The sequence below is a fragment of the Bacillus sp. MT94 genome (assembly GCF_058792475.1).
In genome coordinates this window covers 956462-1014132 of record NZ_JBXAEZ010000002.1, presented here as the reverse complement: position 1 = coordinate 1014132, position 57671 = coordinate 956462, and the positions used below count along the sequence as shown (strand labels likewise).

Genomic DNA, 57671 nt, shown 5'->3' with positions numbered 1-57671 from the left:
CCGAGATTGTTGAGTTCGGTTTTGTGACGATATGTTTGTCTCCGCCAGGAAGGTAACCTAAGTTGAAAATTGCACCTGTTATTTTTCCTTGTGCGTCTTCCGGTAATACGGATAGAAGTGTATCGTGACTATCGTGAACTAAAACAGTACGTTCGAAAAGTTTTTTTTCTTTTAGACGAGTTGTTGAGCTTTCAATCGCCTCTTTTTGAATATCAAATCCAAATACTTTTCCGTTATCTCCAACGATTTCAGCTAGGAAGCAAGTGTCATGGCCGTTTCCTAAAGTTGCATCTACAGCGTAATCGCCTTCTTTTACTGCCGTTTGCAGAAGCGAGCGAGCAAACGGTAATACACGTTCTAATTTCATTTTTGTTTCTCCTCATTTGCATATTTTCCTTGCCAGCTTCCGCGGCGTACAAATTCTGCATCGATGGAATTTAATACTTCCCATTTATTTAAGCTCCACATTGGACCGATCATTAAATCAGGCGGACCGTCACCTGTGATGCGGTGCACAATTACGTCTTCTGGAATAATTTCAAGTTGGTCAACAACGAGGCTTACGTAATCCTCAAGAGAAAGGAACTCGAGTTGTCCTTTTTCATATTGCTTCACCATTGGCGTTCCTTTTAATAAGTGAAGTAAGTGGATTTTAATTCCTTGTACGTCAAGCTTCGCTACTTCACGAGCTGTTTCCATCATCATGTCGTAATCTTCAAGTGGAAGGCCGTTAATAATATGAGAACAAACTCGAATGCCGTGCTTACGTAATTTATTTACACCTTCCACATAAGACGGATAATCGTGAGCGCGATTAATAAGATTTGCAGTACGTTCATGAACAGTCTGTAGTCCGAGTTCAACCCAAAGGTAAGTGCGTTTATTTAAGTCCGCTAAATATTCAACAACATCGTCCGGTAAACAATCTGGACGAGTCGCAATAGAAAGACCGACAACGTCTTTTTCTGCTAGAAGCGGTTCGAATTTTTCTTTTAACACTTCAAGTGGTGCATGTGTATTTGTGTACGCCTGGAAATAAGCGATACATTTTCCGTCTTTCCACTTTGAGCGCATTTTTTCTTTCATTTCATGATATTGCGTTATAACATCGTCGCGGCGATCGCCAGCGAAGTCACCAGATCCAGCAGCACTGCAAAATGTACAACCGCCATAAGCAACTGTACCGTCACGGTTCGGGCAATCAAAGCCAGCATCTAATGAAACTTTAAAGATTTTTTCACCAAATTCATTTCGTAAATGATAATTCCATGTATGATAACGTTTATTGTCGTTTGTATATGGAAAAGGGTTTTGAACCTTCATTACTTTCCCTCCTAAGCCGAGTCAAAATAACACAAAATCCATTATAACATACTCATAAGGTTCATAAGGAAGGGACACACTAAAGGGGAATTGAAGCAAGGAGGGACAATTATGGCAGAGCGTCAATCACTTGAATCGTATATTACACAAGCGGAACAAGCGGTGGAATATGCGAAAGAACAATTAGATCAAGGTATGAGACAAGAGCATTATAATACGATGGAGTATTCGGATGCGCAGTTGCAATTAGAACAAGCATATAACGATTTACAAACGATGCAACAACATGCGAATGATGAGCAACGTGAGCAATTAAATAGAGCACGTATGGCAATTCGCCAATTGCAACATCAAATGATTATTACACCGCACTAATAAGGAGTGAATGTAATGGCGAAACGTTCAGATCAAAATAACCCAGAGCAAAAAACACAAAATGGACATAACGCTGAGTTTTCGAATGAACTTGATCCGATTGTTCAAGTAAAACAGCGTAATAGTAAAAAAGGACAACCTCAAAAATCAAAACAATCAGAGTAAACCAGGTCGAAATATGACCTGGTTTTATTTTGCTATATGACAATAATGTAAGATTTATGTAAGGTTTGTCGATAGTTGTGAGCAGCTTTCTCCAGTAGAGTAAGGAAGGATTAAATTTTATACAAGGAGTTGCTTTATGGGGAACAATATTACAAACAAGCGAATTGATGAGTTAGATTACATTCGTGGCTTTGCACTACTGGGAATTATTTTAGTAAATATTCTCGCATTACTGAACATTAAAATTCCAGATCCTAATACAGTGGATGCTAGCTATCAAAGATTTTTATACTTATTTGTAGAAGGTCGTTTCTTCTCAATCTTCTCATTCTTATTTGGAGTGGGATTCTATATCTTTATTTCAAGAGCGATTGCGAAAGGGAAAAATGGCTATGTTTTATTTTTACGTCGCTTAGTAGCATTATTTATTTTTGGTTTAATTCATCAAATGTTTCAGCCTGGAGAAGCACTAGCGTTATACGCAATTTGTGGGTTAATCGTTTTACCGTTTTATAAAGCGAAAAAAGAAGTGAATGTAGTAATTGGTCTTATTCTTACGATAGCTTTTAGTATTATGGCAGCTAAGGAATTATTACCATTAGGGTTAATTTTATTAGGTCTTGCTGCGGGGCAGTATAAAGTATTTGAAAATCTTTCAGCAAAAATTAAACAAGTCGCTATTTTTACAGGAATTATGTTTGTTTTAAGTGTTGTCGCGTTATGGTATCAATATGGACACGTTCCTGCCGAACCATTTGTAAATATGATGCTCATGAATGAGGATGGAACAGTGGACGCTGCAGGTCAATTCTTAAAAATTGGCATTACAGTTGGACCAATTATTTCAGCTTTCTATGTAGGAGCATTAATTTTATTACTTCAGTTAAAACCAGTTCAAACATTATTAGCACCATTGAAATACTACGGTCGTATGGCTTTAACAAATTATATCGGACAAACTGCAATGATTTTAATCGCAGGAAGTGTATTTAACTTTGCAGGAAATTTAACTTATATGCAGACGTTATATGTATGTATTGCAATTTACGCAATTCAAATTGTATGTAGCGTAATTTGGATGAAAATCTTTAAAATGGGTCCATTAGAATGGATTTGGCGTGTTATTACGTACTGGACGGTAACACCTTTAAAGAAATAAAGAGAGAAGTGGGCTGTTCCTTTTGTGGAGCAGCCCATTTTTTATTTTCAGCTTTTGTAGTTGCGCCGATATATTTGAAAAATCGCCGATATAATTTCATTTACCGATTCAATATGTCACTAATATTTAAAGTAGTAAAAGCCAAACTTACAAGCACACCTTTTTTATATTACAAAAGTGTAAGGTAAATGTAATGTTAACAAATAGCAGTTCGCCTCTAAAAAGCGCAAAATAGGTAATGGAAAAACAAGCGTAGGAGGATATATATGACGAAACCAGTTGTAGACGTGAAAAACGTCCAAAAAGTGTACGGTAAAAAAGGTGAGAACCAATCACATGCGTTAAAAGGTGTTTCATTCTCAATTCAAGAGGGTGAGTTTGTTGGGATTATGGGACCATCTGGTTCTGGTAAAACGACATTATTAAACGTAATTTCAACACTTGATAAAGCAACGGGCGGCGTTGTTGAAATTGCGGGTACGGATATTACGAAAATGAAGCAAGGTGAACTTTCTGATTTCCGTTCACAAAAATTAGGATTCATTTTCCAAGACTTTAACTTATTAGAGAACTTATCTATTTATGAAAACATCGCACTTCCATTATCTCTTCAAGGTGTCGCGTCACGTAATATTGGACCGAAAGTAGAAAAAGTAGCGGATATGTTAGGGATTACAGAAATACTTCAAAAGTATCCATCTGAAGTATCTGGTGGACAGAAACAACGTTCAGCAGCAGCGCGTGCACTTGTGCATGAGCCGGCAATTATTTTAGGGGACGAGCCAACAGGAGCGCTTGATTCTAAAAATGCAACGAGTTTACTTGATGCGATGACAAACTTAAATAAAGATCAAGGCGTATCGATTATGATGGTTACGCATGATCCATATAGTGCAAGTTACTGTCAGCGTATTTTATTCATTCAAGATGGTGAGCTATATAAAGAAATTCATCGCGGTGGTATGCGTGAAGAGTTCTACAAAGAAATTTTAGATGTACTTGCAGATTTAGGTACACAAAAGGCGTAAGAAAGGAGGTTCCAGTATGTTATTTAAACTTTCCATGTCGGGGCTGAAAAGTAAGCTGAAAGATTATATCGTCTTACTTGTTGGTCTTGTCATGTCGATTTCAATTTTTTACATGTTCCAAACGTTAGCACTGAATAAAGCATTTTTAGAATCTAATTCAGTGATTAAATCTATTGGATTCGTATTCCAAGCAGGATCATTTTTATTAGCAATTATAACGTTCTTCTACATTTTATATGCAAACTCTTTCTTATTATCTCTTCGTCAAAAAGAGTTCGGTATGTATATGATGTTAGGTGCGAAAAAACATAAAGTTACATTACTTATGTTTATTGAAACAATCGTATTAGGTGCTGCGTCTCTTGCAATCGGGATTGCAGTTGGAGTAGGACTTGCAGAAGGTATTGGACAGTTATTAATGAAACAGCTTGAATTTGCTGGTGAAGGGTATAAAGCATTTTATCTACCATCTATGACTGTTACTTGCATCTTCTTCTTTGCACTATTTGTATTATCAGCAATTATGAACAGTATTAAATTGTCACGTATTTCTGTATTGCAACTAGTACATGCAGATGCACAAACAGAGCGTGTTGCAGTAAAAGGTAAAAAGACAGTTGTAGTGGCATTCCTTGCTGTTATTTTATTAGGTATAGGTTATGCATCTATGATCTATATGGAAAAACTAAAAGAGATGGGAATCCTTATTGCATTAATTACAACGACAGCTGGTACTTACATGCTATTTGGCTCACTTCTTCCAGTCATTATTAAAAAGTTAAAAAGTAATAAAAAGCGTAGTGAAAAAGGACTTAATGCTTTTACATTTGCACAATTAAACTTCCGAATTAATAGTTTAACGAAAGTACTTGCAACAGTGGCAATGTTAGTTGCACTTGGAGCTGGTGCAATTTCAGGTGGCATGGCATTTAAAAATAACGTTATCAAAATGGTAGATGGTTTAGTAATATATGATTCAGTAGTTCATAATCCAACAGCTGAAGAAAAGAAAATTTTAGATGGTATTACATTTAAAGAGAAAAGCGAATATCGTTATAAAGTTGATGATAAATACGTTTACTATTTAAAAGAAGATTTAGAGAAAAATCGTCCTTTAGTAAAAGATATGGCAAAGATGAAGTCGATGAAGGATTTAGTAAATACTAAGAAGGCTTCACAGGAATTACCAGTAGGCGCAGTTTCTAGAGAAATGAATGAAAAAGATGCGAACGCTAAAGAACTTTCAGTGGAATGGATAGATGCTTTTAGTACAATCCATCCATATTATTTATACAATGATCATGCAATTAAAATTGTAGATCAAAAAATGTATGATGGGATGAATGGTAAAGAAGGTATAGCATTTATCGGAAAAACAGATGATTTTTTAACATATAAAAAAGAATGGAAAAAACTTGACGAGTTGCAGCTAGATAAATATAAAAATGTAAAAGCTGAACAAATGGATAGTAAATATCAAGCTTATAGTGGGTTCTATGGCATTGCGAGTGGAACAGTATTTATGGGATTCTTCCTTGGAATTGCGTTCTTAGCAATGATGGCAAGCTGTCTTATGTTTAAAATTCTTTCTGGTGCATCAAAAGATATTACGCGTTATCAAATGCTTCGTAAAATCGGTGTGCGCCGTGAGTTATTAACGAAATCGATTTATAAAGAGTTATTCTTAGTATTCTTATTCCCAGCAATTGTGGGTATCGCTCACGTATTAGTTGGTATGAATATTTTCGGATTTATTTTAATCGATCCGTACTTCCGTATTTGGGTACCAATCGTAATTTTCGTAGTTATTTATGCGATGTATTACTTCATTACAGTTCAATTGTATAAAGGAATTGTTCTTCCGAAAGAAGATTAATAATAAAAACCGAGCAAAAACGCTCGGTTTTTATTATTTTCAGAAAAACCACTTTAATGTTACTGAAATATATAATATAATGTAAATAAGTAACGTAATATAAAAGTAGGAGCAGCTGGGTAAGGAAAGGAGGAATCCAATCTGTAGAAAAAAGCTGAACTTTTACCCCCATTTCTTTTCTAACCACAACGTATTTGTACAATCGTAAATTTCCAAATTGAAAATTGCTTGGGTCACAAAAGTATATTGTGAAAATAATGGATAACACATGGAAATCTCATAGCATGATAAGGTAAAATGGACAACATAATGAGAAAATTACCGTTCATAAGATGAGGAGAATACATGTATGGAAGTTGTAGAGGCATTAAAAGATATAAGCCAAATTGAGGCTATGAAAAAATATTTAAAAGAGCACTCCCAGCGAGATTATCTTTTATTTGTTATTGGAATTAACACAGGATTAAAAATTACAGAACTACTTAGCATGAAATTTGAAGATGTATTAAATGAAGACGGGACTGTTAAAGAGTTTTATGCTCTTCCTGTGAAAGATGAAAAATTTAAACAAGATATTTATTTAAATACAAAAGTAAAAGAAGCGCTTTTAGATTACGTACAATCTATTGGCGTTAAAAGAGAAAATTACGTATTTCAATCTAATAAAACGCCAAATTCAATTACGCGCCAACAAGCGTATCGTGTAATTCATAATGCTGCAGAAGCAGTTGGAGTTGTTGGTAAAATCGGAACGAATTCAATGCGAAAAACGTTCGGATTTCATGCGTACAAAAGAGGGATAGCGATTGCGCTATTGCAAAAACATTTTCATCACGCGACTCCATCAGAGACACTAAAGTATTTAGGTATCTCAAAGGATGAGACCTTTAAAACGGAGATTGATGTCGATTTATAAAAGCCGTAACTAAAAAATTAGGAGGCGGAAAATATGAATATTAGAGAGAGTGAACTGCCGGGTATTGGATGTAAGTTTGAAGTGATTACAAAAGGTAATGAAAAGATGGTTATCGTTATTCATGATGATGGCCGAAGAGAAATGTACCATTTTGATGCTGATCATGAAGAGAGTATTTCAAGTGTCTCTCTTCGTGATTCTGAAGCGAGACAAATTGCAGCTATATTGGGCGGAATGGTATATAGGCCACAAGCTTTAGATACGATTGAAATGGCTTTTGAGGGATTATCAATTGAGTGGTTTAAGGTGGAAAATAATGCACCAGTTGTACAAAAAACAATTGGTAGTTTACATGTTCGAAACACATATAACGTAACGATTATTGCCATTTTGAAAAAGAATATGAAGAAGTTCTTTAATCCAGGCCCAGATTCTATCATTGAAGCTGGCGATATGCTCGTATTATCAGGCGAAAGACATGAAGTAAAAAGAATTATTAATGAGTTGCTTTCAGTAGGAGGGGATTCATAATCGATGGATACTTTAATCTTTGAAGTTGGAACTGCGTTAGTATTAGTCGCTTTTGCAGCTATTCTCGCTGCAAAGTTAAAGTTCTCGATTATTCCGTTTCTCATTATACTCGGTATGCTAGTGGGACCACATGCCCCAGATTTAGGGCTTATCGATTTAAGATTTATTGAAAGTGGAGAAGTTATTTCCTTCCTCGGCCGTGTTGGCGTTATATTCCTCTTATTCTATTTAGGCTTAGAATTCTCAATTAAAAAATTAATTAAATCAGGAAAATCAATTGCTTTTGGGGGAACTGTTCATATATCGCTTAATTTTATATTAGGTTTACTTTACGGATATATAATGGGTTTCCCCTTATTAGAAACATTAATTATTGCTGGGATCATAACAATTTCATCGAGTGCAATTGTTGCGAAAGTAATTGTTGATTTAAGAAGATCTGGTAATAAAGAGACGGAGCTAATTTTAGGAATCATTATGTTTGATGATATCTTTTTAGCGGTATATTTATCAGTCGTTTCAGGATTAGTACTCGGAGGGGCAACGTCATTTGTAGGTGCTCTTACATCTATTTTAATCGCAGTAGGGTATATGCTACTATTCTTTGTAGTTGCTAGAAAAGCTACACGATTCTTAAATAAAATGTTAGATATTTCGTCCAATGAAATTTTTATTATCGTAATATTCGCTATTTTATTCTTTGTAGCAGGATTTTCAGAAACGATTCATGTTGCAGAGGCAATTGGAGCATTATTACTAGGACTCGTTTTTTCTGAAACAGAGCATAGTGATCGAATTGAACAGCTTGTCGTTCCGTTTCGTGATTTCTTTGGAGCTATATTCTTTTTCAGCTTCGGTTTAAGTATAGACCCATTTTCACTTGGCGGAGCAGTGTGGTTGGCATTAGGAGCAGTTTTCATTACTCTTATCGGTAATTTTACTGCTGGAATGGTTGCGGGGCGTAAAGCTGGGTTATCGCATAAGGCTTCTACGAATATCGGTTTAACACTTGTATCACGCGGAGAATTTTCCATTATCGTCGCGAATATTGGAATTGCGGGCGGCTTAATGGCAACGATTAAACCATTCTCAGCTTTGTATGTTTTAATATTAGCATCGTTAGGACCTTTGTTAACGAAAGAATCTGGGAGAATATATTCCTTACTAGATAAAATATTTAAATGGAGCGCTAAAGAAAGTGCGAAGCGAGAAAAAGAAGTTGGATAGTACAAATAAGGGTAGACTGCATGAAAATTTCATGCAGTCTACCCTTTTATATATTGTTACTGTCGTCGTTTTTTGTCGGTAAGTCGATATAATTGAAAAATCGCTGATATATTTTGAGTTGCGGTCGATATATTTCCAAAATCGCTGATATATTTTCAAGCAGGGATAAATATAATTTCATTTACCGATAAACCATTATCTGAATTTCATCAACTATTAATCAGTTGCCTTCCTATTTAAAAACGACTACAATTTTACTGTTATATATATGAACGAAAAAAATAGAATAGGAGGGGAAACTATGCCAAGGAAAGTATGGCTATTAGTAGCTGGGATGATTATTAATGTCACGGGTGCTTCTTTTTTATGGCCTTTTAATACAATTTATTTGCATGATCACCTAGGCAAATCTTTATCTGTGGCTGGAATGGTATTAATGATCAACTCGCTTACTGGTGTAATCGGAAACTTGCTCGGCGGTGTTTTATTTGATAAATGGGGCGGTTATAAATCAATTTTAGTAGGGATTGTCATTACACTTGTATCGATTTTAGGTCTTGTGTTCTTCCACGGTTGGCCGTTATATGTTGTGTGGCTAGCGTTAATCGGCTTCGGTTCTGGGATGGTCTTCCCATCGATGTACGCGATGGTTGGTACGGTTTGGCCAGAGGGCGGAAGACGAGCGTTTAATGCGATGTACGTTGGACAAAACGTTGGTATTGCGATTGGAACAGCGTGCGGTGGTTTAGTTGCTTCATATCGTTTTGATTATATTTTCTTAGCGAACTTTATTTTATACTTTGTTTTCTTCTTAATTGCTTTTATTGGATTCCGTGGTATGGAAGACAAGAAAGAGCCAGGAGTGCAAAAAGAAGTCGAGACGAAAAAAGGTTGGTCACTTACACCTGGATTCAAAGCACTTCTTATCGTATGTGTAGCATATGCTTTATGCTGGGTTACATACGTACAGTGGCAAGGAGCGATTGCAACACATATGCAAGAATTGAATATTAGCCTTCGCCACTATAGTTTATTATGGACGATAAACGGAGCGATGATCGTTTGTGCGCAGCCGTTAGTTAGTATGTTAATTCGCTGGATGAAGCGTTCTTTAAAGCAACAAATTATGATTGGAATTTTCATTTTTGCGGCGTCATTCATTGTGTTAAGTCAAGCGCAGCAATTTACGATGTTCCTCATTGCGATGGTAACATTAACAATTGGTGAGTTATTTGTATGGCCTGCGGTTCCAACGATTGCAAATATACTTGCACCAAAAGATAAATTAGGGTTTTATCAAGGGGTCGTAAATAGTGCGGCGACTGTAGGGAAAATGTTCGGGCCGGTCGTTGGCGGAGCAATTGTGGATTTATACAATATGGAAGTATTGTTTATAGCAATCATGGTAATGCTTGTAGTAGCGCTTATAGCAACGAGTATTTATGATAAACGAGTAAAAGTAGAAGAAACAGTTGAAGAAAAAATTGCAGTTTAGTTTGACGGAACATGTTCACATGTTTTAGAATATATTTAAATAAAACAACCTTTAGAACAAGGGAGATAGCTCGGCTGTCTTAAGATGAATTCGTTAGTTATTAAGAGTAACGATTAACCGAGAAGTCCTCGCTTTAAGTAAGCTCTTAAGAGATACTAGGTGAAGGATAGTTCACTTAACTTATATGTGTAATAACAGTGAGAAGGAGTAGTAGTAATAGAAGCTGGTTTAGAGAGTTGACGGTCGGTGCAAGTCAATCCACGTTTCGTTATGAACTCGCCTTTGAGTTGCAGTTGTGAAACTAATAGTAGCAATTGCCGTTAATCCACGTTACGGATCTAAGCGAATGTATATTTTTACATTAATTTAGGGTGGTACCGCGGGAATCTATAACCTCTCGTCCCTTTCTAGGGATGAGAGGTTTTTTGTATTTTGGGCGGTGAAAATAAATAGAATTTCAAGGAGGGTATCTCATGAGCTTTAATCATCAAGATATTGAGAAGAAGTGGCAAGGGTACTGGGAAGAGAATAAAACATTCCGTACGCCAGATGAGACAGAAAAACCAAAATTTTATGCACTAGATATGTTCCCATATCCATCAGGTGCAGGCCTACACGTAGGACATCCAGAAGGTTATACAGCGACAGATATTTTATCTCGTATGAAGCGTATGCAAGGGTATAACGTTCTTCATCCAATGGGATGGGATGCATTTGGTCTTCCAGCAGAGCAATATGCACTTGACACTGGAAACAGCCCAGCTGAATTTACAGAGCATAATATTAATACGTTCCGTAACCAAATTAAATCATTAGGTTTCTCTTATGATTGGGACCGTGAAGTAAATACAACAGATCCAAACTACTATAAGTGGACACAATGGATCTTCTTAAAACTATTTGAAAAAGGCTTAGCTTACGTTGATGAAGTACCTGTAAACTGGTGTCCAGCACTTGGTACAGTACTTGCAAACGAAGAAATCATTGACGGTAAGAGTGAGCGTGGTGGACATCCAGTTGAGCGTCGTCCGATGAGACAGTGGATGTTAAAAATTACAGCTTACGGAGATCGTCTATTAGAAGATCTAGATGAGCTTGATTGGCCTGAAAGTTTAAAAGATATGCAACGTAACTGGATCGGTCGTTCTGAAGGTGCAGAAGTACACTTCAACATCGACGGTACAGATGAGAAGTTCACAGTTTTCACAACGCGTCCTGATACACTATTTGGTGCAACATATTGTGTACTTGCTCCGGAACATGCACTTGTTGCAGAAATTACAACAGCAGAACAAAAAGAAGCGGTAGAAGCTTACATTAACGCTGTAAAAATGAAGAGTGACCTAGAGCGTACAGAACTTGCGAAAGAAAAAACTGGTGTATTCACTGGTGCTTACGCAGTTAACCCAGTAAACGGTGAGAAATTACCAATCTGGATTGCTGACTATGTTCTTGCAACTTACGGAACAGGTGCTGTAATGGCAGTTCCAGCTCACGATGAGCGTGATTATGAATTCGCATCAGTATTTAATCTTCCAATGAAGGAAGTTGTAAAAGGCGGAGATATTACGAAAGAAGTGTACACAGGTGATGGTGCACACGTAAACTCAGCATTCCTTGATGGATTAAATAAAGAAGAAGCAATCGCAAAAATGATTGAATGGCTTGAAGTAACGAGCGCAGGAAATCAAAAAGTAACGTACCGTCTACGTGACTGGTTATTCAGCCGTCAACGTTACTGGGGTGAGCCAATTCCAGTAATTCACTGGGAAGATGGTACAATGACAGCTGTGAAAGAAGAGGAATTACCATTAGTTCTTCCGAAAACAGAAAACATCCGTCCTTCAGGTACAGGTGAATCACCACTTGCTAACATTGACGAGTGGGTAAATGTTGTTGATCCTGAGACTGGTAAAAAAGGTCGTCGTGAAACAAATACAATGCCGCAATGGGCTGGTAGCTGTTGGTATTACCTACGTTACATCGATCCAAACAATAGCGAAGCACTTGTAGATTCTGAAAAAGTAAAACAATGGCTTCCAGTTGATATTTATATCGGTGGTGCAGAGCACGCTGTACTTCACTTACTATATGCTCGTTTCTGGCATAAAGTATTATACGATATCGGTGTAGTTCCAACGAAAGAACCGTTCCAACAATTATTCAACCAAGGTATGATTCTAGGTGAAAACAACGAGAAAATGAGTAAATCAAAAGGTAACGTTGTAAACCCTGATGATATCGTAGCAAGCCACGGTGCAGATACACTTCGTCTATACGAAATGTTCATGGGACCATTAGATGCTTCAATTGCTTGGTCTGAAAATGGTCTTGACGGAGCTCGTCGTTTCCTAGACCGCGTATGGCGTCTATTCGTTCAAGATAACGGTGAATTAAGTGAGAAAATTACTGACGCACCAAATAAAGAGCTTGAAAAAGCTTACCATCAAACAGTGAAGAAAGTAACAGAAGACTATGCAGAGCTTCGCTTCAACACAGCGATTTCTCAAATGATGGTATTCATCAACGATGCATACAAAGCTGAAACACTTCCAAGAGAATATGTAGAAGGTTTCGTAAAAATGATTGCACCAGTTGCACCTCATATCGGGGAAGAGCTATGGAGCAAACTTGGATACAATGAAACAATCACATATGCAAGCTGGCCAACATTTGATGAGTCTAAACTTGTAGAAGATGAAGTTGAAATCGTTGTTCAAGTTATGGGTAAAGTTCGCGCAAAACTAACAATGAGTAAAGACGCATCAAAAGAAGAAATGGAACAACTTGCACTTGAAGCAATTCAAGACCAAATTGAAGGGAAAACAGTTCGTAAAGTAATTGTTGTTCCTGGAAAACTTGTTAACGTTGTTGCAAACTAATTTATTCTAAATGAAAGCTCAGAGTATTTATACTCTGAGCTTTTTTGTGTAAAAAATAATCTTTGGATCACTTTTATATAAGTTTTTAATTTATAAAGAAGTTTACTTTAAAGGCGTTTTGCATCTTTTCCTTTAATTTGTTTGTTGAGGAATTCTTATAAAGACAAACACCTATTCTTCACTAGGAAATATGATAAAAAAGGTAGGTAAAATTGAGCAGAAGAGGTGAAAGGAATGAAAGGGATGGACAATAATGCACCACATGGTTTCTTCGGGGGTGGATCGGATAGTTATGAACAAATGATGTTAATGGGAGGAGGACAACAAGGATACGGTGGAATTCCGAGCTGGATGGGTGGAGCAGCAGGAGGATTTCCAACATCGGTAGCTGGCATGCAAACTGGAATGCCTACATTAATGGGAGGATTTTCGACATCAGGGGCTGGAATGCCTACAGTAACAGGAGGATTTCCAACATCAGTAGCTGGCGTACAGACAGGAATTCCAGTAGGGGGACCAACTACATTTCCTTCTTTCGTTGGAGGAGTGCAGACAGGATTCCCTGTACCGGGAGTAGGTGTAGTGGCAGGAGGAGTAGGTGGTTATCCACAGGGTGTTCACGATCATCATGTACATCACCATCACCAAGGCCACCACGGTCATCATGTACATCACCACCACCAAGGCCACCAAGGCCATCATGGTCATCATCACCATCAAGGCCAACAAGGCCACCACGGTCATCATCACCATCAAGGTCACCAAGGCCATCATGGTCATCATCACCATCAAGGTCACCAAGGCCATCATGGTCATCACCAACAACAAGTACATCATCAAGGTCACCACCACATTCATCCGCAAGCTGTTCTTTATCAAACTCACCAAGGCCAACATGGTCACCATGGACATCACCACCAAGGCCAACATCATGGACACCAAGGTCACCACCATCACCAAGGTCATCAAGGTCATCATGGGCACCAAGGCCAACACGGTCATCATGGGCACCAAGGCCAACATCATGGACACCAAGGTCAACAGCACCAACATCATCAACAATATCAGCAATATCAACAACAGCAACAATCTTCTCCTTGGACAGGTGGAATTGGAGCAGGAGGAGCAGGGGCAGCAGCAGGAGCAGCTAGTATTAGTGGAGCAGCAGGACACGCAGGGCACGTGGGTCATTAATGATTGGCAGAAAAAAAGCCATAATAAAAAACTGCTAGGAAATCCTAGCAGTTTTTTTCAGCTTCTTGACGCTGACGTTCAATTTCAGCACGAAGTTGTGGTTCCGGTGCTTGCCAGCCTTCTGGCTTTAGAATCTTACCGTCGCCTTCACGGAATCGAGGCTTCCCATCAGGGAATAGTTTTGCCATGTTGGCGTTGTTTACAATTTCGAATCCTTTATCTGGACGTACGCCCATTTCTGCAAACGTTCCGAATGCAAAGTAAATAAGGTCAATCAGTGCATCGTATTGATCTTCAACAGTCGTTGCCTCTAGAAATTCTTCTAGTTCTTCCTGCATAAAACTTGCACGGATTTTTGCACGCTCTTCTGTTAATTTTGTTGGAGTATTTGTCACAGGATGTCCGAATACTTCATGCATTTTCGCAACAAGTTCGTATCCTTTATCTAAACCTTTTTCGTTTGTCATGTTGTTTCATCCTTTCTTACGTTATGCCGAAGTTTATTGTAACATAAGGTGATTATGAAATGAAAAGAACATCTTATCGAAATAAGATGTTCGCTCGTTATTCTTCTTTTTTTATTAAAAGCGATGAAATAAGATCGATGCCAAAAATACCGACGAGTAACATTGGTATAACGACAAGCAAGTAACGTGTGAAGGAAACATTTTTTAAGTATGTATGAGCAAATAAAAAGACGCCGAGAAATAAAATACCATTTAAAATAGGCTTTACTAATTTTTTAGACATAAGCTCCCCCATAAATATCTTCTCTCTCTATTTGATAATAAAAAACTCCTCTCTCCGTTGTATCATGCTGGAGAGAGGAGTTCAATCATTTCTCATTCAATGACACCAGAATTTGTAATATTTACGGTGTATTTTATATGAACCGGAACATCTTTATACATTTGTCTCCATTCTTCTAATTTGAATGGGCGATAATGTTGTTTATACTTTGCACCTAGTCCGAGAGGATCGACGCCTAAAGATTTAAATTGCTTAATTAACTTAGCAGCTTGTTTATCTAATTGTTTTTGGACATCTTTTTCAATGTTTTTTGTGTTCTTGTTATTTTCTAAGTTAATTTGTTTTGATAGTTCTTGAATACGTGCGTCAAGACGAACGTGAATGAAAAAAGAAGGCTTTCCGTTTTTAATTTTTATATCGTAAGTTGGAACAGAACGAATATTATTAATCATTACGTACGCAGAATCTGTTTTAAATTCATGTGAATCTAATTTATGTTTCTCTAATAGTCCTTTAAATATGAACATATCTTTTTCCGCAATTTTACCGATATATTTATCCTTTTTAAAAAGGCCAATTCCGGTAATTTTTATTTTATCACCATGCTTCTTTAGAATGGGAATATAGTAGTCTTTTCCTTCTTGATAATAGCGAAATGCTCCTATATGTAGATTATCCGCTGGTAAAGGTCCGGTCTCCATGTTATGTTCTAGCAATTTTTTTATATAAATTGCAACGTTGTATGAAGTCGAATATTTGCCTTTTAAAAGTTCAGTACCATTCCCATCTAATAAAGCAGCATATAAAGCGTTCCCTATATTCACATCTCGGAGTAATGTATCGAATGAAGTAGACATTCCTGTTTTGGCAAGTCTTATCGTATATAGAGCGACACGCATTTGTCCACTAGCAAAAGGTTGAGAAGACTCTAAAGATGTGTCTGCTTTTACTTGTTTTACCGCATTTGCACTGCCTTCAAAAACTTGAACTTTATTTCCTTTTTTTTGAATGGGACAAACGAATGTCACTTTTACTTTATTATCTTTTGCGACATCAAAAACGCTTCCTTGAATAAGTTGTACATCATCGATAATATTTTTTTGTAAACATCCAATTAGACTGAAGAATGTTATACAAGAAATAAGTATTAATTTGCTTGTGCTTTTGATTTTTTCCATTTTCTTTTCACCCACACAATAATAAATAGGATTGGGATGTATACATAAATGAGCCAAAAACTAACTTTTGATACATTACTAATAAAGTTATTAATATCGTGTCTGTTTGTTAAAAGTTGCGAAACAATGAGAGTGATAAAGATAAAAGCAATTAAAACACCCCTTTGTTTTACACGGAATATTTCATGAGTTCCTCTCATTGACGCCCATAAAGGGAGGATAAAACTTGAAATAATAACGAGTGCATAGCCTGAAATTGCAATATATTCGAGTCTTTCTATAAATGGTAATTGAATGACTTGGGTCATAGAAAGTTGTGCCCATATTGTTTTTAACAATTGCTTCTCACTAAAAAATGCAAAGGCTAAAAGGGTACTAAATAGATATAGAAGATTTGAAAATAGTGCTCCAAGCTGAGCGTATTTATGAGATTGCATAGGCTTTTTCACAAATGGATACACCATGAGGTAAATCTCAAAACCGGTCATACTGTAGATTGACAGTTGAGCGGATTTTAAAATGTCTGAAAAAGAATGTGTGAATATAGGTAGTAAATTATCCCAATGTGAATATTTCAAAACGAATAAGCTTAGAAATAAATATCCTAATGTACCACCAACAGAGATGACGCAAATACCGGTAATTACACGAAATCCAGAAGAGATAATGTAATAGCTAACTAAGCATAAAAAGAGTGTTAACATAAAGGTGGAAGCGGTAGGAAACATCCATACTTGAATAATTTCAACATATGTTCGGATGACTGAAATACTAACGATTAAAAAATAAGCCATAAAGATGATGCTAATGCTATTTCCTAGCCATTTTCCAAATGTTTGCCGATGTAAATCAACTAAATTCCCATTTGTTTCTTTTAATAAGACATACATCATCCATATAATAATATGGATGAAAATTCCCGTGATTATAACTCCCATCCAGCCGTCGTATCCAGCGGCTTTTGCGATAATTCGAGCGAATCCGAGAACTCCAGCACCGAACTGTGCACCGTGAATTAAGAAGAAAACAAAGACAGGAGATATTTGATATTTTTCTTGAACTTTACTCATCGAATGCACCTCATTTCTTAATCATCAAAGTCTGATCTATGTTTTGTTGAAATTCCTTTCGCTGCTTTTTTTACATGTTGTGGTCTTGCTTGTACATCTCTTGTATCAATCATTGTTAAAGGAAAACGAATCCAAGAATCTTTAACAGATTGTTGTCTTGTTGGATAAAACAAAGCGTATGGCTTGCGTAAAGAAGTAAGCCTGAATAGATGAGTAAATAAGAAGATAAATCCAAGAGAAATCCCGAACAATCCGCCTATTTCTGCAAACATAAGAAAAGGAAAGCGTAGTAATCGAACAGCGTTACCCATTTTATAAATAGGTGTAATAAAGGAAGCAAGTGCTGATAAGGCAACGATAATTAATAAAATATTGCTCGTTAAACCAGCTTGTACAGATGCTTGCCCGATTACGATACCGCCTACAATACCGAGCGTTTGACCAACTTTCATTGGTAACCTTGCGCCGGCTTCTCTTAATAAATCAATTGCAAGTTCTAAAAAGAGCGCTTCAATTAAAGGTGGGAATGGTACTTGTGCCCTTGATAAAATCAAAGTTTCAAGTAAATCACTTGGAATAAGTTCATAATGATAATTTAAAACTGCAACGTATAATGGTGTAGCGCAAATTGAAAATAGAACGGCAATTAATCTTAAAATCCTTGAAAATGTAGCGTACATCCAGGAGACGTTATAGTCTTCTGGTGAAATGAAAAAATCGAAATAGGATACAGGTGTTAGTAAAACACTTGGAGAACCATCAACGAAAATAGCGATTTTTCCATCAATTAGTGCTTTTGTAACTCTATCAGTGCGTTCTGTATTAATATAGAGAGGGAAGATCGATTTTTCACCCATCAATTCTTGTATATAAGCACTATCATTAATTTGATCATACTCAAGAGCGCGTAATGATTCTTCTAGAAAATCTACATTATCTTTTTCAGCAAGGTTGTCTAAATACATCATGACAACTTTTGTTTTGGAAAACTCGCCGATAATCATTTCTTTTGTTTGTAAATCCAAAACAGGAAGACGTTTTCGAACTAAATTAATGTTTGTATCAATATCCTCTACAAAACCTTCTTGCGGACCAATAACAGTTGATTCGTTTAAAGGAGGGGTTGGTGCACGATAATTATCAATTGCAATGTTTGCAAGCATACATTTTTGATCTTGCTGATTCAATTGAATAATCGCATGCCCCTTTAAAACCATATCCTCAATTTTTTGTAAGTCGTTCGTAATTGTAATGCCGCTCATCGGGATATGTTCCTTCAGCTCTTCTAGTGATGCGTTAGGTCGTTCTAAAAGAGTGGGCATTAAATACTTTTGTAATTTTTCTCCATCAAGTGAAGGTCGATAGTAAGAAATCCAATAAGGCATCGTTTCATCGTCGGATGTATGATAATTTACAAAATCACTAGACTTTTTCAGCTTCTCTATTAAATTTTGTAAAGAATGAATACGATCTTTTTCTGGTTTTGTAAAGTCATAAATACTATTACCTTTAGAGTTTTGCTGCTGTTGTCCTTGAGAAGATTTGTCTTGTTTAGCACTTTGTTGTTGATCCTGCTCGGAGTCGTTTTGCTTAGAATGTTGCTGTTGCCCTTGCTCCGAGTTGTCTTGCTTAGAGTGTTGTTGATTTTGCTCTGAGTTGTCTTGCTTAGAATGTTGCTGTTGTTCTTGAGAAGGTTCGTCTTGTTTAGCACTTTGTTGCTTACCTTGAGAGGAATCCTCTTGTTTAGCACTTTGTTGCTTATCTTGAGAGGAATCCTCTTGTTTAGTACTTTGTTGCTTACCTTGAGAGGAATCCTCTTGCTTAGCACTTTGTTGTTTCTCTTGAGACGAGTCCTCTTGTTTAGAGCTTTGTTGCTTATCCTGAGAGGAATCTTGTTTCTCGTTATTTTTATCTTTATTATGTTTCATACTTCTAGTCTGTTCTTTGTTATCATCCTCTTGATTGTTAGAATGCTGCTCCCAGTTATCTGTTTCGTTTGCTTCTGGTGTATTTGATTTTTTTTTCTTACGTAACCAATTCCAAATCATATGTACGCCCTCTTTAATCTTGTAATATAGTGCTATTTTGTGGCTAATTTTGTATATTATTCATTTATTTATGAAAAGAAGAAGGAGATTAGTTTGCATAGAAAAAAATCTTTAGTAAGCAGTTCATACTATAACGGGGAGAGGGAGAGTCTGTGCAAATTGTAAAAAAGGAGAAGTTTGTGTTAAAAGAGTTTACGTTTGAAAATGGCAGGGAAATTCCTGTTCAAATGGGATACGAGACATATGGTACGTTGAATAGAGAAAGGTCAAATGTGATTTTGGTTTGTCATTATTTTAGTGCAACAAGTCATGCGGCAGGAAAATATACAGTGCATGATGAGGAGTCTGGTTGGTGGGATGGGCTCATTGGACCTGGGAAAGCAATTGATACAAATAAGTATTTTGTTATATGTACGGATAATCTTTGTAATGTGCAGGCGATGAATCCATATGTGATTACAACAGGACCGAAATCGATTAATCCAGAAACTGGAGAAGAATATGCTATGGATTTTCCGGTTTTTACATTTCTTGATGTAGCTCGTATGCAATATGAGTTAATAAAAGGTATGGGAATTTCAAGGTTACACGCTGTAATCGGACCGTCGGCGGGGGGAATGATTGCACAACAATGGGCGGTTCACTATCCACATATGGTAGAGCGGATGATTGGCGTTATTACGAACCCACAAAATCCAATTATAACGTCTGTAAACGTAGCACAAAATGCGATTGAGGCAATTCAACTGGATCCAAGTTGGAAAGATGGAAAATACGGGGAAGAACAGCCGATAAAAGGGCTTCATTTAGCAAATAGAATGATGTTTATGAACGCGTTTGATGAGCATTTTTATGAAATGGCATTTCCTCGTAATAGTATAGAGATAGAACCTTATAAAAAGTTTTCTACATTAACATCATTTGAAAAAGAGATAAATAAAGCGACATATAGAAGTATAGAGTTAGTAGATGCAAATTCATGGATGTATACTGCGAAGGCAGTTTTATTGCATGATATTGCACATGGGTTTTCTTCACTAGAAGAATCTCTTTCTAACATAGAAGCGAATGTACTTATGATTCCGTGTAAACAAGATTTGCTTCAGCCGTCTCGTTATAATTATAAAATGGTAGATATTTTGCAAAAACAAGGAAAATATGCGGAAGTGTATGAGATAGAAAGTATAAATGGGCATATGGCAGGAGCATTTGATATTCATTTATTTGAAAAGAAAGTTTATGAATTTTTGAATCGGAAAGTATCTAGTTTTGTGTAGAAGACAAATGATGGGGAAAAGGTGCAATGTTTGTAATAGGCACCTTTTTTTACATAATTTGTAGACGGAAAATATATGTAGCGATTGCTATACCGAAAAACGCTATGCTAAGCAATAGAAATAAGAATGACATTTCTTGTGGGGAGTTTATTTTTCTATTATTTTTCATACTAAGAGCAATAATTGCAGCGAGTAAGAACACAATGCCCATAATGAAAAGAAAAAGCGTCATTTTAATCGACTCCTTTCATAAAACAAGTATATTGAGGATACAATGTGCTAGTTATGTTTGTAAAGAATAAATTTTTAGAGAAAATTGAGAAATAGTTTTTCGATTCTTTGCGTTCTTTCTTTTGCGTGCTAAAATTGGTAGAGAATGTTTGTGAAAAAGAAACTAAAGGTTTTATTGTATATAAGGAGGAACTACATATGACAGAAGTTAATACAATTACTACAGAAGAGGTACAAGAGCGTTTAGAAAATGGAGAAACGTTATTTTTAGTAGATGTAAGAGAAGATGAAGAAGTAGCGGCAGGAAAGATTCCAGAAGCTGTACATATTAAAATGGGCGATATCCCACATAAAGTAGATTTCTTTAATAAAGAGAATGAATATATCTTTATTTGTCGTTCAGGAATGCGCAGTGAAAATGTATGTCATTATTTAAATGAGCAAGGATTTAAAACAGTGAATATGGTTGGCGGTATGCTTCAATATGAAGGTGAAACGAAATAGTTAATAGTTAAAAACTTGAAACGAGTCTGTTTCAAGTTTTTTTCTTTTGCATACAGTATAAAAAAGGAGGAGGGGTCAATGGGGATTAATTTGCGGAAAGTGAAAATTATTAATAATACAGGCGCTGTTAATGTCGGTGACTGTTATGATATCTCGCCTTTAGCTGTGGCAAAAGTATATGCAGGTGCTGGAGGATCGAGTGCGGCTATTTTTTTAAATGGAAAAAGGCAGCCAGAAGCGGTGATTAGAACATCGGTATTTCTTCCGCCTTTGGCAACAAGTACACGTACGTTAGGTTCATAAAGGAAAGGTAGAGTGTAATTATGCCTGCGCATATAAAAGAATTTGTTATTGTTAATAATACTGGAAATATATTTACCGGTGATAATTTGAGTGATACTTCATTTACTGCTTCGAAATCATATAGTGGTTCGATGGGATGTACTTGGATTGATGTTGTTACAGTAATAGGGACGGAGACAAAGCTTTGTTTACAGCCGGGTGATTCGGTGACGACAACATATACAAGAGGCACTCCTGCTGGTACTGTAACAGGAATAAATATGGGGCAAAGTGTAAATGCATCGGGTATAGCACAAGCTGTCCCTAATACAGATAATATGGATTCAGTTGCTGGACTCCCTTAAGGAATTAAGGGAGTTTTTATTATTTAAAATAAAAATAGTCTTGGAAATTATTTTTGTAAATAGATTAAGAAGAGGTTTATTTATTATGAAAAAGACGGTTTGTAGGTGGTGAAAGTGTGAAGAAACGTGATAATAATGGGGGGCAAAATTCGTTAAGCTCTAATTTTAGAATTCCCCCCGAACTTATTGGGCCTACTTTCCCTCCTGTTCCAACTGGATTTACAGGTATAGGGATTACTGGCCCAACAGGTCCACGGGGTCCAACTGGTCCTCAAGGACCGAGAGGGTTACAAGGTCCGATGGGGGAGATGGGCCCGACAGGACCTCAAGGTGTGCAAGGGATACAAGGGTCAGTTGGGCCAATAGGTGCAACTGGACCAGAAGGACAGCAGGGGCCACAAGGATTGAGAGGACCACAAGGAGAAACTGGAGCGACAGGACCTCAAGGGGTGCAAGGGTTACAAGGTCCGATTGGTCCAACGGGAGCGACTGGGGCACAAGGTATACAAGGGATACAGGGATTACAGGGGCCAATTGGAGCGACGGGACCTGAGGGACCTCAAGGAATTCAAGGCGTCCAAGGGTTACCGGGTGCAACTGGTCCACAAGGAATACAAGGAGCACAAGGGATACAAGGAACACAAGGACCGAGTGGAAATACAGGTGCAACCGGAGCGACTGGTCAGGGGATAACAGGTCCGACGGGAGTAACCGGTCCAACAGGGATCACTGGCCCGTCAGGAGGACCTCCTGGTCCGACGGGGCCGACTGGTGCGACAGGTCCGGGTGGTGGACCAAGTGGAAGTACAGGTGCGACTGGAGCAACGGGGAATACTGGGGCTACAGGAAGTACAGGGGTAACAGGAGCAACGGGAAGTACAGGTCCGACTGGAAGCACGGGAGCACAGGGCTTGCAAGGAATCCAAGGGATTCAAGGGCCAATTGGGCCAACAGGTCCAGAAGGTCCGCAGGGTATTCAAGGTATTCCTGGTCCGACGGGAGTAACTGGTGAACAAGGAATACAAGGAGTTCAAGGTATTCAAGGGGCAACGGGAGCAACAGGGAATCAAGGTCCACAAGGAATACAGGGGGCTATAGGGCCTCAAGGGGCCACAGGAGCAACAGGAGATCAAGGTCCACAAGGAATCCAAGGAGTACCAGGGCCATCAGGAGCAACAGGCCCACAGGGAGTTCAAGGGATACAAGGTCCGATGGGTGATATAGGACCAACAGGTCCAGAAGGCCCAGAGGGACTTCAGGGCCCGCAAGGAATCCAAGGTGTGCCAGGGCCAGTTGGAGCAACGGGTCCAGAGGGTCCTCAGGGGATACAAGGTATTCAAGGACCGGTAGGAACAACAGGCCCACAAGGTCCACAAGGAATACAGGGAACACAAGGTGTGCAAGGGATAACGGGAGCAACTGGAGTACAAGGAGCAACTGGAATTCAAGGGATACAAGGGGAAATAGGAGCAACGGGTCCAGAGGGTCCCCAAGGAGTGCAAGGTGCTCAAGGGGAGATTGGTCCAACAGGTCCGATGGGTCCCCAAGGTGTGCAAGGAGTACAAGGAATTCAAGGAGCGACGGGCGCACAAGGAGTGCAAGGTCCACAGGGAATTCAAGGAATCCAAGGTCCGACGGGGGCAACAGGAGATACAGGAGCAACAGGTGCGACAGGGGAAGGCACTACAGGCCCAACAGGAGTAACCGGTCCAACAGGGGTAACAGGCCCATCTGGAGGACCAGCAGGACCGACCGGCCCAACGGGGCCATCAGGTCCGGCGGGAGTAACTGGTCCATCTGGTGGACCACCTGGCCCGACAGGAGCAACAGGTGCGACAGGAGTAACAGGAGATACTGGGGCGACAGGCTCAACTGGAGTGACAGGAGCGACAGGAGAAACGGGAGCAACCGGAGTGACGGGTTTGCAAGGTCCGCAAGGAATCCAAGGTGTGCAGGGAGAGATAGGTCCGACGGGTCCCCAAGGTGTTCAAGGTCCCCAAGGAATTCAAGGAATAACGGGGGCCACTGGAGATCAAGGTCCGCAAGGGATTCAAGGCCCACAAGGCGACATAGGTCCAACCGGCCCACAAGGAATTCAAGGCCCACAAGGTTCTCAAGGAATCCAAGGAGCGACAGGGGGAACAGGAGCACAAGGTCCACAGGGAATCCAAGGTCCGCAAGGTGACATAGGTCCGACTGGGCCACAAGGTCCAACTGGAATCCAAGGGATACAAGGAGAGATAGGTCCAACAGGTCCAGAAGGCCCAGAGGGACTTCAGGGCCCCCAAGGAATCCAAGGTGTGCCAGGGCCAGTTGGAGCAACGGGTCCAGAGGGTCCTCAGGGGATACAAGGCATTCAAGGACCGGTAGGAGCAACAGGCCCACAAGGTCCACAAGGAATACAGGGAATACAAGGTGTGCAAGGGATAACGGGAGCAACTGGAGCACAAGGAGCAACTGGAATTCAAGGGATACAAGGGGAAATAGGAGCAACGGGTCCAGAGGGCCCCCAAGGAGTGCAAGGTATACAAGGGGCGATTGGTCCAACAGGTCCGATGGGCGCACAAGGAGTGCAAGGAATACAAGGGATTCAAGGAGCAACAGGTGCACAAGGAGTGCAAGGCCCACAAGGGATTCAAGGGATACAAGGTCCGACGGGAGCAACAGGAGATACGGGGGCAACCGGAGCGACGGGAGAAGGAACTACCGGTCCAACAGGAGTAACCGGTCCAACAGGGGTGACTGGCCCGTCAGGAGGACCAGCAGGACCGACCGGCCCAACGGGGCCATCAGGTCCGGCAGGAGTGACAGGTCCATCAGGTGGACCACCTGGCCCGACAGGAGCAACAGGTACGACAGGAGTAACAGGAGATACCGGGGCGACAGGCTCAACTGGAGTGACAGGAGCGACAGGAGCAACGGGAGCAACCGGAGTGACGGGTTTACAGGGTCCGCAAGGAATCCAAGGTGTTCAAGGAGAGATAGGTCCAACCGGTCCCCAAGGAATTCAAGGTCCGCAAGGAATCCAAGGAGTAACGGGGGCAACTGGAGCACAAGGTCCCCAAGGAATTCAAGGCCCACAAGGCGACATAGGTCCAACCGGCCCACAAGGAATTCAAGGTCCACAAGGTCCTCAAGGAATCCAAGGAGCGACGGGGGCAACCGGGGCACAAGGCCCACAGGGAATCCAAGGTCCGCAAGGTGACATAGGCCCGACCGGCCCACAAGGCCCCCAAGGAATTCAAGGCCCGCAAGGAATTCAAGGTCCAACGGGAGCTACAGGAGCAACCGGAGCGACAGGTCTCCAAGGAATTCAAGGCCCACAAGGAATCCAAGGCCCGCAAGGAATTCAAGGTCCAACGGGAGCTACAGGAGCTACAGGAGCAACCGGAGCGACAGGTCCCCAAGGAATTCAAGGTCCACAAGGAATCCAAGGCCCACAAGGAATTCAAGGTCCAACGGGAGCTACAGGAGCAACCGGAGCGACAGGTCCACAAGGAATTCAAGGCCCACAAGGAATTCAAGGTCCAACGGGGGCTACAGGAGCAACCGGTTCACAAGGTCCAACTGGAGATACAGGTCCAACCGGAGCTGGAGCCACTGGAGCGACCGGGGCGACTGGAGTTAGTACAACTGCAACGTATGCGTTTGCGAATAATACATCAGGAACCGCTATTTCCGTTTTATTAGGTGGTACGAACGTACCATTACCGAACAATCAAAATATTGGCCCAGGAATAACCGTTAGTGGGGGAAATACTGTATTTACAGTTGCGAATGCAGGAAACTATTATATAGCCTATACAATTAATTTAACGGCAGGTTTACTTGTAAGTTCTCGTATAACTGTAAATGGCAGTCCGCTTGCGGGAACGATAAATGCCCCGACAGTCGCTACTGGTTCATTTAGTGCAACAATAATCACTAACTTGCCTGCTGGAGCTGCTGTTAGCTTACAGTTATTTGGAGTAGTTGCAGTAGCTACATTATCTACGGCAACGCCAGGGGCTACTCTAACTATTATTAGATTAAGTTAATAAGCAGAAAACCTTGAAACTTTTATGTTTCAAGGTTTTTTATCCTTGTATTTGTAAGTAAACCTCGTTAACCAGGGGGAGTGGATACCCTCTAATTATTTAAAGTTTCACTTTATTCACTTGAGCAAAAACATCGCAGTTCGAAAATATATTATAATAGAATGAAAAGAAAGAAATTTGGCAGAAAGGGAGGGTGGCGATGCAGGAGATGGTTAAAGATTTTTTTGGACGCCCACTTCAAGATTTACGTATATCTGTCATTGATCGTTGCAATTTTAGATGTACATATTGTATGCCAGCGGAAATATTTGGGCCAGAATATGCTTTTTTGAAAGACGAGTTTTTACTAACTTTTGATGAAATTGAGCGTTTGGCAAAATTATTTGTTAGCATCGGTGTACGGAAAATTAGACTTACTGGCGGTGAGCCACTGCTTCGTAAAGATTTAACAAAACTTATTGCACGTCTTGTGAAAATTGATGGGCTAATAGATATAGGGTTAACGACAAATGCTATTCATTTAACGAAACAAGCGAAGGCATTAAAAGAAGCTGGATTACATAGAGTGAATGTTAGTTTAGATGCGATAGATGATGACATATTTAAGAATATTAATGGTCGAAATATTAATACGAAACCGGTAATTAAGGGAATTATAGCAGCTAAAGAGGCGGGCTTGGAAGTAAAGGTAAATATGGTTGTGAAAAAAGGGATGAACGATCATCAAGTACTACCGATGGCTGCGTATTTTAAAGAGCAAGGAATCACGCTTAGGTTTATTGAGTTTATGGATGTTGGTAGTACAAATGGGTGGAATTTTGATCAAGTCGTTACAAAACGAGAATTGATTGAGATGATTCATAAGGTGTATCCGCTTGAGCCAGCTGAAGCCCATTACTTTGGTGAAGTTGCAAAGCGATATCGGTACGTTGGAACAAATGTTGAAGTTGGTTTTATTACATCTGTTTCTGAGTCATTTTGTGCCTCTTGTACGAGGGCGAGAATTTCGGCAGATGGAAAGTTTTATACGTGCTTATTTGCGACAGAGGGTTTGAATGTAAGAGAACTTCTTAGAGGAAATCTTTCGGATGAGGAGTTATTAAGTGTTATACAAGATGTATGGATGAATAGAAAAGATAGGTATTCGGATGAACGGACAGAAGAAAGTGCAAAAAATCGTCCGAAAATCGAAATGTCTTATATAGGAGGATAAGAAAGGGGGCTATCGCATGCAGGAGCGATATTCAAGACAAATATTATTTTCTGGTGTTGGAGAAGAAGGACAGAGAAAAATAAGAGAGAAGCATGTGCTTATTATTGGTGCTGGTGCTCTCGGTGCGGCAAATGCAGAAGCGATTGTTAGAGCAGGGGTTGGAAAAGTAACGATTGCTGATCGGGATTATGTAGAATGGAGTAATTTACAAAGACAACAACTATATACGGAAGAAGATGCAAAGCAGTATAAACCGAAGGCGATAGCGGCTGCAGAACATTTACAATCGATTAATTCTGAGGTGGAAATAAATCCGGTTGTGACGGATGTAACGGTGCAAGAAATGGAAGAGTTAGTGCGTGATGTAGATTTAATATTAGATGCGACAGATAATTTTGAAACGCGTCTTCTCATTAATGATATTTCACAAAAGTATAATATTCCATGGATATATGGTGGTTGCGTCGGGAGTTACGGAGTAACGTATACAATTTTACCAGGGAAAACACCGTGTTTTCGCTGTTTAATGGAGCATCCGGCGAGCGGAGCAACATGTGACACAGCTGGTATTATACAACCGGCAGTACAATTAGTAGTTGCGCATCAAATTACGGAAGCGCTGAAAATATTAGTAGAAGACTTTGGGGCGCTTCGTGAAACGATGTTATCGTTTGATCTTTGGAATAATCAACAGATGGCATTTAAAGTGAATAGGCAGAAAAAAGATACTTGTTTATCTTGCGGAAGGTTACGTACATATCCGAGTTTAACATTTGAAGCACAAACAAAAACAGAAGTGTTATGTGGGCGAAATACAGTACAAATTCGCCCGGGTGTGCGGAAGAATTTTAATTTAGAAGAAATTAAAAAGCGCTTACAAAGAAGCGTAGAGATAAAGGCGACACCTTATTTATTATCATTTCCGGTAGAAGAATATCGTTTTGTTTTATTTACAGATGGCAGGGCGTTTATTCATGGGACGAATGATATGAATGTAGCGAAAAGTTTATATGCAAGATATATAGGTTGAACCTAAAGGAAATCCTTTAGGTTCAACGGGGAGAGGATTATGAATTTCTCGTATAATCTCCACTTTTCCCACCTGTTTTTTCAAGTAAGTACGTTTCGCCGATAATCATACCTTTATCGATAGCTTTACACATATCATACACAGTAAGAGCGGTAGCGGAAGCAGCTGTTAAAGCTTCCATTTCAACACCGGTGCTACCTTCTGTTTTAACTTTTACTTCAATGAGTAAACGATATTGTTCTTCTGATTGTTTCCAATCGAAAGAAACGTCAACACCTTTTAATAATAAAGGATGGCACATTGGGATAATATCAGAAGTTCGTTTCGCAGCCATAATGCCTGCGATTTGCGCAACTGCTAATACGTCACCTTTCCCAATTTCATTGTGAGAGATTTTATCGTAAATTTCTTTCGTAACGACAATGCTAGAGCACGCAATTGCTGTTCGAACGGTTGTTTTTTTGTCGCTTATATCAACCATTTTTGCGCGTCCTTGGTCATTAAAATGTGTAAATGAAGACATGGAATTCCTCCTTGAAGTAATTTCTATTGAATACATAAAGTTTAATCGAGATAAAAAAAATTGCAAATATGAGGTGAGAAACGATGGTAGAAAAACGAATTCCAATTCAAGTTGCTGAGGCAGTAGAACGGGTAATGAAATATGCGAAGCATGGTGAAGTAGAAGAAATTTCTATTACGGAAAGTTACGGGAGAATTCTCGGGGAAGATGTTGTCTCAGATCATGACGTTCCTCATTTTGATCGTTCCCCTTACGATGGTTTCGCCATTCGAGCAGAAGATACGAAAGGAGCAACCCAAGAGAATCCAATTGAATTTGAAGTAATAGGAGAAATCGGGGCGGGGTCTGTTTTTTTAGAAGAAGTAGGAGCTTTTAAAGCGATTCGTATTATGACAGGAGCAGCTATTCCAGAAGAATGTAATGCAGTCGTAATGCTCGAGCTGACAGAAGGGTTTGAGAAGAACGGGAAAACATATATGAAGTTAAAACGCCCTTTTAATAACGGTGACAATGTGTCGTTTAAAGGAGAAGACATAAAACAAAATCAAGTTCTCGTTAAGAAAGGTGTTGCAATTAATCCAGGTGTTGCGGCCTTATTAGCAACGTTTGGATATAGCACTGTGAAAGTTGTAAAACAGCCTGTTGTCGGTATTGTAACAACAGGAAGTGAATTACTAGAAGTACATGAGCCGTTACAGCCGGGGAAAATTAGAAATAGTAACTCGTATATGATCGCAGCTCAAATTATGAAAGCTGGCGGGAAAGTTCGTTATTATGGTCAACTCGCCGATGAGCTAGATGCATGTTTTACAGCTGTTCAATTAGCGATGGATGAGGTCGATATTTTAATTACAACAGGCGGTGTATCAGTAGGAGATTATGACTATTTACCAGCTATTTATGAAAGGTTACAGGCGAATGTACTCTTTAATAAAATAGCGATGAGACCGGGAAGTGTAACGACAGTAGCTGAAGTTGATGGGAAGTTACTCTTCGGTTTATCAGGAAATCCGTCTGCTTGTTATGTAGGCTTTGAATTATTTGTGCATCCAATTATAAAAACATATTTGTATGCGAAGGAACCTCACGTATATAGAGCGGATGCTATTTTACAAAAAGATTTTCCAAAGCCAAATCCATTTACTCGTTTCGTAAGAGCGAACGTAACAATTGTGGACGGAGCGTTACAAGCGATGCCGGTTGGTTTAGATAAATCGAGTGCGGTATCTTCACTTGCAGATGCGAATGCTTTTATCGTGTTACCTGGAGGAACGAGAGGATTTGAGACCGGAATGAAAGTATCCGTATTATTGTTAGAGCACTCTGAGGGATGTGATTGGCCATGGGCAAAGCCCCTTCAATCTTACAAATAGTAGGATATCAAAATAGCGGAAAAACGACACTTGTAGAGAAAATTGTGCATGTGTTAGCTGAAAGTGAAATGAAAGTTGCTACAATTAAACATCACGGGCACGGAGGTTTTCCAGAAGTAGCGCAAAAAGATAGCGAAAGGCACCGTAAAGCTGGTGCTGTCGTAAGTAGTGTAGAAGGTGCTGGATTGCTTTCACTTTCTTCACTAAGAAAGAAATGGTCCTTGCAAGAAATTATTCGCTTATATGAGTTTTTTGAAGTGGATACAATTTTAATAGAGGGCTATAAAAAAGAGAACTACCCGAAAGTAGTGTTACTTCGTTCTGCGGAAGACGTTGAACTTTTACATGAAGTAGAAAATATAGTGGCGATTATTACGTGGTATGATGTCCCGGCAAATATACGAGAAGAATATAAAGTATTTCATATAACAGAAGAAGAGTTGTACATAGACTGGTTTTTACAAATGGTTAGGAGTGCGAAATGACAAATACATATTATGAAGTAATTGATACAGAAATCTCGATTGAAGAGGTAACGAAGAAAGTGATTCGACGTGAATGCGGTGCTGTTACAACATTTATTGGAACGGTTAGAGAGTTTACGAAAGGGCGTCGTACATTATACTTAGAGTATGTTGCTTATAAGACGATGGCAGAAAAGATGCTAGAGAAAATTGGTCTGGAAGTGAAAGAGAAATGGCCGGGTACATATGTTGCGATTACACATCGCATCGGTACGTTGCAAATTTCTGATATAGCGGTTGTTGTTGCTGTTTCAACACCACACCGTAAAGCGGCTTATGAAGCAAATGAATATATTATGGAACGCATAAAACAAATTGTTCCGATTTGGAAAAAGGAGTTTTGGGAAGATGGTGACTCATGGATTGGTGATCAATTAGAAAAAACACCATATCCGGCGGGAGAGCCTGGGAAGGAGCTATAAGTATGATTAGAGTATTGTTATTTGCGCACTTGCAAGAAGAAGCAGGGACAAGTGAATTACAAATAGAGAAAGAAAATATTACGGTTGCAGAGTTAAAAGATGTTGTTGCGAAAGAATATAATGTACCAGTTTCAGAGCCAATTATGGTTGCGATTAATGAAGAATACGCAAATGAAGATGACAGGGTCCAAGATGGTGATGTGGTTGCACTTATACCACCAGTGAGTGGTGGTTAATATTGGATTCATTAAAACGACTTTCCTAAGTAGGGGAAGTCGTTTTTTTATGGCGTTTTTGAGAACACTAACTTATAGGATAAGGAGGACGTTATGAAAAAAATATGTGTAATTATTACAGCGATATGTTCTATCTTTTTCTCTTCTCCAAGCGATTCTTTCGCGAAAGAATCAAGAGAACAGCTTTTAGAGAGTGCGTTATTGAATAGGTACTATTCGGTTATTAGACAAGTGACAGAAGATCAATATGAATGTGATGCAGTTATAAATATAAAGCGTCTCGGCAGGAAAGATGAATTTGTTCCTAGATTTGAAGTGACGCTACAATTTCTTACATTTCAAGGGGCGCATAATCCGCCAAATGACAAAGTTACACTTACTTTGGAGGATTATTTAGATCATATAAAGGTAAAAAATGTGGAGCGAGAAAAAAATGTTTCTAATGATATTGTAGAAAAGATTTGTGCTCGCAAAAAAGAAAAAATGAAAGCTCATTCTAATGATTGAGAGCGGTAACTTATTCCGCTATTTGCGGGATGATTAAAGTTTAAATTTATGACATTTTACAGAGAAAGGTAATGGGCGATGGATATATTTTTAGCAATTTTACCAGCTATATTTTGGGGGAGTATTGTGTTATTTAACGTAAAACTGGGCGGGGGACCGTATAGTCAAACGCTTGGAACAACGTTTGGAGCACTTATTTTCTCAATTGTTGTTTATATTTTTATGAAGCCAGTATTAACACCTACCGTGATTGGGGTTGGAGTTGTGTCAGGCTTATTTTGGGCGCTTGGTCAGGCGAATCAATTGAAAAGTATTGATTTAATGGGCGTTTCGAGGACGATGCCAATTTCAACAGGACTTCAATTAGTTGCGACGACTTTATTTGGCGTTATCGTATTTCATGAATGGTCCACGACAATATCGGTCGTCCTTGGGATTTTAGCGCTCGTTTGTATTATTGTCGGTGTTATTTTAACGTCACTTCAAAGTGAAGAAGAAAAGAATGCAGAGCAAGCAGCAAATTTTAAAAGAGGTATCATAATTTTATTAATTTCAACAGTCGGTTATTTAGTTTACGTAGTAGTGATTAGACTATTTAACGTAGATGGTTGGTCAGCTTTATTACCACAAGCAGTTGGTATGGTATTAGGAGGGATTTTGCTTACCTTTAAACATCATCCATTTAATAAATATGCAATCCGAAATATTATTCCAGGATTAATTTGGGCAGCTGGAAATATGTTTTTATTCATTTCGCAGCCGCGTGTTGGAGTCGCAACAAGTTTCTCACTATCGCAAATGGGGATTATTATTTCCACGCTTGGTGGGATCCTTATATTAGGTGAAAAGAAAACGAAACGCCAATTAACGGGTATCGTTGTCGGTATCGTTTTTATTATTGCAGCCGGAATTATGTTAGGTATAGCAAAAAGTTAAAGGAGGTATTGAAATGTATAGTGATTTAGAAGGAAAAGTGGTCGTTATTACAGGATCAGCAACAGGTCTTGGTAGGGCGATGGGAGTAAGGTTTGCTAAGGAAAAAGCGAAAGTGGTTATTAATTATCGCTCACGAGAATCAGAAGCAAATGATGTGTTAGAAGAAATTAAAAAGGTAGGCGGAGAAGCGATTGCTGTAAAAGGTGATGTAACCGTCGAATCAGATGTTGTGAATCTCATTCAATCTGCTGTGAAAGAATTTGGTACGCTTGACGTTATGATTAATAATGCAGGGATAGAAAATGCAGTACCATCGCATGAAATGCCACTTGAAGATTGGAATAAGGTAATTAATACAAATTTAACAGGTGCTTTCTTAGGAAGTAGAGAAGCGATTAAATATTTTGTAGAACATGACATTAAAGGGTCTGTCATTAATATGTCTAGTGTTCATGAGAAAATTCCGTGGCCACTATTTGTGCACTATGCAGCGAGTAAGGGTGGCATTAAACTGATGACAGAAACGTTAGCGCTAGAATATGCGCCAAAAGGTATTCGAGTAAATAATATAGGACCAGGTGCAATTAATACGCCGATCAATGCAGAAAAATTTGCTGATCCTAAAAAACGTGCTGATGTAGAAAGTATGATACCGATGGGCTACATTGGAAACCCTGAAGAAATTGCAGCAGTAGCAACTTGGCTCGCTTCTTCAGAGGCGAGTTATGTAACGGGCATTACGCTATTTGCAGATGGTGGAATGACGTTATATCCATCGTTTCAAGCTGGGCGTGGGTAATATAAAAGGACGAAGAGATAAAACTCTTCGTCCTTTTTTTACAAAAAAAATAGCGGCCAGCTATTTTAAATTTAGTGATTAATTGTATCTTGAAGAAATTCTGTTGCTTGATGTTCAGTAACATTTTGTACGAGCGCGACTTCGCTAATCATCATTTTTCGTGCATTATCTAGCATTTGTTTTTCGCTCGCATTTAATGCTCTCTCTTTATTGCGGCGAAGTAAATCCCGAACAACTTCTGCGCTATCTTGCAGATTGCCGTTTTTCATTTTTTCCATATTCATTGTATATCTTTGTTTCCATGAGAGTGATGGGTCTGACTCCCCGTTTTGAAATTCAAGAAGTATATCATCTAACGTACCTCGATCAACGATATAACGAATACCTGATTTTTTTAATTGTTCCATCGGAAGCATTACTTGCATATCTTTACTAATGATGCGTATCACACAATATTGACGTGAAGTACCTAATATTTCTTTCTCTTCAATTGCTTCAATGATTCCTGCACCGTGCATTGGATAAACGATTTTATCACCAATTTGAAACAAATCATCCACCTCCATATGTGGTAACCACTTTTAATGATAGCATACGTATGTAAAAATGTCAAATTTTATATAATAACATAATATTTATATTCGAGTCAATAAGATAAAGTGCTTTTTTATGTTTTTTTTGGGACCTTATTTATAGTGATTTTTTTAGAAAAATAGTACAGGTGAAGAAAGAAGGCATATCCACTTATTTTTAAGCATAAAATGTAAAAGCGCTAATACAATATACCTAAATCCGTTCTTTGCAAAGGAGGGAGAGAAGGTGGGGCGCACAATAAAAATTGATATTACAAATAAAGTTGTAGCTAAATTTAGACAAAATTATTTGGAATTATATACGAGTAAATTTATGATAGGTAAGTTTTATGTCTATACTGAAGATAAAGAATATGTGTTAGAAGACGGATATATATATGAGAATGGAAAGTTTTATCGCATCATAGATACGCACCGTGGCAATAATCAAGCGGCGGAGGGCTGCGATCTAGGACGGTGTTAACATGATTCGTGTGAAAGTATTTGATGAAAGTCACGAAAAAGACTTAGAAGACGCTGTAAATGTTTTTTTGAAAAAGATTGATGATAGCAACTTTGTAGATATTAAGTATCAAGTTGGTGTTTCCATTAACGACGATGAAAACCAAATTTATTGTTTTTCAGCAATGATCGTTTATAAAGCATAAAAAAGAGCTGGCTCACCCAGCTCTTTTTTATGTTTTATGTTGGGACAACATGTGTCGGTAATACGTTCATAATAGATTGGGGTGTGCCTAATTTCTTTGTCGTTAAAAGAGGCTCCCCTGTTTCATGATTTTGGGCATCTTTACACATACCAAGGTGATAACGATCACCTAAAAATGGATCAATATAAAAACCGTTTTTAAATACTTTATCATTCGGATGTTTTTCATGGTGAATATCAGAGCAGTTAATGCAATAGAACATAGCGTTCAACCCCTTTTTATTTTGTTTGAAAAAAGTGAGTCGGTAGTCATTTCGCTCCTAAGGAAATGTTGAGGAGAAGAGAAATAACTACCTACTCAAATGGTGGGCATATTCCTTCTGATTTGTCATATCTCGCGTATTGTCCCTGAGGGAAGGAGGAGAGACGAAGTACGCATGATATAAGTAAGGCGTTTCTTTCAATATGAATGATGGAGTTTCATGTTGAGAGAAGTTTTTATTTTGTATTGCCTTTGTGAGTATATTATGAGGAAATGCTAAGAGGGTGTTTGTCCTGTTGAAAAAATGTTGAGAATTTCTCAACAGTAAAAGAATTAGCGTTGACATGAAACTAAAAGGTGTTATATTATCGAAGTGAAACCAAAAGGTGTTATGTTATAACGCCGAGTAAAGGAGAATGAAAATGGAACAACAAAATACATTAAATGATATTAAACAAACAATCATTTTTAACGCGTCTCTTCAAAAGGTATGGAGTGTAGTATCAACTGCAGAAGGGATTGCGTCATGGTTTATGCCAAATGATTTTGTATTAGAGGTAGGGCATGAATTTCATGTGCAATCGCCATTTGGGCCATCACCATGTAAAGTGTTAGAAATTGATGAGCCAAACCATTTATCTTTCTCATGGGATACAGATGGCTGGGTTGTTTCATTTAATTTGAAAGACTTAGGAGATAACAAAACAGAATTTACGTTAATTCACGGCGGCTGGAAACATCCTGATGAAATTCTTCCGAAAGCGAATGCGAAGAGCTCTATTATTCGCGATAGAATGAGCGGTGGTTGGGTAGCGATTGTAAATGAAAAACTGAAAAAGGTTGTCGAAGGCTAAGTGTCCTCGTCAGCAGCGAAATATGATGTATTTCAAGCAATTGCTGATCCAACCCGCCGAGAAGTAATACGGTTATTAAGTGACAAAGAGTTACCGATTTCCAAAATAACGGATTATTTTCCGATGAGTCGTACTGCGGTTGTAAAGCACCTTCATATTCTTTCGGAAGCGAATTTAGTAAGTGGAAGAAAAAGTGGAAGAGAGAAGATATATCGTTTGCATCCAGAACCATTAGAAGAATTACAACAGTGGCTCTCGTATTATGAACGTTTTTGGGATAATAAATTATCCATGCTGAAACATATTGTGGAGAATGAAGAATAAAAAAAGGATGACCAAAATGGTCATCCTTTTTATTGTTGCTCACTTGTTTGTGTAGCTGGCTTTAATAAAAGCCAAGCAATAATTAATGTAAATACTGCTAATACGAAAGTGCTCATATAAATGACATGTACGCTTGATGCTAATGCGGATTGTGATTCGGTTACTACGTTTGCTGTAGTACCGCCATGTCCACCAGATACAAGATCAAGATTTTTAATACCACGTGCGTGAATCATCGTATTAAAGATTGTACCGAATATTGCAGCACCTAACGTTTGACTAAATGTATTAATAAATGTATTTAAACCAACAGCTGTCCCGCGTGTATGAGCTGGCACGGCTGCTTGAATTGTTACCATGTAAATCGGTGTCACAAGCCCCATTCCTAAGCCGAATAATCCGACTGCTACATAAATAAGGAACGATGGTGAATTTGTTGATAGTGTAAATAATAAGAACGTAGCAACTGATAAGATGCTAGCTCCAAGTAAAATAATTTGTTTCGTTTTTAACTTACCAACTAAGTTACCCGAGAACATAGCCCCAAATGTCCACATAACAGGAATTGGCATTAAAATGAGTCCAGCTTCTGTTGCATTTTTTCCTAAAACACCCTGGCTCCAAATTGGAAGATACACAGTAATACTAATAATCATTGCGCCAGCAATAAGAGTTAATATATTTATCGTAGATAATGTACGGTTAGAGAAAAGTGCTAGCGGAATTAATGGTTCCGGAGATTTTTTCTCGATGAATAAGAAAATAATAAATGAAACGACGGCGAAGATTAATAGGCCGATAATTGTTATGTCTCCCCAGTTTTGCTTACTGCTACCTGTTAATAATGCATATAGTAGAGCGATTGTACTTAATGAGAAGACTGTCGCACCAAGATAGTCGATATGGTGTTTAGCGGGCTTAATAGATTCTTTGTAGTAAATTACAATCATTAAGCAAGCGATAATTCCGAATGGAACGTTTAAGAAGAAGATATAACGCCAAGAAAGGGAATCAACTAAAAATCCACCTACTAACGGTCCGATAACACCGGATACACCCCAAACGGCACTCATCCAACCTTGTGCTTTCGCGCGGTCTTTCGCTTCGCTATATAAGTCTCCAATAATCGTCATTGTGATTGGCATAACAGCACCAGCACCGATACCTTGAAGCGCGCGGAAGAAAATTAATTGTTCCATCGATGTAACGACTCCGCAAAGTGCAGAACCGACTAAAAAGATTGTAGCCCCGATCAGTAAAACCTTTTTACGACCAAATAAATCAGCGAGCTTTCCGTATATTGGAGTCGAAACAGCTGTTGCAAGCATATAAATTGCATATACCCAACTAACAAGTTCGACGCCTGACAAATCACTCGTTATACGAGGGATTGCTGTACTAACAATCGTTCCTTCTACCGCAGAAAGAAACGTCATTAACATTAAAGACATCATGACTTTTTTTCTCATTTGTTTTCCCCTTACCCTTTTTTAAATATTCAACAATATAAAATATAAAGGTACTAAGGTATATAAAGCAACAAAAAAGCAATGGAAAGTTACATGGAGCAGATGTTTGTCGCTTCTTGTCGGTAAGTCGATATATTTGAGAAATCGCCGATATAAGTTGTAGAATCGCTGATAAATTTGGAAAATCGCCGATATAATTACAGAATCGCTGATATATCTGTGGAATTGCCGATAATGATTTCATGGCAATATTAAAAAAGAAACAGGAATCCCTGTTTCTTTTTTTAATATTGCATTTTCGCGTTTTCTCCAGCTGTCGTTCCAGCAATTCTACCAGTAACAAGGGCTGATGTAATATTATAGCCACCAGTATAACCGTGGATATCAAGAACTTCTCCGCAGAAATATAAGCCGTTCGTGAATTTAGAAGACATTTCTTTCGGATTAATTTCTTTCACGGATACACCTCCGCCAGTAACGAATGCTTTTTCAATTGACTGCGTACCATTTACATTCACAGTAAACTCTTTAAAGTCTTTCACAAGTGCACGAATCTTTTCGTGAGAAACTTGTCCAGCTTGTTCACTACCGTCAATTTCATTTTTTTCTAATAAGAATAGGAAGTAACGTTCAGGGACATAACCTTTTAAAACGTTTTTAATTCCTTTTTTCGGATCTTCTTTCATTTGTTTCAGCATGCGCTGAAATAATTGCTCACTATTTTCCTCTGGCAATGCATCAATACTCATTTGTATTGTGTTCGTTTTAAACTTTTTCAGTGCTTTCACGACGAATTGACTACAACGAAGAGCAGCAGGACCAGATAGGCCAAAATGAGTGAAGAGCATGTCCATTTTGTGAGAAATGATAGCTTTTCCTTTCGGGTTTAATACGCTTAAGTTTATATCACGTAAAGCAAGACCTTGTAATGAGCGATCACGTATAAACGGCTCGTTTGACAGGATAGGTACTTCTGTTGGGAATAATTCTGTAATTGTATGACCTGCTTTTTCAGCCCAAGCGTATCCGTCTCCAGTGGAACCAGTTTGAGGAACAGATTTTCCGCCAACAGCGATAACGACGTGATTTGTTTCTAACACTTCGCCTGTTTGCAGTACAACTGCTTTCGTTTGACCATTTTCATATTCAATCGTTTCAACAGGCGTATTTGTACGGATTTTTACACCTAAGTTTTTTAATCGTGTTAAAAGTGCGTCTACAACAGATTGCGCTTTGTTTGACACAGGGAACATGCGACCGTGGTCTTCTTCTTTCAATTTAACACCGAGATTTTCGAAGAATGTAATAATATCTTCATTATTAAAAATAGAAAAAGCGCTGTATAAGAAGCGACCGTTTCCTGGTATATGTTTAACAATTTCATCAAGTGGTAGACGGTTTGTTACGTTGCAGCGTCCGCCACCAGAAATCGCAAGTTTACGCCCAAGTTTATTTCCTTTATCAAGAAGTAAGACATTTGCGCCTTCTTCTGCAGCACCAATTGCAGCCATTAGCCCAGAAGGACCGCCGCCGATGACAATAACATCATAATGCATAATATATCGACCTCATTTTCTACATTTCCTGCCTAAAAGAATAGCATGTTTTCCCTTAAAAGAAAAATAGAGTGAAGTACTGCTTAATGAGAGAATTGTGGTACAATACAAAAGTTAGAGTTCAGCACTATCCTGCTATTTGTAGGCGATAAGACTAAAACCTCAAGATTTAGGAGAAGTAAATAGGGAGTCTGTTAGCCTGTAAATGCTCGAATGGTTCAACTAATAAGGAGTAGGAGAGAAGTCTCCAACTAATTATAGTTTCACTTTATGTAGATGTAGGAGGATTTTTGTATGTCCGATTCGAAATTTCTGCGCGGAACGCTTATTGTTACGCTAGGGACATTTTTAGTAAAGTTCTTAGGCATGATTTACGTCTTTCCGTTTCATGCATTAGTAGGCACAGAAGGCGGAACGCTCTATACATATGGATACATTCCATATACGATCTTTTTAAGTATCGCAACGGCAGGTGTGCCGCTTGCTGTTTCAAAATTTGTTTCCAAATATAATGCGCTTGGCGATTATAAAACGAGCCGGAGAATGTTCCGCTCGGGAATGGTTATGATGATAGTAACAGGAGTTCTTTCGTTCCTAGTACTGTACATGACGGCGCCACTGTTTGCAGAAGCGATGCTTGGTAAACAAAGTATACACAATAATGTAGGAGAAGTTACGACGATCATTCGTCTTGTAAGTTTCGCACTTATTGTTGTACCAGCAGCGAGTTTAATTCGTGGTTATTTCCAAGGTCACCAGTCTATGGGACCAACTACCGTTTCACAAATTATTGAACAAATTATTCGTATCGTCTTTTTATTAGCTGGTAGTTTTATCGTTATTAAAGTACTTGGCGGTACAGTTGCAACAGCAGTTGGAGTAGCGACATTTGCTGCGTTCGTTTCAGCGGTTGGAGCACTCGGTGTGTTAATTTGGTACTGGTTAAAACGTAAAAAATATTTGGATCAATATTTAATTGAACAAACTGTACCAGAATCAACAGTAAGTACTGTTCAATTGTTTAAAGAGTTATTCGCATATGCGATTCCTTACGTTGTAATTGGGTTAACAATTCCTTTATATCAACAAATTGATACATTGACATTTAACTCAATTATGCAGGCGATTGGTCAAGGTGATATCGCAGAGCGAGCGCTTGGTATTTTCACAATGTGGACGCATAAGTTAATTATGATTCCTGTATCACTTGCAACAGCGTTTAGTTTAACGCTTGTACCAGCAATTACAAAATCATTTACTGAAAAACAATACCGCTATTTGAAATTACAAATTACACAAACATTCCAAGCAAATATGTTTTTAACATTGCCAGCAGTTATCGGTATTTCAACACTTGCATATCCAATTTACACTGCTTTCTATGACTCAGATCCATTAGGTGGACAAGTATTAATGTGGTATGCACCAGTTGCATTGTTATTTGCTTTATTTACAGTAACAGCGGCAATTCTTCAAGGGATTAATCAGCAAAAGCATGCGATTGTCGCGCTTATTATGGGTGTTATTTTGAAATTTGTATGTAACGTAATCTTTATTCGTTATTTCGGTACAGTAGGAGCAATTCTAGCGACCGCAGTTGGTTTCTTAGCTTCTGTTTGGTATACAAATCGACAAATTAAAAAATACGCACACTATTCATTCGGTGTTGTATATAAAAGAACATTCCAAATTGCAGTACTGACACTTATAATGGTCGTTGCTGTAAAACTATCACAATGGCTTCTATCCTTCATGATTTCGCCTGATGGCCGTATTGGTGCTCTTATAACAGTTGCGATTTGTGCAGGTATTGGCGGTCTTGTTTACGGATTGTTAGCAATTCGCACAGGAGTACTTGAAAGAGTATTTGGCGGAGAAGCATTAGATAAAATTCAACGTAAACTTGGTAGTAGATTTAAAATAAAGTTGAAATCAAGAGGGGCGTAATTACGTCCCCTTTTCTATGATAAATAAAGAAGGTGAAAAACGTGAGATTAGATAAATTATTAGCGAATATGGGATATGGAAGTAGAAAAGAAGTAAAGAAATTATTGAAAGATGGCGTTGTGAAAATTGATGGAACGCCAGTAAAAGATGCGAAAGTTCATGTAAATGTAGAAGAGCAAGAAGTTATGATTCACGGTGAAGTTGTGGAATACAAAGAGTTTGTTTACTTAATGATGCATAAACCACAAGGTGTTATTTCAGCGACGGAAGATGATAATCATGAAACAGTAATAGATTTATTAGAATTAGAAGATGCAATCTTTGATCCGTTCCCAGTTGGACGACTTGATATCGATACGGAAGGTTTCTTATTGATAACAAATGATGGGAAGTTATCACATCAATTATTATCTCCGAAAAAGCATGTGCCGAAAAAATATTATGCACACGTTGCAGGAGTAGTAACAGAAGAGGATGTAAAAGAGTTTGCTAAAGGTGTTATTTTAGACGATGGCTATGAAACAAAGCCAGGTGCGCTTACAATATTGAAAAGCGATGATATTTCTGAAATTGAGCTTGTGATTACGGAAGGGAAATTCCATCAAGTGAAGCGTATGTTTGAAGCGGTAGGGAAAAAAGTAGTCTACCTAAAAAGAACGGAGATGGGTCCGTTAGTATTAGATGAAGAACTAGAACTTGGACAATACCGAGAGCTAACAGATGAAGAAGTAGAAATGTTAAGAACATATCAAGTAGATACTGAAAAGTAGTACCTTTATAGGTGCAGAAAAAACCCCTTTCTAATAGTTAGAAAGGGGTATGTATTTATTTACATACAATTATTTTTCGTTATGAGGTCATTCTCACTTTCTTTCCTGTTGTTGTCCACTTACCGCGGCAAGGGCTATACACGAGTTCATTAAACTGCAACACATTTAGATCACGTTGTATCGTTCGCGGTGTGATCCCGAACTCATCTACAAGGTCTTTCGTCGTTACCGTTCCGTTTTCATTGATGTACATATAAATTGATTTAATGCGTGTTAGCATACGAGTAGTTGTAGGTTTCAAGAGAAAACCACTCCTCTACTAGTTTTTTTGACCCCATTCAGGAAAGAAGGTCGTTACTACCATTGTACTCTACATGATAAAATTCATGCTTTAATCTACTTAAATTTTACAAAAGTTTAACAAATATTTATATAGAAAAATATTGGTAGTTGACATTGTATATATGGTCAGTCAACTAACACATAAAATTCTACGTAAAACGCCAAATTCCTGCAAATTTTTTTGAAAAAATAAAAGAAAAACTAATAAGAAATGTCTGAAATATTACAATTGTTCGGTATTTAGTTTTCGTGTATGGCATGAGGGATTTTGGTTTGCTATGATGAAAGAGATAATATAGTGAAGGATGGATGCGTGATGTCAGCGATTAATTGGACTGAAGAAGTTGCAAAACGAAAAGATGATTTAATTCGTGATACACAACAATTTTTACAAATTAAAAGTGTATGGGAAGAAGAATCGGCGAAAGAAGGCGCACCATTCGGTGAAGGTGTAGAAAAAGCGCTATCTTTCATGTTACATAAAGGAGAAGCTGAAGGTTTTGCTTCTAAAAATTTAGAAGGATATGCAGGTCATCTTGAAATGGGACAAGGAGAAGAGTTAGTAGGTATTCTTTGTCACGTTGATGTTGTACCAGAAGGAGATGGCTGGACGACTCCTGCGTATAGTGCGGATATTCGCGACGGAAAGATTTTTGCACGTGGTGCAATTGACGATAAAGGCCCAACGATGGCAGCATATTATGCAATGAAAATTGTGAAAGAATTAGGCTTACCTCTTTCAAAACGTGTTCGTATGATTATAGGAACAGATGAGGAAAGCAATTGGAAATGTGTAGATCACTACTTTAAAAACGAAGAAATGCCAACAATCGGTTTTGCACCAGATGCAGACTTTCCAATTATTAATGCAGAAAAAGGAATTTCTGATATACAAGTTGTGCAAAATGGTAGTGAAGAGAAAAAAGGTACATATGAACTTGTTTCATTTGATTCAGGGCGTCGTTTAAATATGGTTCCTGATTTTGCAGAAGCGGTTATTACAGGAGAAGATGTAAATGCACTTACAGTAGCATATGAAGAGTATTTACACACTGCTAAAAAAATAGGGAAATCGACTATAGAAGGCAATACAGTGACGTTGCAAATAGAAGGAATTTCAGCGCACGGATCTACTCCTGAAAAAGGAGAAAATGCAGGTTTATTATTAGCAAACTTCTTAACTACAGTTTCACTTGATGGAAAAGCAAATGCATTTGCGACATTTGCAACAGAAACATTTACTGGTGATATTTTTGGTGAAAAAGCTACTATTGCTTATAAAGATGAAATTAGCGGTCCATTAACAGTGAATGTTGGTCGCCTTTCTTATACGAAAGAGAATGGTGGTAATTTAGGATTAAACGTACGTTACCCAGTTACGACTAACTTTGAAGAAATGATTGCAAAGTTAAAAGAATATGTAGGTACGTATGGATTTGCAGTAGTAGACTATTCTAACTCTCGTCCGCATCACGTTGATAAAGATCACGAGTTAATTCGTACGTTGCAACGTGTATATGAGGAACAAACAGGTGAAAAAGCTGAATTATTAGCAATCGGCGGAGGTACTTATGCTCGCTCATTAAAAGCTGGTGTGGCATTTGGACCGCTATTCCCTGGAAAAGAGGAACTTGCGCATCAAAAAGATGAGTACATTGAAATTGAAGACTTATTAAAAGCAACAGCAATTTATGCGCAAGCAATTCATGAACTAGCGAAGTAAAGTGAAACTTTAATCGCCGATATATGAATAATGACCGCTCTCTACTTTAGAGGGCGGCTTCTTTTTAATTGAATGAGATAAGAAAGAAAAGAAACAATAGAAAGAAGGAGACGGTGTACATGGATAGGCATTATTTTGTCGCAATTACTTTACCAAATCATATAAAAGAAGTGCTGTCTAACTATAAAGAGGATACGAATGAGGAATTACCATTTCGCTCGTGGGTACATAAGGAAGATTATCATATTACCCTTTCCTTTTTAGGAGGTGCGACAGAAGAACAGTTAAAAGGGATAAAGAATGGATTACAAACACTTACAAAAACAAAAGAACTATCGTTCACGTTACAAGGTTTTTCAACGTTTGGTAGAGAAGATCAGCCCCGTATTTTTTGGGCGAAGGTAAGTGAGAATCACGATTTGTTTCAGTTGCAAAAGCAAGTACATGCCATTTGTGAAGAAAATGGATTTTCTCTAGAAACACGCCCATATCATCCGCATATTACTGTTGCTCGTAAATGGATAGGAGAAGAAAAGTTTCATTTAGAAAGTATAAAAGAAGTCCCTGAAATATCATTTCAAGCAGATACAATTACTTTATACGAATCCCACGTGAAAGAAACCCCGAAGTATAAATCGATTGCTGAAATAAAATTACAAAAATAGAATGGTGAAAACGTTTTTTATGCAGGTGAATATACTATAGAGAAGAATGGAGTTACTGTATAGAGTCTTGTTGATAAGAAAAGCCTTATCATTTGCAGCTCATTTTATCTCGCTCATTAAAGTTTCACTTTATTTTAACTTTGAGAATGATGGTGATTTTTTTATGTTGAAAGTAAAACGTCCATTTGATGCCTATTTAGATGAAATGAATAAAATTACAATTTTGCTCCCACATGCGTATGGAACAAGTCGGACATTTCGTTTGCAAGAAGGAAGTAATGTGAAAGATTTACCGATTGCTCATACGATTGCGCTTCCAGATGCAACGAAGTATGAGTGCTTTATAGAAGAGCCGCTAGATGTGGGAAAGTATTATACAGTACGAGATGAACGGAATGAAGAAACGGATTTACAAATAGGTGCTGTTATTCGAACAATAATTTTCGATGAAAAGTATTATTACGAAGGTACAGATTTAGGTGCTGTGTATCAAAAAGAAGAAACGACATTTAAAGTATGGGCCCCAACTGCAAGGCTTGCGAAAGTAAGAATTTATAAGAGCGATAAAGAATATGCCGATCATGAAATGTACAGGGGAGAAAACGGAGTTTGGATTCAAACATTACAAGGTGATTTAGACGGAGCACGCTATACATTTCTTGTTTGTATTAATTTAATATGGAACGAAGCTGTAGATCCTTATGCAAAGTCGGTGACGGTAAACGGAAAACACGGTGTTGTTATCGATTTAGAAAAAACGAATGTAACAAGAAGAGAAGGATTACCACCATTACAATCAATGACAGATGCCATATTGTATGAACTGCATATTCGTGATGCGACTATACATCAAAATAGTGGAGTGATTCAAAAGGGAACATATAAAGGATTGATGGAAGAGGGAACAACAGGACGGAACGGGACTTTAACAGGGTTGTCTCATATAAAAGATTTAGGTGTTACACATGTTGAACTATTACCGTTATATTGTTTCGGTGGTGTAGATGAGGCGAATCCTTCATCTGCCTATAATTGGGGGTATAATCCATTATATTACAATGCACCAACAGGATTTTATGCTACAAATCCCTCTGATCCGTATAACAGGATAGTAGAGTGTAAACAGTTGATCGAGACATTTCATGAGCATGGCATTAGGGTAATTATAGATGTTGTATATAATCATGTTTATGAAAGAGAGCTATCATCATTTGAAAAGCTTGTTCCAGGATACTATTTTCGTCATGGTGAAGATGGTATGCCTTCTAATGGGACGGGAGTCGGAAATGATATAGCATCTGAACGGAAAATGATGAGGAAATTCATTGTAGAGTCTATTTTATATTGGCTTACTGAATATAATGTCGATGGATTCCGATTCGACTTAATGGGAATTTTAGATGTTGATACAATGAATATGATAGAAAAAGAAGTGCGAAACATAAAACGAGATGCTTTGTTATTAGGAGAAGGATGGGATTTACAAACACCGCTTCCTCGTGAGGAAAAAGCAACGTTAAATAATGCGAAGAAAATGCCACATATGGCGCAGTTTAATGATCAATTTCGTGATGGGATAAAAGGGAGTACATTTCATATAAATAAGCGTGGTTTTGCATTTGGTGGGCATGTAGACTGTAATCATTTGCAGTATATTGCAGCAGGAAGTCTTTTAAGTATGAAAGAAACAGGGCTGTTTCTAGAGCCGGCGCAAAGCATTAACTATGTAGAATGTCATGATAATATGACGATGTGGGATAAACTAGTGCGCAGTAATGAAGAATCAGAAGCGATTTTGAAAAAACGTCACCTGCTAGCGAGCGCAATGGTTATTCTTTCACAAGGTATTCCTTTCTTACATGCAGGACAAGAGTTTTATCGTACGAAGAAAGGAAATGAAAATAGCTATAATGCAAATGATGAAATCAATCAATTAGATTGGGATCAAAAAGAGAAAGAAATAGAGACCGTTAACTATATAAAAGGTTTAATTGCGATTCGTAAAGAGCATGGGGCATTCCGATTACAAAACGCAGACCTTATAAAAAAACATATGACTTTTTTACAAATATCTACAGAAGTACTTGCATATCACCTAGAGCATGCAGAATCGTTTGGGCCGTGGAAAGAGATTGTCGTTTTATTTAATAGCGGTTTAGAAGCTAAAACTGTGCAACTTCCGAAAGAAGAAACGTGGCATGTGATAGTAGACGAAAAGCAAGCGAAAATAGAGCCAATTTCTTCATTTAGAGGAAAGGAACTTAGGCTCGCTCCAATTAGCACGTATATATTGACGATAATGTGACAAATCGCTACTTGACGATGAGAATGTAATAAATGTAGAATTGACAAAGGTGACGATTTTGATAAGTTGTCATTCTATGACAGGTTTTGTAAAATAAAATAGAGAATTTTTGGCTGAGGCTAATTTTTCTTTTCATTTACAGTAAAATATATGAATCCACAACATGTGTAGAAATGTTGCGGTTTTTCTTTTCATAACTATAAAAGATAAGGATTTGTTAACGGGTAATGAATATGGAATGGTTGGAACAATTATTAGGAAAAGAGTGGAGTCTTGTACCGGCTGGTGGAGTAACGGGCGATGCATATATTGCGCAAAACGGACAACAGAAGTTATTTTTAAAGCGGAATACATCGCCCTTTTTAGCGGTATTGTCAGCAGAAGGAATTGTTCCAAAATTACTTTGGACAAGAAGGGTAACGAACGGTGATGTAATTTCTGCTCAAAAATGGCTTCCGGGACAGAAGTTAGAGCCAGAGGATATGAAACTAGAACGTGTTGCGAAACTTTTGAAGAAAATTCACTCCTCTAAAGCGCTTGTACAGATGATTCAAAGACTTGGGAAGCAACCGCTTCACGCACAAGAGTTATTACAACAACTGCAACTCGTTTTAAGAGGAGATATAAGGGATGATGAAACAATTCAGCAAGGCCTTCAATATTTAATGGATTCATTAAAAGCTATTGAATACAATGAATTCGTTGTATGCCATTGTGATGTAAACCATAACAACTGGATATTGTCGGATGAAGATGAGTTGTTTTTAATTGATTGGGATGGAGCTGTAATTGCTGACCCAGCTCTAGACCTTGGTATGTTATTATATTGGTACATTCCGCGCCAGGAGTGGAGTGAGTGGCTCGGTTTTTATGATATTGAAATGGATGAATCGCTGCTTAGGCGCATGAGATGGTATGTGATAGCACAAACGATTTTGTCTATTCAATGGCATACAACAAAAAAACAGCAAGCAGAAGCTGAATATTGGCATCAATATTTACAGCAACTACTTGCTTCAGAATAATACTTAAGAAAAATTGTCCATTCCAGCAATCCACTGAGTAAGTTGTTCTTGATTATTGGAAATATGGTTGTCCAAATTAGAGGAAGATTTACCCGATTGACTATAAGAATATACATCGTTTAGCATTGTTTTAGCGTCACTACTTATATTATCGTTTGCGAGTAACGATTGAATGAGGCGCTCTAATTGCTCGCATTCTGAAACTGTCCCGCAGCAATCACTTTGGTGGTTGACTAAAATATCTTTCAGCACTTCTAATTGATGTTGTTGATTAATTGGCATGAACGGATCATCCTTTCGATTGTTTTTCTCTTCAAATGTAAGAGAAAAAGCTGTTTCGTCATGGAATGTTTAATGCTGTATGTAGTTTTTATCAAAATGGTACATCTTATACTTGAAAGAAACGGACCGAGTGCTCGTACGTACTTGGTTTTTTGTTTGGTAGATTGATTAAAAAAAGAAAGAAGGAATTATTCCTTTAAAATAGTTTTGTAAAGAGAGGGAGACATCTATGCGTTTAAGACATAAACCATATGCAATGGATCGAATTAACGAGTATTCACATATCGTAATCGGAAACCCAGAGGAGCGCGCTGGTAACTGGAAAGAAGTATTTGGAAATGAACAACCAATTCATATTGAAGTAGGTACAGGTCGTGGCCGCTTTATGTATGATATGGCAAAAGCGAATCCACATATTAATTATATTGGAATTGAAAAATTCACAAGTGTTGTTGTAGATGCACTTGATAAATTAATTGAAGAAGAAGTGCCGAACTTAAAGTTAATTAATAAAGATGCTGAAGATTTAACAGTTTTCTTTGCAAAAGGTGAGATTGATCGCGTTTATTTAAACTTCTCAGATCCATGGCCAAAGAAGCGTCATACGAAGCGTCGTTTAACGTATAAAACGTTTTTACGCAATTATGAAGAAGTGTTAGTAGAAGGCGGAGAAATTCATTTCAAAACAGATAACCAAGGTTTATTTGAATATTCTCTTATGAGTATGGCTGAGTATGGTATGTTACTAACTTACTTAAGCTTAGATCTTCATAACAGCGACTTTGAAGGTAACATCATGACTGAATACGAAGAGAAATTCTCTAGTAAAGGTCATCGTATTTACCGAGTTGAAGCAAAATATCGTACAGAGCCTATGCAGTAATGCATAGGTTTTTTTACATCTAAAATAATCAGAATTTTATGTTAAGATTAATTGAAAGGGGGATGTGTAATGGAACAGTTACAAATTGGAGATATAAAAGTAACGTGGTTAAAAGGCGGAAATACACATTTAGATGGAGGGGCAATGTTTGGTGTTGTGCCGAAAGTACTTTGGTCACGTAAATATAAACATAATGACACAAATCATATTTACTTACGAACAGATCCGTTACTTTTACAAACGAAAGATGGAAATATGCTCATTGATTCAGGAATAGGAAACGGTAAGTTGGATGAGAAGATGAAACGAAATCAAGGTGTAACAGAAGAATCATCGGTTTATGAATCGTTAGAAAAACAGGGATTAAAGCCTGAAGATATTCAATATGTTTTAATGACACACCTTCATTTTGATCATGCATCTGGCCTAACAAAATGGGATGGGGATCAACTTGTACCAGCGTTTCCAAATGCGAAAGTTTACGTAAGTGAAACAGAGTGGAATGAAATGAGGAACCCAAATATTAGATCCCGTAATACATATTGGAAGGAAAATTGGGAACCGATTGTAGATCAAGTTGTTACATTTCAGCAAGAAATAGAAATTACAGATGAAATCAAGATGGCACATACGGGTGGGCATAGTGATGGACATGCAGTCATCATTTTGGAGAGTCAAGGGGAAACGATGCTACATTTAGCAGATCTCTTGCCGACGCACGCGCATCAAAATGTATTATGGGTAATGGCATACGATGATTATCCGATGACCTCGATTGAAAATAAACAAAAATGGATGAAGTATGGTGCTGAAAAAGAGGCATGGTTTACGTTTTACCATGACGCATATTATCGCGCTGTGAAGTGGAATGAGGAAGGTCATATCGTAGAAAAAATAGAACGGAAAACGAGTATAGAAGCATAAAAATAGGAGGTTGTTCCATCATATTTATTGGAGCAGCTTCTTTTTTATTGTCGGGTTTTGTTGGTAAGTCGATATATTTAAAAAATCGCCGATATAATTTGAGTTACGCTGATATAATTTTAATCAATACCCGCAATTTCAAAAAAATAAGAGGTTCACCTAATGGGAACCCTCCGTTTTATGCTGCTATAACCTCTAAAACAGTACCTGTTTTAGCATCAACTAAAAATTCAAATCGTTCTTGTATATCATCTAACATTGTTGTAAGACCGCCGCGATAAACTTCATATGCGACATCATATTTTTCAAATGTCTCTGGAACCATATGTACCCAAGAGCCAGTAATTTCACCTTTATGACTTAATGCTTGTTTCACCATTTTCAATGCTTTTTCTGAAGAAATATGGGATTGTTCTTGTACTTTGTTTGCAACGAGATAACCAGCTGCGAACCCAACGCCAAGACCTGCTACTAAACCTTTCCAGCTCATATATTCACCTCAATTCTATAAAATAAAAATAGTGTACCAATAATAATTATAAAGCAAATACAGCTAAAAAAGAAGAAACTAGAAACATTTCGAAAATTTCGTTACAATAAAAGAGGTATTCTACTAAGGTTTGAAAGAAGGGGACTTCGTGAATAAAGAGACATTGCAATTATTTCGTACGTTAACAGAATTACAAGGTGCATCAGGTTTTGAACATGATGTACGCCGTTTTATGAAACAAGAATTAAGCAAATATGCGGATGAAATTGTACAAGACGGTTTAGGTAGCGTATTTGGTCTGAAAAAAGGGGACGAAACTGGCCCGCGTGTTCTTGTAGCAGGTCATATGGATGAAGTAGGTTTCATGGTTACGCAAATTACGAAAAACGGAATGCTTCGTTTTCAAACGTTAGGCGGCTGGTGGAGCCAAGTTTTATTAGCGCAGCGTGTACAAGTTATGACGAAGAATGGTCCTGTTATTGGGGTTGTTGGTTCTATTCCTCCTCATTTATTAAGTGACGCGCAACGTGCAAAACCGATGGATATAAAAAATATGTTAATTGATATAGGTGCAGATAGTTATGAAGATGCGATTGAAATTGGTGTAAAACCAGGACAACAAATCGTGCCGATTTGCCCATTCACACCGATGGCAAATGAGAAGAAAATTATGGCGAAAGCTTGGGACAACCGTTACGGATGTGGTCTTGCAATCGAATTGTTAAAAGAATTAAAAGATGAAACATTACCAAATACATTATATTCTGGTGCTACTGTACAAGAAGAAGTAGGTCTTCGCGGAGCGCAAACCGCTGCAAATATGATTCAACCAGACATTTTCTATGCGCTTGATGCAAGTCCAGCAAACGATGCATCTGGTGACAAAACGCAGTTCGGTCAATTAGGAAAAGGTGCCCTTCTTCGTATTTACGATCGTACGATGGTAACACATAGAGGAATGCGCGAATTCATTTTAGATACAGCAGAAACAAACAACATTCCGTACCAATACTTTATTTCACAAGGTGGTACAGATGCTGGCCGTGTACATACAAGTAACTCTGGTATCCCATCAGCAGTAATTGGTGTTTGTGCACGCTACATTCATACACATGCTTCAATTTTACATGTTGATGATTATGCAGCGGCGAAAGAATTAATTACGAAGCTTGTAAGAACAACAGATAAAACGACGTTAGAGACAATTAAGAATAACGCGTAGAGAAGAAGGGCGAAAAACCCTTCTTTTTTTAGGTTGAATAGATGACCCATCCATGATTGGGAGCGGTCAGTGCTTAATTGGTGTTCGAATGATGTATGAAGACCCCAAGTAGGAAGTGAGAGGAAGGCTGTTTTTGTTTTCGCAGACGATAATGTTGTTAGAAAAACCCTTCTTTTTTTAGGTTGAATAGATGACCCAGCGATGATTGGGAGCGGTCAGTGCTTAATTGGTGTTCGAATGATGTATGAAGACTCCAAGTAGGAAGTGAGAGGAAGGCTGTTTTTGTTTTCGAAGACGGTAATGTTGCTAGAAAAAACCTTCTTTTTTAGGCTGAATAGATGACTTGGTGATATGTGGTAGTGGTTGATACTTAATTCGTATCTGATGCGGATATTAGAATAGAATGATGAATTTTTATAGAGGTGAACGAAATGAAGGTAGTAGTTGGATCGAAGAATAAAACGAAGGTTGGCGCTGTGGAGAAGGTTTGGAAAGATGCTGAAATTACATCTCTTTCTGTTCCTTCAGGAGTAGCAAATCAGCCGTTTTCAGATGAAGAGACGATGCAAGGAGCGATTAATAGAGCGAAGCGAGCGCTAGAGGAAGGAGGAGCTCAAATTGGTATTGGGCTAGAAGGCGGCGTAATGAAAACGGAGTACGGTTTATTTATGTGTAATTGGGGCGCGCTAGCAACAAGTGATGGTAAAATATTTGTTGCCGGCGGGGCACGTATTACGTTACCGGATGATTTTTTAGCACCTCTTGAAGAGGGCAAGGAGTTAAGTGAAGTGATGGAAGAGTTTGTACATAGAAAAGATATTCGTAGTCACGAAGGTGCAATCGGTATTTTTACAGATGATTATGTTGATCGCACGGAATTATTTGTACACGTTGTTAAGTTACTTGTTGGGCAATATAAGTATGACGAAAAGCAAGCATAAACCTTGCACCATGCGTGATGTATGGTAGTATAAAAGAAAGATTATAACATGAAAACATGCACTCGTTAGAGGAGGAAATATAGATGAAGTCATTAGAAAGCATGGAGCAATTCCAACAATTAAAAAATGAAGAGAATGTAGTCTTTATGTTCTCAGCAGAATGGTGCCCAGACTGCCGTTTTGTAGACCCATTTATGCCAGAAGTAGAAGAGAAATATAGTGATTTCTCATTTTACTATGTAGATCGTGATGAGTTTATTGATCTATGTGTAAAATTAGACGTATTTGGCATTCCGAGCTTTGTAGCGTACAATAAGGGTGAAGAAACTGGTCGCTATGTAAACAAAGATCGTAAAACACAAGAACAAATCGAAGAGTTTATTGAAGGTTTAAAATAAGGCAATTTGCCAATTGAATTGTAAAACAACCTCTACCTTCGCGGGGGAGGTTATTTTTTTGGAAGGGAGGAAAAAGAGATGAAGATGACAAGTAAAAAGATGAAAGACGAGTTAATGAAGAAATTATCTCGCCCAGAATGGGACTTTCAGTATGATAGCGAGAAAGAAGTTCTACGTATTGAACAGAAAGACTCTAAAAAAGGTATTAACGTATCGCTTCCAGGAGTTGTGGCAAAATGGGAAGTGAATAAAGAAAAAGCAATTGAAGAGGTTGCTTATTATGTACAAGAAGCGCTAATTGCGATGCATAAAGAAGAAAATAGCGGAGCGAAAATTTTACCTGTTATTCGCTCTACTTCTTTCCCGAAACAAGCAGAAGAAGGAAATCCGTTTATTATGACGGATCATACGGCGGAAACACGTATTTACTATGCGTTAGATTCGAATAAAACGTATCGACTAATCGATGAGCGTCTGTTACAAAAATTAGAACTTACAGAACAGCAAGTACGTGAAATGGCATTATTCAATGCTCGTTCATTAGGTTATGAATTTAAACAAGACACAGTAGCGGGTAATACATTCTACTTTTTAAACACAAATGATGGATATGACGCGACGCGTATTTTAAACGAATCGTTACTACAATCGATGCGTGAAAAGATTTCTGGTGACATGGTTGTTGCTGTTCCTCACCAAGATGTATTAATTATTGCTGATATCGTTAACGAAATCGGTTATGATATTATTGCACAAATGACAATGAAATTTTTTGCCGAAGGGCATGTTCCGATTACATCACTTTCATTCGTATATGAAGATGGAGACTTTGAACCAATCTTTATTTTAGCGAAGAATCGGAAGAAGACAGATGGAAAAGAGAAAGGATGAACGAAGTGAACGTTTTTTACAACCTTGAAGGAATTGGTGACACTTTAATTGTTGCCTTACAAGATATTACTTTAGAGAACCGTACTTTTGATCGCAAAGGAGATGTTGCTCGCGTTTATGATCGTGAAAGCAACGTAACGGGAGGATTCAACATCTTTAATGCATCTTCTTATTTAGAAGTAACAGAAACAGGTAACCTTACATTAACGAAAGAGCTTGTTGAGAAAATCAACGAAATTTTAGCGAAGAACGGCTTTGAAGAAACAGTAGAAGCAGATCTTTCTCCAAAATTTGTTGTAGGTTATGTAGCTGAAAAAGAAAAGCATCCAAATGCTGATAAGTTAAACATCTGTAAAGTAGAAATCGGTACAGAAACATTACAAATCGTATGTGGCGCACCAAACGTTGATGCAGGACAAAAAGTTGTCGTTGCAAAAATCGGTGCTGTAATGCCAAGCGGTATGTTAATCAAGCCAGCTGAGCTTCGCGGTGTTCCTTCTTCTGGAATGATCTGCTCTGCACGTGAATTAGAGCTTCCAGACGCTCCACAAGAAAAAGGTATTCTTGTATTAGAAGATAGTTTTGAAGTTGGACAAGAATTTAAATTTTAATTGATATAAGAAAAGAGAGGTTGTCCTTTTGGGCAGCCTCTCTTTTTTGTCATTTTTGTTGGTAAGTCGAAATTTCGTGTTGAATCGTTAATATATTGAGAGTTGTGATAGATATACTCAAAAAATCGTAAATATGATAAAGGTGTCACCTTTTGTCTTAAAATCTATATTGTATTTTATAAACAAACTAGTTAAAATTTAGAAAAATAGAAGGGGATAGACGTATGAAACAACAACCAAAAATCGCAGAACTTCTAAAACGAATTGAAACTTCAAAACAGCAAGATGTTGAGCTAGGTACTTATGAAATATATGTGTTTAGTGAAAGTGAATTAGAAAAAGGACAAATCGGTTACCGATATGATAAACATAAAAAGTCATTAATAAGTGAAGAAAACGGAAAGTGGCAAGAAGGATGGATTGCAATTGGATATGAAACGGATATGGGCGATCCAGTTTTCGTAAATATAGATGATGACGCTTATCCAGTTTATACTGCAGAACGTGGTACAGAAACATGGCAGCCAGTTTATATTGGAAATATGGATGAGATTATAGGGCAATTATAAGAAAAACTTTGAATCCGGTGCAAAGTGATGGGAGAGAAGTATGAAGTATATAAAAATAATGAGCATGATTGCATTCATTGGAATATATATGGCCGGTTGTTCACAAGAGCAGCCGAAAAAAGAAACTACATCTTCTATACAAGAGAAAAACAAAGATACCAAAGAAGACGCACCGGTAGAAAAGCAGCAAGAACAAGAAAAGAACGAAGTATCGCAAGTAGAACATAGGCAAGAGGAAGTATCAGCCGAGGGAAAGAAAGAAGAAACTACGCCAGTGCAGCCAATTGAGCAACCAGTGCAAAATAATGAACAAAAAGTAGAGAGTAATGAAAAGCAAGGAAAGTTTCTCGTCGTTATTGATCCAGGGCATCAACAAAAAGCGAATTTAAATTTAGAGCCGATTGGACCGGGGGCAACAACGCAAAAATATAAAGTGACAGACGGTACAACAGGTGTTGTGACGAAAAAGAGAGAGGCTGTACTTGTATTAGAAATGGCTTTTTTATTAAAAGAAAAGCTTGAAGAAAAAGGGATACAAGTGTTAATGACAAGAACGTCACAAGACGTTGATATAAGTAATAAAGAACGGGCGACATTCGCAAATAATCATAAGGCTAATTTATTTTTACGTCTTCATGCAGATGGTTCTGAAAATCCAAACCAAAGTGGATTTGCTGTATTGACGCCGGCAGAAGGAAGTCCGTATACGAAAGAGATTTATGCGGAAAGTCTTCAAATCTCTCAAACGATAGTAAATAAAATGAGAGAAAATCAGCAAGTGAAAGTAAATGGAATTAAATTTAGGGATGACCTTTCTGGATTCAATTGGTCCAAAGTACCTGGCGTACTATTAGAACTTGGGTTTATGTCAAACTATGAAGAAGACAAAAAATTATCTGACCCGCAGTATGTAAATTCTTTATTGCAAAGTGTAACGGATAGTGTAGATGCATATCGGAAGAGTAAAGCTTAAACGCAGTCTTACATGAAAGGCTGCGTTTTTCCATATGAAAACACTCGTAAATTAGAATATTGTGGATAAATATGACATGCTTAATTTTACCTGCACTTTTTGCCGAATGCTGATACAATAAAGGATGTTACTATTTAGTAGAAAGAGTGGTAAGCATGTTAGATTGGATGAAAAAGCTGTTTAACAAAGAGGAAGAACAAACAGCGATGAATAAAGAAGTACCAAAGCAAATTGAAAGTCAGCCGAAAATTCCTCGTGTAAACCACTACACTGAAGCAAGAGAAGCACAAATGGCAAGTAGGAATGCAGGTAAATGCCGTTTTCCTTTAGTACCGGATAATGGGTTCGATGAAGAGGATGAAAGCGAAGTAAATCGCTTTGAAGAACAACCTGTTCAAGGAGTAGCATATGAAGAACCGACTGCCCAAAGAGGAATAAAGGTGGAAAGAAGCAGACGACCGTATGTGGAAAAGGTAGTTTCTACATATGAAGAGCCGGAAGTGCAATATGAACCGGTGCGGGAGTCTGTCGTTAAAAAGGTATCTGCACCTTCGCAAGAGAGTAACCGTAGACCATTTCGTCCAACAGAAATGATTTCGCCAATTTATGGATATAATCGTCCTTCAGTAGAGAAAAAGGTTGAAAAGCAGGAGGAAGTAAAAGAAAGAGAAGATCTTGAAATATCTGTAGAGGGAAAAGCAGTTGTTGATGCATGGTTAGAGAAAAAAGGATATAAATTATCTGATTTCTCAGAAGGGCAAGCAACGTCTTCTGCTCCAGGTGAAGTAGTTGAACAGAAAGGCCAACAGGGCAAAAAAGAAGAAAAATCAGTTGTTGATCAATGGCTAGAGAAAAACGGTTATGAAATTGAACGCCAAGTGCCTTTAGTAGAAGAAAAAGAAGTGATTAAAGAAATGAGTACACCGCAGGAAGTTTCAGCGGATGAATTACTTCATAAAACAGTAGCTGAGCAGATGGAAAGTGCTAAGCTAGAAAAAGATGTAGTGGTGTTAAACGAAAACAATCTACAAGAAGAATTAGTAGCTTCTAAAGTAGAGCACGAGGATACAATATTATCAGAAGAAATTAAACGTAATACAGAAATAAAACAACCTACTATTGAAGTAGAAAAGCAAGCTCCAGAAGAATCAGTGATTGTCAAAGCAGAAGAAAAACTTGAAGAAACAATCATTGTGGAAATACCAGAAGAGCTAGAAGAAGTGGAAGTAATTACAGAAACAGAAGAGCTAGAAGAAGTAGAAGTAATTGCAGAAACAGAAGAGCCAGAAGAAGTAATTGCAGAAACGGAAGAGTCAGAAGAAGTAGAAGTGATTGCAGAAACAGAAGAGCTAGAAGAAGTAGAAGTGATTGCAGAAACGGAAGAGTCAGAAGAAGTAGAAGTGATTGCAGAAACAGAAGAGCTAGAAGAAGTAGAAGTAATTGCAGAAACAGAAGAAACAGAAGAAGTGGAAGTAATCGCAGAAACAGAAGAATCAGAAGAAGTAGAAGTGATTGCAGAAACAGAAGAAT

General features: G+C 38.1%; 60 protein-coding genes, 1 pseudogene and 1 other annotated feature (1 of these 62 cut by a window edge). Of the genes and pseudogenes, 45 read left to right on the top strand and 16 right to left on the bottom strand.

What is annotated here, in order from left to right:
- Both mnmM and mnmL read right to left on the bottom strand, forming a co-directional pair.
- Positions 1-367, bottom strand: the 5' portion of a protein-coding gene (gene mnmM / locus AC1Q51_RS11015; protein ID WP_090976844.1) for a tRNA 5-(aminomethyl)-2-thiouridylate-methyltransferase MnmM. It extends 206 nt beyond the left edge of the window; 367 of the gene's 573 nt are visible here — the first part of the coding sequence; the start codon lies at positions 365-367; the stop codon falls past the left edge of the window.
- Positions 364-1323: a tRNA modification radical SAM protein MnmL/YtqA gene (gene mnmL / locus AC1Q51_RS11010; protein WP_000868033.1), complete on the bottom strand. Its 960-nt coding sequence runs from the start codon at positions 1321-1323 to the stop codon at positions 364-366. The genes mnmM and mnmL overlap by 4 nt, the downstream gene beginning before the upstream one ends.
- A gap of 111 nt (positions 1324-1434) precedes the next feature.
- Between mnmL and AC1Q51_RS11005 the strand changes: the two genes are divergently transcribed.
- The 11 genes from AC1Q51_RS11005 to AC1Q51_RS10955 all read left to right on the top strand — a co-directional run bounded on the left by AC1Q51_RS11005 (position 1435) and on the right by AC1Q51_RS10955 (position 14171).
- Positions 1435-1698 carry a YtzC family protein gene (locus tag AC1Q51_RS11005; RefSeq protein WP_000840869.1) on the top strand — a complete coding sequence of 88 codons (264 nt, stop codon included), beginning with the start codon at positions 1435-1437 and terminating at the stop codon, positions 1696-1698.
- 15 nt (positions 1699-1713) lie between these two features.
- The gene (locus AC1Q51_RS11000) at positions 1714-1863 is read left to right on the top strand and encodes a hypothetical protein (protein ID WP_001129340.1); all 150 of its coding nucleotides are present in this window, start codon (positions 1714-1716) and stop codon (positions 1861-1863) included.
- Between the two features lie 136 nt (positions 1864-1999).
- On the top strand, positions 2000-3022 hold the full coding sequence (locus tag AC1Q51_RS10995; RefSeq protein ID WP_000527713.1) for a DUF418 domain-containing protein: 1023 nt from the start codon (positions 2000-2002) through the stop codon (positions 3020-3022).
- A 266-nt stretch (positions 3023-3288) separates the two neighbouring features.
- Positions 3289-4050 (top strand): ABC transporter ATP-binding protein, encoded by a 762-nt coding sequence (locus tag AC1Q51_RS10990; protein WP_000165836.1) that lies wholly within the window; start codon positions 3289-3291, stop codon positions 4048-4050.
- Between the two features lie 16 nt (positions 4051-4066).
- Positions 4067-5926, top strand: coding sequence for an FtsX-like permease family protein (locus AC1Q51_RS10985; protein ID WP_199717021.1), 1860 nt, complete (start codon positions 4067-4069; stop codon positions 5924-5926).
- Between the two features lie 349 nt (positions 5927-6275).
- Positions 6276-6842, top strand: coding sequence for a tyrosine-type recombinase/integrase (locus AC1Q51_RS10980; RefSeq protein ID WP_000454206.1), 567 nt, complete (start codon positions 6276-6278; stop codon positions 6840-6842).
- Between the two features lie 33 nt (positions 6843-6875).
- Positions 6876-7373 (top strand): cation:proton antiporter regulatory subunit, encoded by a 498-nt coding sequence (locus AC1Q51_RS10975; protein ID WP_001026053.1) that lies wholly within the window; start codon positions 6876-6878, stop codon positions 7371-7373.
- Between the two features lie 3 nt (positions 7374-7376).
- Complete coding sequence (locus AC1Q51_RS10970) at positions 7377-8600, top strand: cation:proton antiporter (RefSeq protein ID WP_000380176.1); 1224 nt, start codon at positions 7377-7379, stop codon at positions 8598-8600.
- 301 nt (positions 8601-8901) lie between these two features.
- A complete protein-coding gene (locus tag AC1Q51_RS10965; protein WP_029443455.1) occupies positions 8902-10095 on the top strand; it encodes an MDR family MFS transporter in 1194 nt (397 codons plus the stop codon).
- A gap of 188 nt (positions 10096-10283) precedes the next feature.
- Positions 10284-10503 (top strand) — a binding site (T-box leader).
- 65 nt (positions 10504-10568) lie between these two features.
- Positions 10569-12977 (top strand): leucine--tRNA ligase, encoded by a 2409-nt coding sequence (gene leuS, locus AC1Q51_RS10960; protein ID WP_492331497.1) that lies wholly within the window; start codon positions 10569-10571, stop codon positions 12975-12977.
- A 234-nt stretch (positions 12978-13211) separates the two neighbouring features.
- Positions 13212-14171 (top strand): hypothetical protein, encoded by a 960-nt coding sequence (locus tag AC1Q51_RS10955; RefSeq protein ID WP_098329570.1) that lies wholly within the window; start codon positions 13212-13214, stop codon positions 14169-14171.
- A gap of 44 nt (positions 14172-14215) precedes the next feature.
- Here AC1Q51_RS10955 and AC1Q51_RS10950 read toward each other — a convergent pair whose 3' ends face one another.
- From AC1Q51_RS10950 to AC1Q51_RS10930, 5 genes are all read right to left on the bottom strand, one after another.
- Positions 14216-14638 carry a pyrophosphohydrolase domain-containing protein gene (locus AC1Q51_RS10950; protein WP_000180554.1) on the bottom strand — a complete coding sequence of 141 codons (423 nt, stop codon included), beginning with the start codon at positions 14636-14638 and terminating at the stop codon, positions 14216-14218.
- 97 nt (positions 14639-14735) lie between these two features.
- Positions 14736-14921, bottom strand: coding sequence for a hypothetical protein (locus AC1Q51_RS10945; RefSeq protein WP_000038781.1), 186 nt, complete (start codon positions 14919-14921; stop codon positions 14736-14738).
- Between the two features lie 92 nt (positions 14922-15013).
- Entirely contained in the window at positions 15014-16099 is a 1086-nt protein-coding gene (gene gerHC, locus AC1Q51_RS10940) for a spore germination protein GerHC (protein ID WP_000411387.1), read from the bottom strand.
- Positions 16069-17169, bottom strand: a complete 1101-nt coding sequence (locus tag AC1Q51_RS10935; RefSeq protein WP_492331496.1) for a spore germination protein — start codon at positions 17167-17169, stop codon at positions 16069-16071. Before AC1Q51_RS10935 ends, gerHC begins: the two co-directional genes overlap by 31 nt.
- 17 nt (positions 17170-17186) lie before the next feature.
- The gene (locus tag AC1Q51_RS10930; protein WP_098834843.1) at positions 17187-19217 is read right to left on the bottom strand and encodes a spore germination protein; all 2031 of its coding nucleotides are present in this window, start codon (positions 19215-19217) and stop codon (positions 17187-17189) included.
- 152 nt (positions 19218-19369) lie between these two features.
- Here AC1Q51_RS10930 and AC1Q51_RS10925 point away from each other — a divergent pair, with 152 nt between their 5' ends.
- Entirely contained in the window at positions 19370-20494 is a 1125-nt protein-coding gene (locus AC1Q51_RS10925; protein ID WP_492331495.1) for a homoserine O-acetyltransferase family protein, read from the top strand.
- 49 nt (positions 20495-20543) lie between these two features.
- Here the strand turns inward: AC1Q51_RS10925 and AC1Q51_RS10920 are convergent, their stop codons facing one another.
- Positions 20544-20726, bottom strand: a complete 183-nt coding sequence (locus AC1Q51_RS10920) for a hypothetical protein (RefSeq protein WP_000171889.1) — start codon at positions 20724-20726, stop codon at positions 20544-20546.
- A 197-nt stretch (positions 20727-20923) separates the two neighbouring features.
- Between AC1Q51_RS10920 and AC1Q51_RS10915 the strand changes: the two genes are divergently transcribed.
- The 6 genes from AC1Q51_RS10915 to AC1Q51_RS10890 all read left to right on the top strand — a co-directional run bounded on the left by AC1Q51_RS10915 (position 20924) and on the right by AC1Q51_RS10890 (position 28156).
- Entirely contained in the window at positions 20924-21229 is a 306-nt protein-coding gene (locus tag AC1Q51_RS10915; protein WP_000141254.1) for a rhodanese-like domain-containing protein, read from the top strand.
- A 78-nt stretch (positions 21230-21307) separates the two neighbouring features.
- Positions 21308-21532 (top strand): spore germination protein, encoded by a 225-nt coding sequence (locus AC1Q51_RS10910; RefSeq protein WP_000512463.1) that lies wholly within the window; start codon positions 21308-21310, stop codon positions 21530-21532.
- 20 nt (positions 21533-21552) lie between these two features.
- Complete coding sequence (locus AC1Q51_RS10905) at positions 21553-21876, top strand: hypothetical protein (protein ID WP_001110850.1); 324 nt, start codon at positions 21553-21555, stop codon at positions 21874-21876.
- A gap of 116 nt (positions 21877-21992) precedes the next feature.
- Entirely contained in the window at positions 21993-25913 is a 3921-nt protein-coding gene (locus AC1Q51_RS10900; protein ID WP_492331494.1) for a BclA-related collagen-like exosporium protein, read from the top strand.
- Between the two features lie 199 nt (positions 25914-26112).
- A complete protein-coding gene (moaA, locus tag AC1Q51_RS10895; protein ID WP_075716900.1) occupies positions 26113-27126 on the top strand; it encodes a GTP 3',8-cyclase MoaA in 1014 nt (337 codons plus the stop codon).
- Between the two features lie 16 nt (positions 27127-27142).
- Positions 27143-28156: a molybdopterin-synthase adenylyltransferase MoeB gene (locus AC1Q51_RS10890; RefSeq protein WP_075716899.1), complete on the top strand. Its 1014-nt coding sequence runs from the start codon at positions 27143-27145 to the stop codon at positions 28154-28156.
- A gap of 37 nt (positions 28157-28193) precedes the next feature.
- On the opposite strand, the gene moaC is transcribed toward AC1Q51_RS10890, so the two are convergent.
- Positions 28194-28679: a cyclic pyranopterin monophosphate synthase MoaC gene (gene moaC / locus AC1Q51_RS10885; protein ID WP_048558777.1), complete on the bottom strand. Its 486-nt coding sequence runs from the start codon at positions 28677-28679 to the stop codon at positions 28194-28196.
- Between the two features lie 83 nt (positions 28680-28762).
- Here moaC and moeA point away from each other — a divergent pair, with 83 nt between their 5' ends.
- The 7 genes from moeA (at position 28763) to AC1Q51_RS10850 (ending at position 33476) form a co-directional block, all read left to right on the top strand.
- Complete coding sequence (gene moeA, locus AC1Q51_RS10880) at positions 28763-30052, top strand: molybdopterin molybdotransferase MoeA (protein ID WP_090976853.1); 1290 nt, start codon at positions 28763-28765, stop codon at positions 30050-30052.
- On the top strand, positions 30022-30537 hold the full coding sequence (gene mobB / locus AC1Q51_RS10875; RefSeq protein ID WP_090976855.1) for a molybdopterin-guanine dinucleotide biosynthesis protein B: 516 nt from the start codon (positions 30022-30024) through the stop codon (positions 30535-30537). The genes moeA and mobB overlap by 31 nt, the downstream gene beginning before the upstream one ends.
- Positions 30534-30998 carry a molybdopterin synthase catalytic subunit MoaE gene (moaE, locus tag AC1Q51_RS10870; RefSeq protein ID WP_000185943.1) on the top strand — a complete coding sequence of 155 codons (465 nt, stop codon included), beginning with the start codon at positions 30534-30536 and terminating at the stop codon, positions 30996-30998. The genes mobB and moaE overlap by 4 nt, the downstream gene beginning before the upstream one ends.
- Positions 30999-31000: 2 nt before the next feature.
- Positions 31001-31234: a molybdopterin converting factor subunit 1 gene (moaD, locus tag AC1Q51_RS10865; protein ID WP_000621772.1), complete on the top strand. Its 234-nt coding sequence runs from the start codon at positions 31001-31003 to the stop codon at positions 31232-31234.
- Positions 31235-31327: 93 nt separating this feature from the next.
- Entirely contained in the window at positions 31328-31741 is a 414-nt protein-coding gene (locus AC1Q51_RS10860; RefSeq protein ID WP_090976857.1) for a DUF3888 domain-containing protein, read from the top strand.
- Between the two features lie 78 nt (positions 31742-31819).
- A complete protein-coding gene (glcU, locus tag AC1Q51_RS10855; protein ID WP_000350865.1) occupies positions 31820-32677 on the top strand; it encodes a glucose uptake protein GlcU in 858 nt (285 codons plus the stop codon).
- Positions 32678-32690: 13 nt separating this feature from the next.
- Positions 32691-33476, top strand: a complete 786-nt coding sequence (locus tag AC1Q51_RS10850) for a glucose 1-dehydrogenase (protein WP_053563527.1) — start codon at positions 32691-32693, stop codon at positions 33474-33476.
- Positions 33477-33547: 71 nt separating this feature from the next.
- Here the strand turns inward: AC1Q51_RS10850 and AC1Q51_RS10845 are convergent, their stop codons facing one another.
- Positions 33548-34042 carry a CarD family transcriptional regulator gene (locus AC1Q51_RS10845; RefSeq protein WP_090976859.1) on the bottom strand — a complete coding sequence of 165 codons (495 nt, stop codon included), beginning with the start codon at positions 34040-34042 and terminating at the stop codon, positions 33548-33550.
- A 253-nt stretch (positions 34043-34295) separates the two neighbouring features.
- On the opposite strand from AC1Q51_RS10845, the gene AC1Q51_RS10840 reads away from it, so the two are divergent.
- Together AC1Q51_RS10840 and AC1Q51_RS10835 are read left to right on the top strand one after the other, a co-directional pair.
- On the top strand, positions 34296-34532 hold the full coding sequence (locus tag AC1Q51_RS10840) for a DUF2553 family protein (RefSeq protein WP_000533806.1): 237 nt from the start codon (positions 34296-34298) through the stop codon (positions 34530-34532).
- A 1-nt stretch (position 34533) separates the two neighbouring features.
- A complete protein-coding gene (locus tag AC1Q51_RS10835; RefSeq protein WP_000621751.1) occupies positions 34534-34716 on the top strand; it encodes a sporulation protein Cse60 in 183 nt (60 codons plus the stop codon).
- Positions 34717-34750: 34 nt separating this feature from the next.
- On the opposite strand, the gene AC1Q51_RS10830 is transcribed toward AC1Q51_RS10835, so the two are convergent.
- Entirely contained in the window at positions 34751-34978 is a 228-nt protein-coding gene (locus AC1Q51_RS10830) for a DUF3973 domain-containing protein (RefSeq protein ID WP_000498988.1), read from the bottom strand.
- A 421-nt stretch (positions 34979-35399) separates the two neighbouring features.
- Between AC1Q51_RS10830 and AC1Q51_RS10825 the strand changes: the two genes are divergently transcribed.
- The gene (locus AC1Q51_RS10825; protein ID WP_016512229.1) at positions 35400-35831 is read left to right on the top strand and encodes an SRPBCC family protein; all 432 of its coding nucleotides are present in this window, start codon (positions 35400-35402) and stop codon (positions 35829-35831) included.
- Positions 35832-36155 (top strand): ArsR/SmtB family transcription factor, encoded by a 324-nt coding sequence (locus AC1Q51_RS10820; protein WP_016512230.1) that lies wholly within the window; start codon positions 35832-35834, stop codon positions 36153-36155.
- Between the two features lie 29 nt (positions 36156-36184).
- Here AC1Q51_RS10820 and AC1Q51_RS10815 read toward each other — a convergent pair whose 3' ends face one another.
- Positions 36185-37624: an MDR family MFS transporter gene (locus AC1Q51_RS10815; protein WP_001228030.1), complete on the bottom strand. Its 1440-nt coding sequence runs from the start codon at positions 37622-37624 to the stop codon at positions 36185-36187.
- A gap of 284 nt (positions 37625-37908) precedes the next feature.
- Positions 37909-39180 (bottom strand): BaiN/RdsA family NAD(P)/FAD-dependent oxidoreductase, encoded by a 1272-nt coding sequence (locus AC1Q51_RS10810; protein ID WP_025118400.1) that lies wholly within the window; start codon positions 39178-39180, stop codon positions 37909-37911.
- Positions 39181-39474: 294 nt separating this feature from the next.
- On the opposite strand from AC1Q51_RS10810, the gene AC1Q51_RS10805 reads away from it, so the two are divergent.
- Together AC1Q51_RS10805 and AC1Q51_RS10800 are read left to right on the top strand one after the other, a co-directional pair.
- On the top strand, positions 39475-41127 hold the full coding sequence (locus AC1Q51_RS10805) for a putative polysaccharide biosynthesis protein (protein ID WP_001284026.1): 1653 nt from the start codon (positions 39475-39477) through the stop codon (positions 41125-41127).
- Between the two features lie 41 nt (positions 41128-41168).
- Positions 41169-41897: a pseudouridine synthase gene (locus tag AC1Q51_RS10800; protein ID WP_001234948.1), complete on the top strand. Its 729-nt coding sequence runs from the start codon at positions 41169-41171 to the stop codon at positions 41895-41897.
- A 79-nt stretch (positions 41898-41976) separates the two neighbouring features.
- On the opposite strand, the gene AC1Q51_RS10795 is transcribed toward AC1Q51_RS10800, so the two are convergent.
- Positions 41977-42198, bottom strand: a complete 222-nt coding sequence (locus tag AC1Q51_RS10795; RefSeq protein WP_000805512.1) for a DeoR family transcriptional regulator — start codon at positions 42196-42198, stop codon at positions 41977-41979.
- 357 nt (positions 42199-42555) lie between these two features.
- Here AC1Q51_RS10795 and pepV point away from each other — a divergent pair, with 357 nt between their 5' ends.
- The 4 genes from pepV to AC1Q51_RS10775 all read left to right on the top strand — a co-directional run bounded on the left by pepV (position 42556) and on the right by AC1Q51_RS10775 (position 47957).
- Positions 42556-43962, top strand: a complete 1407-nt coding sequence (pepV, locus tag AC1Q51_RS10790; protein WP_090976866.1) for a dipeptidase PepV — start codon at positions 42556-42558, stop codon at positions 43960-43962.
- A gap of 119 nt (positions 43963-44081) precedes the next feature.
- On the top strand, positions 44082-44627 hold the full coding sequence (thpR, locus tag AC1Q51_RS10785; protein WP_000373841.1) for an RNA 2',3'-cyclic phosphodiesterase: 546 nt from the start codon (positions 44082-44084) through the stop codon (positions 44625-44627).
- Positions 44628-44790: 163 nt separating this feature from the next.
- Positions 44791-46932 (top strand): type I pullulanase, encoded by a 2142-nt coding sequence (gene pulA / locus AC1Q51_RS10780; protein ID WP_492331493.1) that lies wholly within the window; start codon positions 44791-44793, stop codon positions 46930-46932.
- 227 nt (positions 46933-47159) lie between these two features.
- Complete coding sequence (locus AC1Q51_RS10775; protein ID WP_002094168.1) at positions 47160-47957, top strand: phosphotransferase family protein; 798 nt, start codon at positions 47160-47162, stop codon at positions 47955-47957.
- Positions 47958-47960: 3 nt separating this feature from the next.
- Here the strand turns inward: AC1Q51_RS10775 and AC1Q51_RS10770 are convergent, their stop codons facing one another.
- Positions 47961-48239, bottom strand: coding sequence for a YtzH-like family protein (locus AC1Q51_RS10770; protein WP_001122235.1), 279 nt, complete (start codon positions 48237-48239; stop codon positions 47961-47963).
- Between the two features lie 229 nt (positions 48240-48468).
- On the opposite strand from AC1Q51_RS10770, the gene trmB reads away from it, so the two are divergent.
- Positions 48469-49122 (top strand): tRNA (guanosine(46)-N7)-methyltransferase TrmB, encoded by a 654-nt coding sequence (gene trmB, locus AC1Q51_RS10765; RefSeq protein ID WP_001239383.1) that lies wholly within the window; start codon positions 48469-48471, stop codon positions 49120-49122.
- Between the two features lie 69 nt (positions 49123-49191).
- Positions 49192-50046, top strand: a complete 855-nt coding sequence (locus AC1Q51_RS10760; protein ID WP_065229454.1) for a YtnP family quorum-quenching lactonase — start codon at positions 49192-49194, stop codon at positions 50044-50046.
- 178 nt (positions 50047-50224) lie between these two features.
- On the opposite strand, the gene AC1Q51_RS10755 is transcribed toward AC1Q51_RS10760, so the two are convergent.
- Positions 50225-50536, bottom strand: coding sequence for a PepSY domain-containing protein (locus tag AC1Q51_RS10755; RefSeq protein ID WP_000118541.1), 312 nt, complete (start codon positions 50534-50536; stop codon positions 50225-50227).
- A 148-nt stretch (positions 50537-50684) separates the two neighbouring features.
- On the opposite strand from AC1Q51_RS10755, the gene AC1Q51_RS10750 reads away from it, so the two are divergent.
- The 8 genes and pseudogenes from AC1Q51_RS10750 to AC1Q51_RS10715 form a co-directional block, all read left to right on the top strand.
- Positions 50685-51758 (top strand): M42 family metallopeptidase, encoded by a 1074-nt coding sequence (locus AC1Q51_RS10750; RefSeq protein WP_001031517.1) that lies wholly within the window; start codon positions 50685-50687, stop codon positions 51756-51758.
- A gap of 431 nt (positions 51759-52189) precedes the next feature.
- Positions 52190-52699 carry a DUF84 family protein gene (locus AC1Q51_RS10745; protein WP_000869932.1) on the top strand — a complete coding sequence of 170 codons (510 nt, stop codon included), beginning with the start codon at positions 52190-52192 and terminating at the stop codon, positions 52697-52699.
- An 83-nt stretch (positions 52700-52782) separates the two neighbouring features.
- Positions 52783-53097 (top strand): thioredoxin family protein, encoded by a 315-nt coding sequence (locus AC1Q51_RS10740; RefSeq protein ID WP_000838193.1) that lies wholly within the window; start codon positions 52783-52785, stop codon positions 53095-53097.
- Between the two features lie 78 nt (positions 53098-53175).
- Positions 53176-53988: a DUF1444 domain-containing protein gene (locus tag AC1Q51_RS10735; RefSeq protein WP_000784605.1), complete on the top strand. Its 813-nt coding sequence runs from the start codon at positions 53176-53178 to the stop codon at positions 53986-53988.
- Positions 53985-54599, top strand: a complete 615-nt coding sequence (ytpR, locus tag AC1Q51_RS10730; RefSeq protein WP_001006777.1) for a YtpR family tRNA-binding protein — start codon at positions 53985-53987, stop codon at positions 54597-54599. Before AC1Q51_RS10735 ends, ytpR begins: the two co-directional genes overlap by 4 nt.
- 224 nt (positions 54600-54823) lie before the next feature.
- The gene (locus AC1Q51_RS10725; RefSeq protein ID WP_000813348.1) at positions 54824-55168 is read left to right on the top strand and encodes a hypothetical protein; all 345 of its coding nucleotides are present in this window, start codon (positions 54824-54826) and stop codon (positions 55166-55168) included.
- 40 nt (positions 55169-55208) lie between these two features.
- The gene (locus tag AC1Q51_RS10720) at positions 55209-56141 is read left to right on the top strand and encodes an N-acetylmuramoyl-L-alanine amidase (RefSeq protein WP_142670011.1); all 933 of its coding nucleotides are present in this window, start codon (positions 55209-55211) and stop codon (positions 56139-56141) included.
- 155 nt (positions 56142-56296) lie between these two features.
- A pseudogene (locus AC1Q51_RS10715) lies at positions 56297-57671 on the top strand (DNA translocase FtsK); the annotation flags it as partial.

Bases quoted from the DNA above. Each gene is read 5' to 3' on its own strand.
- AC1Q51_RS10810 (WP_025118400.1), bottom strand. From the start codon at position 39,180: ATGCATTATGATGTTATTGTCATCGGCGGCGGTCCTTCTGGGCTAATG.
- AC1Q51_RS10755 (WP_000118541.1), bottom strand. From the start codon at position 50,536: ATGAGCTGGAAAGGTTTAGTAGCAGGTCTTGGCGTTGGGTTCGCAGCT.
- AC1Q51_RS10915 (WP_000141254.1), top strand. From the start codon at position 20,924: ATGACAGAAGTTAATACAATTACTACAGAAGAGGTACAAGAGCGTTTA.
- AC1Q51_RS10975 (WP_001026053.1), top strand. From the start codon at position 6,876: ATGAATATTAGAGAGAGTGAACTGCCGGGTATTGGATGTAAGTTTGAA.
- AC1Q51_RS10905 (WP_001110850.1), top strand. From the start codon at position 21,553: ATGCCTGCGCATATAAAAGAATTTGTTATTGTTAATAATACTGGAAAT.
- ytpR (WP_001006777.1), top strand. From the start codon at position 53,985: ATGAACGAAGTGAACGTTTTTTACAACCTTGAAGGAATTGGTGACACT.
- AC1Q51_RS10860 (WP_090976857.1), top strand. From the start codon at position 31,328: ATGAAAAAAATATGTGTAATTATTACAGCGATATGTTCTATCTTTTTC.
- AC1Q51_RS10815 (WP_001228030.1), bottom strand. From the start codon at position 37,624: ATGAGAAAAAAAGTCATGATGTCTTTAATGTTAATGACGTTTCTTTCT.
- pepV (WP_090976866.1), top strand. From the start codon at position 42,556: ATGTCAGCGATTAATTGGACTGAAGAAGTTGCAAAACGAAAAGATGAT.
- AC1Q51_RS10955 (WP_098329570.1), top strand. From the start codon at position 13,212: ATGAAAGGGATGGACAATAATGCACCACATGGTTTCTTCGGGGGTGGA.
- AC1Q51_RS10970 (WP_000380176.1), top strand. From the start codon at position 7,377: ATGGATACTTTAATCTTTGAAGTTGGAACTGCGTTAGTATTAGTCGCT.
- pulA (WP_492331493.1), top strand. From the start codon at position 44,791: ATGTTGAAAGTAAAACGTCCATTTGATGCCTATTTAGATGAAATGAAT.
- AC1Q51_RS10950 (WP_000180554.1), bottom strand. From the start codon at position 14,638: ATGACAAACGAAAAAGGTTTAGATAAAGGATACGAACTTGTTGCGAAA.
- AC1Q51_RS10935 (WP_492331496.1), bottom strand. From the start codon at position 17,169: ATGAGTAAAGTTCAAGAAAAATATCAAATATCTCCTGTCTTTGTTTTC.
- AC1Q51_RS11005 (WP_000840869.1), top strand. From the start codon at position 1,435: ATGGCAGAGCGTCAATCACTTGAATCGTATATTACACAAGCGGAACAA.
- AC1Q51_RS10760 (WP_065229454.1), top strand. From the start codon at position 49,192: ATGGAACAGTTACAAATTGGAGATATAAAAGTAACGTGGTTAAAAGGC.
- thpR (WP_000373841.1), top strand. From the start codon at position 44,082: ATGGATAGGCATTATTTTGTCGCAATTACTTTACCAAATCATATAAAA.
- gerHC (WP_000411387.1), bottom strand. From the start codon at position 16,099: ATGGAAAAAATCAAAAGCACAAGCAAATTAATACTTATTTCTTGTATA.
- AC1Q51_RS10910 (WP_000512463.1), top strand. From the start codon at position 21,308: ATGGGGATTAATTTGCGGAAAGTGAAAATTATTAATAATACAGGCGCT.
- AC1Q51_RS10990 (WP_000165836.1), top strand. From the start codon at position 3,289: ATGACGAAACCAGTTGTAGACGTGAAAAACGTCCAAAAAGTGTACGGT.
- glcU (WP_000350865.1), top strand. From the start codon at position 31,820: ATGGATATATTTTTAGCAATTTTACCAGCTATATTTTGGGGGAGTATT.
- AC1Q51_RS10830 (WP_000498988.1), bottom strand. From the start codon at position 34,978: ATGTTCTATTGCATTAACTGCTCTGATATTCACCATGAAAAACATCCG.
- AC1Q51_RS10845 (WP_090976859.1), bottom strand. From the start codon at position 34,042: ATGGAGGTGGATGATTTGTTTCAAATTGGTGATAAAATCGTTTATCCA.
- AC1Q51_RS10890 (WP_075716899.1), top strand. From the start codon at position 27,143: ATGCAGGAGCGATATTCAAGACAAATATTATTTTCTGGTGTTGGAGAA.
- AC1Q51_RS10775 (WP_002094168.1), top strand. From the start codon at position 47,160: ATGAATATGGAATGGTTGGAACAATTATTAGGAAAAGAGTGGAGTCTT.
- AC1Q51_RS10805 (WP_001284026.1), top strand. From the start codon at position 39,475: ATGTCCGATTCGAAATTTCTGCGCGGAACGCTTATTGTTACGCTAGGG.
- AC1Q51_RS10920 (WP_000171889.1), bottom strand. From the start codon at position 20,726: ATGACGCTTTTTCTTTTCATTATGGGCATTGTGTTCTTACTCGCTGCA.
- trmB (WP_001239383.1), top strand. From the start codon at position 48,469: ATGCGTTTAAGACATAAACCATATGCAATGGATCGAATTAACGAGTAT.
- AC1Q51_RS10930 (WP_098834843.1), bottom strand. From the start codon at position 19,217: ATGATTTGGAATTGGTTACGTAAGAAAAAAAAATCAAATACACCAGAA.
- AC1Q51_RS10985 (WP_199717021.1), top strand. From the start codon at position 4,067: ATGTTATTTAAACTTTCCATGTCGGGGCTGAAAAGTAAGCTGAAAGAT.
- AC1Q51_RS10825 (WP_016512229.1), top strand. From the start codon at position 35,400: ATGGAACAACAAAATACATTAAATGATATTAAACAAACAATCATTTTT.
- moeA (WP_090976853.1), top strand. From the start codon at position 28,763: ATGGTAGAAAAACGAATTCCAATTCAAGTTGCTGAGGCAGTAGAACGG.
- AC1Q51_RS10965 (WP_029443455.1), top strand. From the start codon at position 8,902: ATGCCAAGGAAAGTATGGCTATTAGTAGCTGGGATGATTATTAATGTC.
- AC1Q51_RS10725 (WP_000813348.1), top strand. From the start codon at position 54,824: ATGAAACAACAACCAAAAATCGCAGAACTTCTAAAACGAATTGAAACT.
- AC1Q51_RS10735 (WP_000784605.1), top strand. From the start codon at position 53,176: ATGAAGATGACAAGTAAAAAGATGAAAGACGAGTTAATGAAGAAATTA.
- AC1Q51_RS10980 (WP_000454206.1), top strand. From the start codon at position 6,276: ATGGAAGTTGTAGAGGCATTAAAAGATATAAGCCAAATTGAGGCTATG.
- leuS (WP_492331497.1), top strand. From the start codon at position 10,569: ATGAGCTTTAATCATCAAGATATTGAGAAGAAGTGGCAAGGGTACTGG.
- mnmL (WP_000868033.1), bottom strand. From the start codon at position 1,323: ATGAAGGTTCAAAACCCTTTTCCATATACAAACGACAATAAACGTTAT.
- AC1Q51_RS10740 (WP_000838193.1), top strand. From the start codon at position 52,783: ATGAAGTCATTAGAAAGCATGGAGCAATTCCAACAATTAAAAAATGAA.
- AC1Q51_RS10770 (WP_001122235.1), bottom strand. From the start codon at position 48,239: ATGCCAATTAATCAACAACATCAATTAGAAGTGCTGAAAGATATTTTA.
- AC1Q51_RS10835 (WP_000621751.1), top strand. From the start codon at position 34,534: ATGATTCGTGTGAAAGTATTTGATGAAAGTCACGAAAAAGACTTAGAA.
- AC1Q51_RS10720 (WP_142670011.1), top strand. From the start codon at position 55,209: ATGAAGTATATAAAAATAATGAGCATGATTGCATTCATTGGAATATAT.
- moaC (WP_048558777.1), bottom strand. From the start codon at position 28,679: ATGTCTTCATTTACACATTTTAATGACCAAGGACGCGCAAAAATGGTT.
- mobB (WP_090976855.1), top strand. From the start codon at position 30,022: ATGGGCAAAGCCCCTTCAATCTTACAAATAGTAGGATATCAAAATAGC.
- AC1Q51_RS10850 (WP_053563527.1), top strand. From the start codon at position 32,691: ATGTATAGTGATTTAGAAGGAAAAGTGGTCGTTATTACAGGATCAGCA.
- AC1Q51_RS10945 (WP_000038781.1), bottom strand. From the start codon at position 14,921: ATGTCTAAAAAATTAGTAAAGCCTATTTTAAATGGTATTTTATTTCTC.
- AC1Q51_RS11000 (WP_001129340.1), top strand. From the start codon at position 1,714: ATGGCGAAACGTTCAGATCAAAATAACCCAGAGCAAAAAACACAAAAT.
- moaE (WP_000185943.1), top strand. From the start codon at position 30,534: ATGACAAATACATATTATGAAGTAATTGATACAGAAATCTCGATTGAA.
- moaA (WP_075716900.1), top strand. From the start codon at position 26,113: ATGCAGGAGATGGTTAAAGATTTTTTTGGACGCCCACTTCAAGATTTA.
- AC1Q51_RS10745 (WP_000869932.1), top strand. From the start codon at position 52,190: ATGAAGGTAGTAGTTGGATCGAAGAATAAAACGAAGGTTGGCGCTGTG.
- moaD (WP_000621772.1), top strand. From the start codon at position 31,001: ATGATTAGAGTATTGTTATTTGCGCACTTGCAAGAAGAAGCAGGGACA.
- AC1Q51_RS10995 (WP_000527713.1), top strand. From the start codon at position 2,000: ATGGGGAACAATATTACAAACAAGCGAATTGATGAGTTAGATTACATT.